At 44.9% G+C, this 57671-nt stretch carries 54 protein-coding genes; 17 read left to right on the top strand and 37 right to left on the bottom strand.

Annotated elements, in window-relative coordinates; translation table 11 throughout:
• Positions 1–286 precede the first annotated feature (286 nt).
• The 4 genes from R7Z49_RS09590 (at position 287) to R7Z49_RS09575 (ending at position 3138) form a co-directional block, all read left to right on the top strand.
• A complete protein-coding gene (locus R7Z49_RS09590) occupies positions 287–1864 on the top strand; it encodes an alkaline phosphatase (RefSeq protein WP_025767190.1) in 1578 nt (525 codons plus the stop codon).
• A gap of 136 nt (positions 1865–2000) precedes the next feature.
• Positions 2001–2300 (top strand): ribbon-helix-helix domain-containing protein, encoded by a 300-nt coding sequence (locus tag R7Z49_RS09585; protein ID WP_005384938.1) that lies wholly within the window; start codon positions 2001–2003, stop codon positions 2298–2300.
• 140 nt (positions 2301–2440) lie between these two features.
• Entirely contained in the window at positions 2441–2836 is a 396-nt protein-coding gene (locus R7Z49_RS09580; protein WP_005380685.1) for a VOC family protein, read from the top strand.
• Between the two features lie 17 nt (positions 2837–2853).
• Positions 2854–3138, top strand: a complete 285-nt coding sequence (locus R7Z49_RS09575; RefSeq protein WP_005384942.1) for a putative quinol monooxygenase — start codon at positions 2854–2856, stop codon at positions 3136–3138.
• A 69-nt stretch (positions 3139–3207) separates the two neighbouring features.
• Here the strand turns inward: R7Z49_RS09575 and R7Z49_RS09570 are convergent, their stop codons facing one another.
• Both R7Z49_RS09570 and R7Z49_RS09565 read right to left on the bottom strand, forming a co-directional pair.
• Entirely contained in the window at positions 3208–4887 is a 1680-nt protein-coding gene (locus R7Z49_RS09570) for a mechanosensitive ion channel family protein (RefSeq protein WP_054575344.1), read from the bottom strand.
• A 191-nt stretch (positions 4888–5078) separates the two neighbouring features.
• Complete coding sequence (locus R7Z49_RS09565) at positions 5079–5519, bottom strand: YcgN family cysteine cluster protein (protein ID WP_005384948.1); 441 nt, start codon at positions 5517–5519, stop codon at positions 5079–5081.
• Positions 5520–5707: 188 nt separating this feature from the next.
• On the opposite strand from R7Z49_RS09565, the gene R7Z49_RS09560 reads away from it, so the two are divergent.
• From R7Z49_RS09560 to aqpZ, 3 genes are all read left to right on the top strand, one after another.
• Positions 5708–5956: a GlsB/YeaQ/YmgE family stress response membrane protein gene (locus R7Z49_RS09560; protein ID WP_005380625.1), complete on the top strand. Its 249-nt coding sequence runs from the start codon at positions 5708–5710 to the stop codon at positions 5954–5956.
• A gap of 137 nt (positions 5957–6093) precedes the next feature.
• On the top strand, positions 6094–6342 hold the full coding sequence (locus tag R7Z49_RS09555; RefSeq protein ID WP_017820793.1) for a YkgJ family cysteine cluster protein: 249 nt from the start codon (positions 6094–6096) through the stop codon (positions 6340–6342).
• Between the two features lie 233 nt (positions 6343–6575).
• Positions 6576–7274, top strand: coding sequence for an aquaporin Z (gene aqpZ / locus R7Z49_RS09550; RefSeq protein WP_054575356.1), 699 nt, complete (start codon positions 6576–6578; stop codon positions 7272–7274).
• 51 nt (positions 7275–7325) lie between these two features.
• On the opposite strand, the gene recR is transcribed toward aqpZ, so the two are convergent.
• The 7 genes from recR to R7Z49_RS09515 form a co-directional block, all read right to left on the bottom strand.
• Complete coding sequence (gene recR, locus R7Z49_RS09545) at positions 7326–7925, bottom strand: recombination mediator RecR (protein WP_005380619.1); 600 nt, start codon at positions 7923–7925, stop codon at positions 7326–7328.
• A 30-nt stretch (positions 7926–7955) separates the two neighbouring features.
• A complete protein-coding gene (locus R7Z49_RS09540) occupies positions 7956–8285 on the bottom strand; it encodes a YbaB/EbfC family nucleoid-associated protein (RefSeq protein ID WP_005380618.1) in 330 nt (109 codons plus the stop codon).
• An 82-nt stretch (positions 8286–8367) separates the two neighbouring features.
• On the bottom strand, positions 8368–10473 hold the full coding sequence (dnaX, locus tag R7Z49_RS09535; RefSeq protein ID WP_186584753.1) for a DNA polymerase III subunit gamma/tau: 2106 nt from the start codon (positions 10471–10473) through the stop codon (positions 8368–8370).
• Between the two features lie 8 nt (positions 10474–10481).
• Positions 10482–11027, bottom strand: coding sequence for an adenine phosphoribosyltransferase (gene apt, locus R7Z49_RS09530; protein ID WP_005384957.1), 546 nt, complete (start codon positions 11025–11027; stop codon positions 10482–10484).
• Positions 11028–11189: 162 nt separating this feature from the next.
• A complete protein-coding gene (locus R7Z49_RS09525) occupies positions 11190–11576 on the bottom strand; it encodes a YbaN family protein (protein WP_373921219.1) in 387 nt (128 codons plus the stop codon).
• A gap of 33 nt (positions 11577–11609) precedes the next feature.
• Positions 11610–11741, bottom strand: a complete 132-nt coding sequence (locus R7Z49_RS09520) for a hypothetical protein (RefSeq protein WP_005380608.1) — start codon at positions 11739–11741, stop codon at positions 11610–11612.
• Between the two features lie 226 nt (positions 11742–11967).
• Positions 11968–13074 (bottom strand): response regulator, encoded by a 1107-nt coding sequence (locus tag R7Z49_RS09515; protein ID WP_005380606.1) that lies wholly within the window; start codon positions 13072–13074, stop codon positions 11968–11970.
• Positions 13075–13363: 289 nt separating this feature from the next.
• Between R7Z49_RS09515 and R7Z49_RS09510 the strand changes: the two genes are divergently transcribed.
• Positions 13364–14239, top strand: a complete 876-nt coding sequence (locus R7Z49_RS09510; RefSeq protein ID WP_005384959.1) for a LysR family transcriptional regulator — start codon at positions 13364–13366, stop codon at positions 14237–14239.
• A 67-nt stretch (positions 14240–14306) separates the two neighbouring features.
• On the opposite strand, the gene purF is transcribed toward R7Z49_RS09510, so the two are convergent.
• From purF to fabB, 10 genes are all read right to left on the bottom strand, one after another.
• A complete protein-coding gene (gene purF, locus R7Z49_RS09505) occupies positions 14307–15821 on the bottom strand; it encodes an amidophosphoribosyltransferase (RefSeq protein WP_005380592.1) in 1515 nt (504 codons plus the stop codon).
• 36 nt (positions 15822–15857) lie between these two features.
• Positions 15858–16349, bottom strand: coding sequence for a CvpA family protein (locus tag R7Z49_RS09500; protein WP_005380590.1), 492 nt, complete (start codon positions 16347–16349; stop codon positions 15858–15860).
• Between the two features lie 61 nt (positions 16350–16410).
• Positions 16411–17004, bottom strand: a complete 594-nt coding sequence (locus R7Z49_RS09495; RefSeq protein WP_318111584.1) for an SPOR domain-containing protein — start codon at positions 17002–17004, stop codon at positions 16411–16413.
• A 14-nt stretch (positions 17005–17018) separates the two neighbouring features.
• A complete protein-coding gene (folC, locus tag R7Z49_RS09490; protein WP_017820798.1) occupies positions 17019–18281 on the bottom strand; it encodes a bifunctional tetrahydrofolate synthase/dihydrofolate synthase in 1263 nt (420 codons plus the stop codon).
• Positions 18282–18327: 46 nt separating this feature from the next.
• The gene (gene accD, locus R7Z49_RS09485; protein WP_005380583.1) at positions 18328–19254 is read right to left on the bottom strand and encodes an acetyl-CoA carboxylase, carboxyltransferase subunit beta; all 927 of its coding nucleotides are present in this window, start codon (positions 19252–19254) and stop codon (positions 18328–18330) included.
• Positions 19255–19451: 197 nt separating this feature from the next.
• Positions 19452–20246: a tRNA pseudouridine(38-40) synthase TruA gene (truA, locus tag R7Z49_RS09480; protein WP_017820799.1), complete on the bottom strand. Its 795-nt coding sequence runs from the start codon at positions 20244–20246 to the stop codon at positions 19452–19454.
• Positions 20247–20388: 142 nt separating this feature from the next.
• Positions 20389–24828, bottom strand: coding sequence for a FimV/HubP family polar landmark protein (locus tag R7Z49_RS09475; protein ID WP_258489233.1), 4440 nt, complete (start codon positions 24826–24828; stop codon positions 20389–20391).
• Between the two features lie 197 nt (positions 24829–25025).
• Positions 25026–26039 carry an aspartate-semialdehyde dehydrogenase gene (locus R7Z49_RS09470; protein ID WP_005380562.1) on the bottom strand — a complete coding sequence of 338 codons (1014 nt, stop codon included), beginning with the start codon at positions 26037–26039 and terminating at the stop codon, positions 25026–25028.
• Positions 26036–27169, bottom strand: a complete 1134-nt coding sequence (locus tag R7Z49_RS09465; protein WP_005380560.1) for a 4-phosphoerythronate dehydrogenase — start codon at positions 27167–27169, stop codon at positions 26036–26038. Before R7Z49_RS09465 ends, R7Z49_RS09470 begins: the two co-directional genes overlap by 4 nt.
• A gap of 340 nt (positions 27170–27509) precedes the next feature.
• Positions 27510–28721: a beta-ketoacyl-ACP synthase I gene (gene fabB, locus R7Z49_RS09460; protein WP_005380557.1), complete on the bottom strand. Its 1212-nt coding sequence runs from the start codon at positions 28719–28721 to the stop codon at positions 27510–27512.
• A gap of 128 nt (positions 28722–28849) precedes the next feature.
• Here fabB and mnmC point away from each other — a divergent pair, with 128 nt between their 5' ends.
• Positions 28850–30868 carry a bifunctional tRNA (5-methylaminomethyl-2-thiouridine)(34)-methyltransferase MnmD/FAD-dependent 5-carboxymethylaminomethyl-2-thiouridine(34) oxidoreductase MnmC gene (mnmC, locus tag R7Z49_RS09455; RefSeq protein ID WP_318111583.1) on the top strand — a complete coding sequence of 673 codons (2019 nt, stop codon included), beginning with the start codon at positions 28850–28852 and terminating at the stop codon, positions 30866–30868.
• Between the two features lie 75 nt (positions 30869–30943).
• Here mnmC and R7Z49_RS09450 read toward each other — a convergent pair whose 3' ends face one another.
• From R7Z49_RS09450 to R7Z49_RS09440, 3 genes are all read right to left on the bottom strand, one after another.
• Positions 30944–31468: an NADPH-dependent FMN reductase gene (locus tag R7Z49_RS09450; protein ID WP_149192448.1), complete on the bottom strand. Its 525-nt coding sequence runs from the start codon at positions 31466–31468 to the stop codon at positions 30944–30946.
• A gap of 146 nt (positions 31469–31614) precedes the next feature.
• On the bottom strand, positions 31615–31878 hold the full coding sequence (locus tag R7Z49_RS09445) for a YfcL family protein (protein ID WP_017635933.1): 264 nt from the start codon (positions 31876–31878) through the stop codon (positions 31615–31617).
• 25 nt (positions 31879–31903) lie between these two features.
• A complete protein-coding gene (locus R7Z49_RS09440) occupies positions 31904–32434 on the bottom strand; it encodes an elongation factor P hydroxylase (RefSeq protein ID WP_186584747.1) in 531 nt (176 codons plus the stop codon).
• A gap of 332 nt (positions 32435–32766) precedes the next feature.
• Between R7Z49_RS09440 and R7Z49_RS09435 the strand changes: the two genes are divergently transcribed.
• Positions 32767–33390 (top strand): trimeric intracellular cation channel family protein, encoded by a 624-nt coding sequence (locus R7Z49_RS09435; RefSeq protein WP_005380544.1) that lies wholly within the window; start codon positions 32767–32769, stop codon positions 33388–33390.
• A gap of 223 nt (positions 33391–33613) precedes the next feature.
• On the opposite strand, the gene aroC is transcribed toward R7Z49_RS09435, so the two are convergent.
• Complete coding sequence (gene aroC / locus R7Z49_RS09430; RefSeq protein ID WP_031780893.1) at positions 33614–34699, bottom strand: chorismate synthase; 1086 nt, start codon at positions 34697–34699, stop codon at positions 33614–33616.
• Positions 34700–34878: 179 nt separating this feature from the next.
• Positions 34879–35811 carry a 50S ribosomal protein L3 N(5)-glutamine methyltransferase gene (gene prmB, locus R7Z49_RS09425; protein ID WP_005380541.1) on the bottom strand — a complete coding sequence of 311 codons (933 nt, stop codon included), beginning with the start codon at positions 35809–35811 and terminating at the stop codon, positions 34879–34881.
• A 62-nt stretch (positions 35812–35873) separates the two neighbouring features.
• On the opposite strand from prmB, the gene smrB reads away from it, so the two are divergent.
• The gene (smrB, locus tag R7Z49_RS09420) at positions 35874–36404 is read left to right on the top strand and encodes an endonuclease SmrB (protein WP_005380539.1); all 531 of its coding nucleotides are present in this window, start codon (positions 35874–35876) and stop codon (positions 36402–36404) included.
• Positions 36405–36500: 96 nt separating this feature from the next.
• Here smrB and sixA read toward each other — a convergent pair whose 3' ends face one another.
• On the bottom strand, positions 36501–36965 hold the full coding sequence (gene sixA, locus R7Z49_RS09415; protein WP_005380537.1) for a phosphohistidine phosphatase SixA: 465 nt from the start codon (positions 36963–36965) through the stop codon (positions 36501–36503).
• A gap of 374 nt (positions 36966–37339) precedes the next feature.
• Between sixA and R7Z49_RS09410 the strand changes: the two genes are divergently transcribed.
• Together R7Z49_RS09410 and R7Z49_RS09405 are read left to right on the top strand one after the other, a co-directional pair.
• Positions 37340–40117, top strand: coding sequence for an insulinase family protein (locus R7Z49_RS09410; protein ID WP_318111581.1), 2778 nt, complete (start codon positions 37340–37342; stop codon positions 40115–40117).
• Positions 40118–40283: 166 nt separating this feature from the next.
• Positions 40284–40538: a CG2 omega domain protein gene (locus tag R7Z49_RS09405; RefSeq protein WP_213915937.1), complete on the top strand. Its 255-nt coding sequence runs from the start codon at positions 40284–40286 to the stop codon at positions 40536–40538.
• A gap of 63 nt (positions 40539–40601) precedes the next feature.
• Here R7Z49_RS09405 and fadJ read toward each other — a convergent pair whose 3' ends face one another.
• Both fadJ and fadI read right to left on the bottom strand, forming a co-directional pair.
• A complete protein-coding gene (gene fadJ / locus R7Z49_RS09400) occupies positions 40602–42713 on the bottom strand; it encodes a fatty acid oxidation complex subunit alpha FadJ (RefSeq protein WP_213915936.1) in 2112 nt (703 codons plus the stop codon).
• Entirely contained in the window at positions 42713–44020 is a 1308-nt protein-coding gene (fadI, locus tag R7Z49_RS09395) for an acetyl-CoA C-acyltransferase FadI (protein ID WP_318111579.1), read from the bottom strand. Before fadI ends, fadJ begins: the two co-directional genes overlap by 1 nt.
• A 720-nt stretch (positions 44021–44740) precedes the next feature.
• On the opposite strand from fadI, the gene R7Z49_RS09390 reads away from it, so the two are divergent.
• From R7Z49_RS09390 to R7Z49_RS09375, 4 genes are all read left to right on the top strand, one after another.
• A complete protein-coding gene (locus R7Z49_RS09390; protein WP_033907378.1) occupies positions 44741–45316 on the top strand; it encodes a sigma-70 family RNA polymerase sigma factor in 576 nt (191 codons plus the stop codon).
• Entirely contained in the window at positions 45309–46040 is a 732-nt protein-coding gene (locus R7Z49_RS09385) for a DUF3379 domain-containing protein (protein WP_186584743.1), read from the top strand. Before R7Z49_RS09390 ends, R7Z49_RS09385 begins: the two co-directional genes overlap by 8 nt.
• 297 nt (positions 46041–46337) lie before the next feature.
• Complete coding sequence (locus R7Z49_RS09380; RefSeq protein ID WP_186584741.1) at positions 46338–47597, top strand: outer membrane protein transport protein; 1260 nt, start codon at positions 46338–46340, stop codon at positions 47595–47597.
• A gap of 309 nt (positions 47598–47906) precedes the next feature.
• Positions 47907–49223: an outer membrane protein transport protein gene (locus tag R7Z49_RS09375; protein WP_318111577.1), complete on the top strand. Its 1317-nt coding sequence runs from the start codon at positions 47907–47909 to the stop codon at positions 49221–49223.
• Positions 49224–49297: 74 nt separating this feature from the next.
• Here the strand turns inward: R7Z49_RS09375 and R7Z49_RS09370 are convergent, their stop codons facing one another.
• From R7Z49_RS09370 to ccmA, 10 genes are all read right to left on the bottom strand, one after another.
• Entirely contained in the window at positions 49298–50071 is a 774-nt protein-coding gene (locus tag R7Z49_RS09370; protein ID WP_005380523.1) for a VacJ family lipoprotein, read from the bottom strand.
• 216 nt (positions 50072–50287) lie between these two features.
• A complete protein-coding gene (ccmI, locus tag R7Z49_RS09365) occupies positions 50288–51502 on the bottom strand; it encodes a c-type cytochrome biogenesis protein CcmI (RefSeq protein ID WP_005384453.1) in 1215 nt (404 codons plus the stop codon).
• On the bottom strand, positions 51502–51987 hold the full coding sequence (locus R7Z49_RS09360; protein ID WP_005380519.1) for a cytochrome c-type biogenesis protein: 486 nt from the start codon (positions 51985–51987) through the stop codon (positions 51502–51504). Before R7Z49_RS09360 ends, ccmI begins: the two co-directional genes overlap by 1 nt.
• A complete protein-coding gene (locus R7Z49_RS09355) occupies positions 51984–52538 on the bottom strand; it encodes a DsbE family thiol:disulfide interchange protein (RefSeq protein ID WP_005380518.1) in 555 nt (184 codons plus the stop codon). The genes R7Z49_RS09360 and R7Z49_RS09355 overlap by 4 nt, the downstream gene beginning before the upstream one ends.
• Before the next feature lies 1 nt (position 52539).
• Entirely contained in the window at positions 52540–54516 is a 1977-nt protein-coding gene (locus R7Z49_RS09350; RefSeq protein WP_017635943.1) for a heme lyase CcmF/NrfE family subunit, read from the bottom strand.
• The gene (gene ccmE, locus R7Z49_RS09345; protein WP_005380516.1) at positions 54513–54998 is read right to left on the bottom strand and encodes a cytochrome c maturation protein CcmE; all 486 of its coding nucleotides are present in this window, start codon (positions 54996–54998) and stop codon (positions 54513–54515) included. The genes R7Z49_RS09350 and ccmE overlap by 4 nt, the downstream gene beginning before the upstream one ends.
• A complete protein-coding gene (gene ccmD, locus R7Z49_RS09340; RefSeq protein ID WP_005380515.1) occupies positions 54995–55201 on the bottom strand; it encodes a heme exporter protein CcmD in 207 nt (68 codons plus the stop codon). The genes ccmE and ccmD overlap by 4 nt, the downstream gene beginning before the upstream one ends.
• A gap of 11 nt (positions 55202–55212) precedes the next feature.
• Positions 55213–55956 (bottom strand): heme ABC transporter permease, encoded by a 744-nt coding sequence (locus R7Z49_RS09335; RefSeq protein ID WP_005380513.1) that lies wholly within the window; start codon positions 55954–55956, stop codon positions 55213–55215.
• A 109-nt stretch (positions 55957–56065) separates the two neighbouring features.
• On the bottom strand, positions 56066–56734 hold the full coding sequence (gene ccmB, locus R7Z49_RS09330; RefSeq protein WP_005380512.1) for a heme exporter protein CcmB: 669 nt from the start codon (positions 56732–56734) through the stop codon (positions 56066–56068).
• Position 56735: 1 nt separating this feature from the next.
• On the bottom strand, positions 56736–57353 hold the full coding sequence (gene ccmA, locus R7Z49_RS09325) for a cytochrome c biogenesis heme-transporting ATPase CcmA (protein ID WP_005380511.1): 618 nt from the start codon (positions 57351–57353) through the stop codon (positions 56736–56738).
• Between the last annotated feature and the right edge of the window lie 318 nt (positions 57354–57671).

Below are 57671 nucleotides of genomic sequence, written 5' to 3'. Positions count from 1 at the left end.
CCGCTCTTGTGGCCCGATAATACATGCTCGTTTATTGCTCCCTAAACTAGGTTTCTTGTGAAAGCACTGAATGGATAACTTTAATCCATGCTTTCAACTCCTAAGCGTAATCCAAGCCCACGTTTGTGGGCTTTCTTCTTTCCAAACTAACGAACGTTAGAGAGCGACTCATTTTTTCTGCAAAACCAAACAAAAACGACAATTTGGTTAAACTTTTATTACCGACACAAAACCTTCATAAATCATTGCTTTAATGCCTGCGCTTTCAATAAACAAGGAAAATATAATGAAGCGCTTAGTATCTCCAATCGTTACGGCAGTGGCTGCATCTACCCTCTCTTTCAACGCACTCTCAGCTGAAATCAAAAACGTCATTTTGATGATCGGCGACGGCATGGGTCCTCAACAAGTTGGTTTACTCGAGACCTACGCAAAACACGCACCTAACTCGGTTTACAAAGGCGAAAGCACAGCGTTATACAAACTCGCTCAAGAAGGTGTGATTGGATCATCACTGACCAATCCAGAAGACGCAATTGTCGTCGACTCTGCGTGCTCAGCTACGATGCTAGCGACAGGAATCCCTACCGCTTCTGAAGTCATTGGCATTGATAGCCAAGGCAACCATGTCGAAACTATTTTGGAAAAAGCCAAAAGTAAAGGTAAAGCAACAGGGCTCGTCTCTGATACGCGTATGACCCACGCAACGCCAGCAGCATTTGCCGCTCATCAACCACATCGCTCCCTAGAAAACAGTATTGCGGCGGATATGCTCGAAACAGGCGTAGACGTGATGATGTCTGGGGGACTTCGTCATTGGATTCCAAAGTCGACAAACGACAAGGGAGAGACATACGAGCAACTTGAAAAGCTCACTGAAGGTAATGTCTACCTAAAGTCGAAACGTAAAGATGAGCGCAACTTGCTTACTGAGGCGCAAGACCAAGGTTACAACCTGGCTTTCAGCCGCGATATGCTCACACAAGCTAAAGGTGACAAATTACTTGGACTTTTTGCTTACTCGGGCATGAACGATGGTATTGCCTACAGTCAAAGCAAAAACGATCCAAAACGCACGCAGCCATCGCTGAAAGAAATGACCACCAAAGCAATCGACATTCTTTCAAAAGACAAAGACGGTTTTTTCTTGATGGTTGAAGGCGGCCAAATTGACTGGGCTGGCCACAGTAACGATGCAGGTACGATGCTGCATGAAATGCTTAAATTCGATGAAGCGGTAAACTCAGTTTATGAGTGGGCAAAAGGCCGTGATGACACCCTGATCATTGTTACTGCTGACCACGAAACCGGCTCTTTTGGCTTTAGCTACTCATCAGCAAACTTGCCTAAACCACAAAAACGCGACGGCGAAGCATTCAAAAATCAGGATTACGCGCCAAACTTCAACTTTGGTCAGTTCGAGATCCTCGATGGTTTATACAACCAAAAGAAAAGTTACTACGGCATGATCAGTGAATTCCAAGCGCTTGATAAGAAAGAGCAAACTCCAGAGAAGTTTGCGGAAGTCGTGAACGCAAATAGCGATTTTTCGATTACGCCTGAGCAAGCAGAACGCGTATTAGCAAGTAAACCAAATCCATACCGACTCGCTGGACACAAATACTTAAGCGAAGAGAACGTACCGACAATCAATGACTTTGATGCTTTCTTTCCTTACAACGACCGTGGCAACTTGCTAGCGCGTGAGCATGCAACAAAGCAAAACACAGTATGGGGGACGGGTACTCATACGCATACTCCTGTCAACGTATTTGCTTGGGGACCTGCAGAAACTATCCTTCCAGTATCAAAAATCATGCACCACTCGCAACTAGGCGAGTACTTGAAGCAACAAATTAAATAATCAACTTGCACTTACTTCACAACTCGTGATGTTTCAACGCTCTCGCAAGGGAGCGTTTTTTTATGCATGAAAACAGTTGACGTTTTAAATCGTACACCACAATAATTATGGGTCTTTAATTATATGAATAAAGAAAATGTGCGAAATCTTTGCTAAGCAACCCCAAGACAACTATCAGTTCATCACCCGCTCTATCCGTATTGATGGTCACGCGACCAGTGTAAAACTTGAAGCGAGCTTTTGGACAATTCTTGAGGAAATCGCTAGTGCTCAAAACATGACGGTTCCTAAATTCATAAGCACTGTTTATCAAGAGGCACTCGAATACAATGGTGAAGTGAACAACTTTGCCTCCTTACTTCGATGCGCTTGCCTCACTTACGCCCGCCAACCTCAAGAGACCACTCGTCAAGCACTTGCGCAACTTAACAGTTAATAGCAACCAACCGAGCAATAACCATCCTAGGCTATGCATCCGTATTATAAACCCTTGAGCATCTTCTAATTTGTCGTACTAGAGTACTACCCAGACTCCTTTTGAAATCGCTAACCTGTGCGGACTATCAAGGAGTACCTATGACAAAAATGATTCACACCATGATCCGAGTAAGTGATCTGGACCGCTCTCTACAATTTTACTGTGACGTACTTGAACTAGAAGTCGCTGATCAATACATCTTTGATGGCTTTTCTCTAACCTATCTAGCCAACCAAGAAACTGGCTTTGAATTGGAACTGACGCACAATCACGACCAAAGTGAGCCCTACACTCACGGCTCAGGTTACGGCCACCTTGCCGTCAGCGTGGAGGACATTGAACAAGCCCACAAACGCATTAAATCTCTCGGCATTGAAACTGGTGACATCAAAGCCTTTGACCATCAACAAAAGCATTTAGCAACGTTCTTTTTTGTAACCGACCCTGATGGTTACAAAATTGAGTTCCTGCAACGCCAAGGGCGTTACCTATAACAAAAAGAGTAAACATTATGATTCACTTGACGGCTACCTTTCATGCACAACCGGGAAAAGAACAAGAGTTGAAAGAGGTACTTACCCGAGCGCTTGAACCTACTCGCAATGAAGAAGGTTGCGTTCGTTATCAATTGTTCCAAGATAAAGACAATACATGCCACTTCGTTTTTCAGGAGCAATTTAAAAACCAACAAGCGTTTGAGCTTCATGGTAAAACAGAACACTTTGCTCTTTTGATTAGCCAGATCGACAACTTGTTAGAATGCGAGCCGAAACTGGTGTTCTTTAACGAACTGTAACAATAACGCTAACCGAAGATCAAAAAAGGCACTCTACCTAGAGTGCCTTTCACTTGTTGGGACCTGTGATTAAGCGTCTTGCTTCTCCACCATATGCAAATGCACATCTTGTTGTGGGAAAGGAATCGAAATACCTTCTCGGTCGAAGCGTAGTTTCACCTCTTTCGTCACATCCCAGTATACATCCCAGTAATCATCCGTTTTTACCCAAGGACGCACAATAAAATCTACAGAAGACGTATTTAATGTATGAACTTTGATCATTGGCTCTGGAGTGCGAAGTACCGAAGGGTGAGAGGTAATGATATCAGACAATACTGACTCCGCTTTTAAGAGGTCATCCGCATAGCCAATGCCAAACACCATATCCACGCGGCGAATGCGTTCATGCGTGACGTTCTTAATAACATCTCCCCAGATTTTGCTGTTAGGCACAATAATAATTTGGTTATCAAACGTACGGATTGTGGTGTTCACCAAACTCATATGGCTTACCTTGCCATCCACACCGCCAGCATACACAAAATCACCAACATCAAATGGGCGATAAATAAGCAGCATCATACCCGCCGCGAAGTTGGATAACGTGTCTTGCAACGCGAAACCAATAATCACACCAGCAATACCGAAACCGGTTAGGATTGGCGCTAGGTTCAAACCAAGCTGAGATAAGCCCACCATGATACCGATCACCCACACGAATTTGCCGGACATCGAGATAAAGAAGTCCTGCATCAAGTGGGAAAGTTTTAAGTTTTTCGATGCAACTGCTTTACGGACGACTTTGCGAGTTAACTTAGCCAGTCCGCGAGCGATCAATAAAATCAGCGCAAAAACAAACAACTGGAAGATATGCTGCGGTGCATTCTCGGCAAACCAATCCAGTGCCGAGTTGGACCAGTGACTCAGTATTGACCACACAACTTTGGTATTCAGTAAATCATGGGTGATATTACCCGTCACTTCAAAAATTTGGCGTTTGTATTCAGACGTTTCTAAACCGACTTTATCACCAATTGAAATCAGGTTGCGTAAGCTTTCTGTCGCAATATTTAGCCTTTGTTTAGTAATGAGCTGACTAAGTTGCAACGACGCTTTTTCCGACTCTGGGCTAGACGAAAGTTGGGAGCCAATGATCTCACTTTGCTGACTCAAGTACTCAATTGAAGCAGACAGTAAGCGCATACGTTTATCAATTTTATCTTTTAGTTCCGCTTCTGCGCGCTCGTTTTGGGCCCCTAGCTCCTTCAACCAAGCGAGATTTTGCCAGCTCGAATCGAAGCTAACATCAAGATAACGCTGTAGCTCTCGATAATCGTTAACAAGAGCAAGCTTCTCTTCATCCTTAGCCTTATTTAAATCCTCGACGACTTTCTTTATTTTTTCCGATAGATAGTTCGTCGCGTCCTCAGAGTATTGTTCTTGTTTTTTAACTAGCAAGATCAGCTTGTCGCGAGAGATAGTTTCACGTTCAATCGCTGACGCTAACTGGCTTCTTAATTCTTCATTCTTTTGGAATAGTTGCAGTTGAAGGGCATCACGCTCGTCGCCACTCGCTTGCGAGAGGCTTTGGGATAAATCCACAATCTCTCGGTTCAAGTTGTCAATCGAGATTTCGGCAGCAGAAGGCTCTTGGATATCGTCAGTAGCAGTCGCATAAACAGCCATTGGGGAGAGCATAATGACGGCAAGTGCGAATAATGTCACCCAAGATGTCAGGCGCAGTTTCTGGGGGAAATGAAACGTCATGTTTACCTCATAGGGAACAATCCTGATCAAAACAATCAGGAATAGAAGTGTAAAGCGTTGAAATCATACTCCTAAGTTTACAACACTAAATAATAAACTGAGCAGCATTTCGTTAGCGAGACGTCAAAGTTGGGAGCCCCAATAGCAAACAAGCCTTTCATTTAATAAATGAAAGGCTTGTTTTTATTCGACTAAGGACGGTTGGGATGATTTAAAATATGGTCTTCCCAATCCACCACATCAATCTCGTAAACAACTTTGTTACGGACACTTTCCCCAGCCGCATGCATTGCGGACTTAGAGCCGGTAATCAACGGATGCCATTCTGGTAAAGGCTGCTTTTCAGCCAACAGACGGTAAGCGCACGTGTGTGGCAGCCAAGTAAAATCGTCGATGTCTTCTCGGGTCAGCTTGGTGCACTCTTCACCCGAAGTGAAACGGTTTGGGTAATCCTTACATGAACACGTTTTACTGTTCAGCCAGCTACAAGCCACATTGGTATAGTAGATTTCATCGGTATCTTCATCCATCAGCTTATGCAAACAACATTTGCCACAACCATCACAGAGAGATTCCCATTCCTCTTCTGTCATCTGCTCTAACGATTTACTTTGCCAAAATGGAGTGCTCATACTTCAGGTCTCACCAAGGGAATTTAGGGGGCGATTTATACTCTTCTCAACGCAAAAGTTCAAGTTTTGAGAAGATCTTGCATCCTTCCCACATAACGGTGGAGATATTCAACTACTTTCGTTTTACTGTTCTATCCTTAAAAAAGTTTCCATTACTCAATTGATCAAGAAGGCATTAAGGAGTTTTCATGGGTATTATTTCTTGGATTATTTTGGGCTTAATCGCCGGCGCACTTGCTAAATGGCTCATGCCAGGAAAAGATGGGGGCGGTTGGATTGCAACAATGTTACTTGGTATTGCAGGGGCATTTGTAGGTGGCTTCCTTGGCGGCATTCTCGGTTTCGGCGGAGCAACTGGCGTCAACATTGGTAGTATCATTACCGCAACACTAGGCGCATTTATTCTGTTGTTTGTTTATAACCGTTTCTTAAAATAATCACGATGATTTAAAAGCAAAAAACCAAAAAGGGAGCGTAATGTTAAGCGCGCCCTTTTATTTTTTTCTTTCTTCACTCTTCCAATCCACGTCAAAATGACCATAATTGCCCCCTTAATTTTTAAGAGGTTTACATTATGGATTGTCGATTAGGATGTGGAGCGTGCTGTATTGCGCCAAGTATCTCTTCACCAATACCTGGAATGCCCAAGGGCAAACCTGCAGGTGTTCGTTGTGTGCAACTCAACGACGACAATTTGTGCAAGCTATTTGGTAAGCCTGAACGCCCCAAAGTCTGTCACGATTTTAAACCGTGTCCGATTGTATGCGGCAACACCAATCAAGAAGCACTCGACAACATCACTGAATTAGAACAATTGACGTAATGCGACTCTAGACCACACGTTTAAAGTTAGTACCTCGGTTGTTTCTCTCCGAGGCAGTAATCAAAGCAAACTCAAGATTTAGCACTTCCCCCCCCCCTCTGCTTTTTATCTCACCCTTGAGAAATCTTGCCACATAGCGTTCCATTTGCGGTTTTTGCGCGATCTTCCTCACAATTTATTGACAATTCTCGACTATGTTCAGCGGGTCATTTAATTAAAGATCAGGAAAGAACATGAATAAGTATTTGGCTGAGGCTTTTGGCACGTTCTGGCTAGTGTTGGGCGGCTGTGGTAGCGCGGTGTTGGCTGCGGGTTTCCCTGAAGTGGGTATTGGTCTGTTGGGCGTTTCTTTGGCATTCGGTTTAACCGTTCTGACGATGGCATTTGCTATCGGTCATATTTCAGGTTGTCACTTGAACCCTGCAGTGACAGTTGGCCTTTGGACTGGCGGTCGTTTTGAGACAAAAGACGTTGCTCCCTACATCATCTCACAGGTGATCGGCGGGCTTATCGCAGGTGGCGTGCTTTACGTTATTGCATCTGGACAAGCAGGATTCGATGTTGTGGGTTCTGGCTTTGCCGCCAATGGTTATGGGGAACACTCTCCAGGCCAATACTCGATGATCGCTGCACTTGTGACTGAAGTTGTCATGACGATGATGTTCCTGATTGTCATTATGGGTGCAACAGACAAACGTGCGCCACAAGGCTTTGCACCTATCGCAATTGGCCTGTGTTTGACTCTCATTCACCTGATCAGCATTCCTGTCACCAATACGTCAGTAAACCCTGCTCGTAGCACGGCAGTCGCAGTATATGTGGGTGACTGGGCGGTTTCTCAGCTATGGCTGTTCTGGGTTGCGCCTATTGTGGGTGGCGTGCTTGGTGCGGTTATCTACAAAAACCTTCTTGGTGAAGAATCGAACGATTAATCGTTCCCAACTCCCAAGATCAAAAAAGCCGCTGAGTTCAGCGGCTTTTTATTAAATTCTGTGTCGACCTAATAGCGAATGTGACAACGTCGTGCCATCAACAAGCTCTAGCTCCCCACCGACAGGCACACCATGCGCGATGCGGCTGGCATCAACTTGGTGCTCTTTACATAGCTCTGCGATGTAATGGGCAGTGGCTTCACCTTCAACTGTTGGGTTTGTCGCCAAAATCACTTCGGTAATATCACCGCGACGTAAGCGGTAATCAAGGACATCTAATCCAATATCACTTGGACCAATACCATCTAATGGCGACAAATGCCCCATAAGAACAAAGTACCGACCAGAATATTGGCCTGTTGCTTCAACGGCTGCGATGTCTGCCGGGCTTTCTACCACACAAATTTGACCATTTTCTTGGCGTTTTGGGTTGGTACAAATGTGACAGACTTCTTCTTCGGTGAAGGTTCGACACTCAGTACAATGACCTATTTCTGTCATTGCCTGACTAAGCGCATCTGCAAGCTGCAAACCGCCTTTTCTATCGCGCTGTAACAAATGAAAGGCCATACGCTGCGCTGACTTGGGGCCAACCCCAGGTAGACAACGTAAGGCCTCCATCAATTGCTCCAGCATATGACTGGTACGCATTAAAAGTCCGCTTAATTAAATATCAGCAGATTAGAATGGCATTTTCATACCTGGTGGTAGTTGCATACCGCCAGTTACAGAAGCCATTTTCTCTTTTTGAGTTTCTTCAACACGACGGGCTGCATCGTTGAACGCCGCAGCGATCAGATCTTCAAGCATTTCTTTGTCGTCTTCCATCAAACTTTCATCGATGTCAACACGACGTACGCTGTGACTACCAGTGATAGTAACTTTAACTAGGCCAGCACCAGACTCGCCAGTTACTTCCATATTCGCGATTTCTTCTTGAAGCTTTTGCATGCGATCTTGCATTTGCTGGGCTTGCTTCATTAGGTTGCCCATACCGCCTTTACCAAACATGTTTATCTCTCTGGTTTAATGAGGTGTTGCATCAATTAATGGGGTTATACCTTTGGGTTTTCAACCCCATTCCATTCGATTATTAGATAGGGCGCACACTATCTTTATCAAGCTCTGCAGCAAAACGACGTTCAATAAATTGAACATTTGGATCGTTTTCTAAACTGTTCAGCGCTTGCTGTAATTTCTCTTGGTAGAGCCTATCTCTCAGTTCAAGTGGTGTTTCTCCACTCTCCCCTATTTCGATGCTCATGTGGCACTCTTCACCTAACACGGTATTAAGTGCTTTGAGCAATTCGGCTTGAGCTCTATCAGTATTCAAATGAGCTTGGCTGCTTCTCAATAGTAACGAAACGGTTGTTCCTTCCTTACTATAATGAGAGTTTAGCGCAAGTTGCTCTACCAGCTTAGGGATCTCCATTAAGCTGATTAGCTTCGCCCATTCATTATGTTCTAATGACTCATCGATGAGCTTTTGTGCCATTTCAGGCGTTTTCTCATGCTCAAGTGCCTGCTTGAGCTGCGTAGGTGTCAGTTTTGTATTTACTTTTGTCTCAACAGGCTTGCTTGGACGCCAGCGATACGCTTCTTCAACTTGTGGCTCCGTCGACTTCGGAGCTGAGTTTGGCGACACCTGCGCGGAATTGCCATGCAATTGCGCTACTCGGTCGATAACCGATTCTGGTTGTGCAGATGCCGCTTTAGGCTTTTTTGAGCCACCATTTTGAGGAGTGTTCTGTTGTAGGCCTTGACGCTGAGAACGTAATTGGTGACGTAAACCGCTTAGACCACCGCGCGCCGGTGTTGAAACGCTCTCTTGCACTTGTTGAGGTGGCGTTTCATGCTGCGGTGCAGGGTTTTCGCTCATCGGCGGCGCCATATCATACTGTGGCGGAACCGTCTCATATCCACTCGCGTGATATTCAGGTTGTGAATTGGATGAAGGTTGAGGCGCCACTTGTGGTGAGCTTTGTGCTGGACTCGGCTGCTGAGCTCGAGGAGATGCTACTGTCCGAGCTGGCGCAGCCTTTGGTTGACTGGTACTTTGAGCCGGAGATGACGCTGGCTCGCAGTTACTAGAAACAACATTTGCCCCACTGTTATTTGATGGACGGAACGCCAACATACGCAGCACAATCATTTCCAAACCGACTCGCCCATTTGGCGAGAGGGTCAAATCTTCACGACCTTTTAATGCAATTTGATAGTAAAGCTGAACGTCTTGCGGGCTTAGAGCTTTACTCAACAGCTCAATTTTCTCTGCATCTGGTTGTGCTCGGTCTAACGACGCGGGCAACGCTTGATACATCGCAATTCGGTGTAACTGTGTTGCGACTTGCTGCAACAAACCATCCCACTCAACACCATTTGCCGCTAATTGTTGGATTTTATCCATAGCTTGTTGAGGTTTCTTGCTGCTGATTGACTCTAGTAAGTGAATCGCTTGGTCGGTATCAATCGTCCCCAACATGTGGCTGACAATATCGGCTTGCACCGCACCGTTACCTAATGCAATTGCTTGATCAGTCAAGCTAAGAGCATCACGCATACTGCCATCTGCAGCATGTGAGATCATACCCAACGCTTTTGGCTCTGCTGAAACTTGCTCTTGACCTAGGATGTAATCAAGTTGCTGGTGAATATCATCAACGCTGATTGGTTTCAGATGAAACTGAAGACAACGCGACAATATAGTGACAGGCAGCTTTTGTGGATCAGTTGTTGCGAGTAAGAACTTCACATACTCTGGCGGCTCTTCCAGGGTTTTCAACAACGCATTGAAAGAGTGACGCGATAGCATGTGCACCTCATCGATGAGGTACACTTTAAAACGTCCACGAGCAGGTTTGTATTGAACGTTGTCTAACAGTTCACGAGTGTCTTCAACTTTAGTACGTGATGCTGCGTCGATTTCAAGAAGATCGACAAAGCGACCTTCATCAATTTCACGACAAGTATCACACTTACCACAAGGTGTCGCGGTAATGCCGGTTTCGCAGTTCAAGCCTTTGGCGAACAGCCTACCGATACTCGTTTTACCCACACCACGAGTCCCGCTGAACAGATAAGCATGGTGTAAACGGTTTTGCGCCAGTGCGTTTTCCAACGCCGTCAGGACATGTTTTTGTCCGACAACTTGGTCAAACTGATTAGGACGCCATTTTCGCGCTAAAGCTAAATAACTCATTGAATGTATTAATGTCCTTCAAAATCGCAGATGCTGTACACGTTTAGACCTAGTGCTTCTAAACGTTTATCGCCACCGATTTCTGGTAGGTTGATAACGAACGCAGCGTGCTCAACTTCACCACCCAGTTGGCGAATCAGCTTAGTCGTCGCTTCAATAGTACCGCCCGTTGCCAATAAATCGTCGACAACCAGTACTTTGTCGCCTTCAACGATGGCATCTGTATGGATTTCTAGTGTATCAACGCCGTATTCAAGCTCATAAGATTGAGCAACAGTAGGGCGTGGAAGCTTGCCTGGTTTACGCACTGGTACAAAACCAACACCTAGCTCAAGCGCTAAAGGCGCGCCAAATAGAAAGCCACGAGCTTCCGTACCCACAACCTTGGTAAAGCCCATATCTTTGTAACGTTCAACAAGTAAGTTGATCGTCGCTTGGTATGCGTTCGCGTCTTCAAGAAGGCTCGTCACATCACGAAATAGAATGCCTGGCTTTGGGTAGTCTTGGATGCTTTTGATGCTAGATTTGATCAGTGAAATTGTTTCTGTAGTCATAATACCGATTTACTTAGATTGGCTCATCGCCCTCTCTAATCGCAGTATCACGAGGGCAACGAACAATAGGTTTTCACCACTATGTGCTTATTTTCGTAAAAGTCACAGGCGCTGAAAATACAAACGCCCACTCGAAGAGCGGGCACACTATTCTCTACAATCTTAGTGATTTTCTTCTCGGTCAGCAACCAACTCAATCACAGGCAGACGCATAAACCAGCTGAGTAAAACGATTAGCATCACTAAAAGACCAATTTTTACCCAAACGAGGGGGATAACAACGATTGAAACCATGAAACTAAGCGCAATAAAAATCGCACCACGCTTTTTTACTTTTGAAGTAACAGCCCGATGCTTATGCCAATTGTCGAGAATGGGTCCAAACGTTTTGTGGTTATGTAACCATTGATGAAATGCGGGGCTACCACGCATAAAACATGCGCTAGCAAGCAAAATAAAAGGTGTGGTGGGTAAAAGTGGAAGGGCTATGCCGGCTATGCCGAGCACAATACAGAGTCCACCAACAGTATTGAAAAAGTAACGCTTAATACGAATGGTGAACTCCGGTACAAAATAGCTAGATTAAAAGCCTGCGTAACCATTCATTACACGAAGCCAGGTTAGCGTTGCAGGAAGTGTTGGGATCAAAAGAACTGCAATAAAACCTAAAAAGTAAAAAATATTATAAGGCTCTTTAAAATCTTTGTCTGCCATGATGTGTCTTCTCACTAGTTGACTTTGCTTTTCCCAAGGCACAGCGTTAAATTATCGTTGCACAAATGGGTCATTATTGTTTTAAGCGCTGACTATACATTAAACAGCCAAATCTAAACACCAGTAAAAAGTAAGGTTATTAAACTAAACGTATGTTGTTTTGGTGGTTCTAAAAAGATAATAAGCAGCGTCAGGACGCTGCTTATTGTTGGTTTGCAAGTCATAATTATACTAGTCGGGATTTCCGGGTAATACTTAAACTAAAACTTGAAGAACCTAAACACCCGATAGATAACTGTCCTGCAACACTAAGCGGTAAATCGCGGGTGATGAAGTTTTTCATACTTCCTCCCCCTAAACGGTTACCTGCTGCGATGTGTTGATTCGTATTTCCGTCAGACCAATGGCTATCTAAACCCGCAGGCAATATAGAGACCGAGGATGAAGCGAGGTCGGCGACACCAAACACAGCATTGACTGCACCCGCACACTCCGAACACTCAATTCCTTTTTCAATGATCCCTACCATGTCCTTGAGATCAGCACTGAAACTTTTCAAGTTACGGAGATAATCGTCAAACAATGCCCTAACGAGCAATGTCGTCGCAACTCCATCATTAGCTTGGGAAGCAGAATCAACGAGATAAAACGCAAATTGACCATTCATTAACCAACGATAATCGAAAACCAAGGGCATCACATCCGTCGATTGCAATAAACGGTACGAGCAGCGCCAATCTCCCTGAGCAGCATCCTTCTCTGGCAATAGAGCTTGCAGTAAATCTCTTGCCGCACTCGGATTCTGTTGCAAATATTCCAGATGCCAATACAGCTCTTGTTCATCTGGGATTTCACCACCATCATCAACCCTGAACCACTGACTTGAAAAGTCACGTTGTTCTGAGAAGTGGCTATCGGTATCTTCTAGCGTATTCTCTATCGCCTGAGATAGGTGCTCATAATTACCTATCGGTTTAGGAAGAAAATCTTTAATACCAAACCGCAACGCTTTCGCGACATCGGACATTTCATCCGTGCCTGATACCACGATAAGCGGCATATATGGGTATTCGAGACTAACTTCTTCGACGAACTCGATACCATCTAAGACCGGCATCGATAAATCACACAAGATAAGATCGGGTTGGCATTCCCTGAGTTGTTGAAGCGCTTCTAGGCCGTTTTCTGCTTCTACTACTTTAAAACCCTGACTTTCTAAATAGGCATTGGTTACTTTGCGAAATATTGGATCATCGTCCACCAACATTATTAGTTTTTGATTAATCACTTCCTGTGCCGAGACCATTGCCGTTTGACTGTGAGTCTTAAACATACCTTTATCCCTCACAAAGCTCAGTCAAAAAAACAGATTTATTATTAAGTCATTATTTTTGTTGTGTTTACTTCCAGCAAAACGTGTCACAGCAAGACCTGAGGCCGCTTCGCCTTGTTATAAAACTTAGCTCGGAAACTGCATTAATACAAATATTACGGCGTATAACAGTATTTACTCAAACAGGGTTGCTGTGTTCAAATGATGCAACATGTTGACTTAAAGCAAGCTTTGATCACAAAGTTAATTATAAATTAACCGTAATCGGTAATTTAATGTGTCTGGAAATATGAAATTAGATGACTTAAACCTGTTTCGACTGGTTGTCGAAAATGGGAGCTACACCGCAACTTCGCGAAAAACCATGATCCCGGTTGCGACCATCACCCGACGCATTCAAGCGCTAGAAGACTCTGTCAATCTTCGACTATTGAACCGTCATGCTCGCAAACTCTCGCTCACTGAAGCAGGGGAACGTTTTTACCATGAGTGCTCTCCTTTACTACAAAGGCTAACAACCGCAGCAGAGGAAATCACTGACGACTGCCGAGGAGCATCCGGCAAGATTAAGATATCCGCGCCTTACAACTTAACTAAACGAATGATGATGCCGATGTTCAACAGCTTTATGAAGCAGTACCCGGACATCAACATTGAGCTAACGACAGAGAATAATGCGGACAAGCTTGACCCTACTGAATGGGATGTAATTTTTCGAGTGGGACCGCAACGCGACTCTAGCCTCATCGCGCGTAAGATTGGCGAAGTGAAGGATATTCTCGTTGCAAGCCCTGACTATCTAACCTCGAATCCTGCGCCACACCATGCAGAAGAGCTATCTAACCATTCATTGCTAAAAGGGTACCCACTTATTAAGTGGACCTTGATTAATAGCAAAGGCGAGTCTGTGGTGAATGTTGATCGTGGTCGTTTTCAAGCAAACGCGCTCAATGTGGTGCGCAGCGCTTGTTCCGAAGGTTTAGGCATCACACTAATGCCAGATGTAATGATCAAAGAGTACATCGAGAGCGGCGATTTGGTACGCGTACTGCCAGATTGGAGTGCAAACCCGCGCGACATTTATATGCTTTACAACCACAAAGACCACCTGCCAGAGAAAGTTCGCCTCTTTATTGACTTTGTGATCGCTTATAACATTCACTAACTAGATAGCGAAAACAAAAAAACCAGAGCCGAAGCTCTGGTTTTTTTACGACTTAAGAAAGCGCATCCTATGCGCCTTCGTTATGAAGCTCTAGGTTTGCTAAATCCTGTTGGATTTCAAGTTGTGTTTTCGCATCATCATTACGAAGACCATCTAAGAAATCTAGGTATTGTTGGTCGATATCACCCGTTACGTATTCGCCGTTAAACACGGAAGTATCGAACTGAGTAATGTCTTGGTTTCCAAGACCTACAGCCTCTACCAAATCTTCTAGACGTTGATAAATAAGCGCATCGGCACCAATCTGCTTACAAATTGTATCGTTGTCACGGCCATGGGCAATAAGCTCTGTAGCACTTGGCATATCAATGCCGTATACGTTCGGGAAACGAACTTCAGGAGCCGCTGAGACCATGTACACTTTCTTGGCACCAGAATCACGAGCCATCTCAATAATCTGCTCTGACGTTGTACCTCGAACAATAGAGTCATCCACCAGCAACACATTCTTACCTTTGAATTCCGAACGAATAGCATTCAACTTGCGACGTACTGATTTCTTACGTTGTTGCTGGCCAGGCATGATAAACGTACGTCCAACATAACGGTTTTTCACGAAACCCTGGCGATAAGGGATATCGATCGCTTGAGCGATTTGCAGTGCAATGTCGCAAGACGTTTCAGGGATAGGAATGACAACATCGATATCAAGGTTTGCGTAATCTTCACGAATACGTTCGCCCAGCTTTTTACCCATTTCAACGCGAGCGCTGTATACCGAAATTTTATCGATGAACGAATCCGGACGAGCAAAGTACACGAACTCGAAAATACAAGGGTTAAGCTTAGGATTATCTGCACACTGCTTCGTGTAAAGCTCACCGTCAAACGTTGCGTAAATCGCTTCACCAGGTGCAACATCACGGACGAAATCAAAACCGACCGCATCCAATGCCACCGATTCAGACGCAACCATGTACTCTGCTCTGCCGTTAACTTCACGCTTACCTAAACACAGCGGGCGAATACCGTGTGGGTCACGAAATGCAATCATACCATGACCAATGATCATGGCGGTCACAGCATAAGCACCGCGAATTGTGCGATGAACATTGGTGACTGCGCGGAATACGTCTTCGGTCGTGACATTTCCTTTTACTGAGTCAATTTCGTGCGCCAGTACATTTAGTAATACTTCAGAGTCTGAAGTGGTATTGATATGACGGCGATCTTTTTCAAACAGCTTCTGACGAACTTCGTTAGCGTTGGTCAAGTTACCGTTGTGGGCAAGTGTAATACCGAAAGGAGAGTTTACGTAGAAAGGTTGAGCTTCTGAAGCACTTGAACTGCCTGCTGTAGGGTAACGAACATGACCAATTCCGACCTCGCCTTGCAGGCGCTGCATGTGTCTTGCTTCAAATACATCCTTGACTAAACCGTTCGCCTTACGCAGACGAAAACGATTGCTTTCTATGGTACAAATACCAGCGGCATCTTGGCCACGATGCTGTAACACCGTTAACGCGTCATAAATAGACTGGTTTACAGGCGTTGTGCCCACGATTCCAACAATACCACACATGTCCTAATCCTCGATTTGCGACAGTAGCTGGCACTACTAGATAGTGCCAGACAGAAAACTTGATGTTGCTTGTAAATGCTCGAAGAATGGGGCGATGATACGGCTGAACTCAGGGATCAACTGTGAATCTTTCCACCAATCCGAGCTTGGGAATGCAGTAAACGCATCCATAAAAAACAGCACCGCAGAAACAATTAAGACTCCGCGTAGACCACCAAATACAATCCCGAGAATTCGGTCCGTACCTGATAGCCCTGTTTTTTGTACCAGTTGACCAATGACGTAATTCACCACTGCACCAACTACCAAGGTTGCGACAAATAACGCCGCAATCGCCGCTCCGTTACGAAACATATCATCTTCGATGTTGGTGAAGTACACCGCCAATTTGGCATAGTAATTACTGGAGATAAAAAAAGCTCCGAACCAAATCACCAAAGACAAAGCTTCTTTAGCAAAACCGCGAACTAAACTGATCAGAGCTGAAAATCCGATCACACCTAAAATGATAAAATCTATCCAATTCATCTTTTCTTCATCTTAAGTTGGCGCGCATTTTAACAGAAAAAATGCTGACGCAAACGTTTTCTTATGGATTTAATGGCTTAAATTTAAGCAATTGACCTTTTGAACCTGTAATTTTTTGTAATTCTTGAACTTGTCGTTCAAGTTTACTTTTTGACACATCAGGGCCAACAATCACTCTCGTAAACTCGTTTTCTTTCTTTGTGTGAGCTTGATAACCACGCTTTTGCAAATCCGCGACAAGCGCGACAGCATTTTCGTGATTCTTAAGTGCCATCAACTGAATGATCCAAGCTGAATCTTCATATTGATTTTTCTCTTGAACAGGACGAGTGACGACCTCAACTTGCTCTGGTTGTTTGATGACCTCAGGTTTAGATGTTGGCGCTGGCTCGGGCTCAGAAACGGCTACTTGAGCATCCCCACGTTCTTGCACTACAGCTTCAACCGGAGAATCCGGTAACGTAATGTCGTCTTCCACTGGCTCTAATATTTCGAAGTTTTCCACATCACTATCAAGTTCTGGTTTGATAGGAATACTGGCAAATTCTTCTTTGTAGTGCAGTTTCTTACCATCTAGCACATCGGGAAGAACAATGACTCCGACTGCGACTAGAATGATGGTGCCGACTAAACGACTTTGGAATTTACTTGCCATCAAAATACCTTTACTTATTTATTATTTGATTGCCAATGTTCCAATACCTCTCCGACGGTATGGAATGAGCCAACCACCAGAATAACGTCTCCTGTCTTTGCGTGGCTTCTCGCACTCTCGAAGGCGTCAACAGGGTTTTCAAAATGAACTTGCCCATCAGGTAAGTATTGGCACAATTCATCAGCGGTCGCCGCTCTCGGTCCAGTAAGCGACGCTGGATACCATTGTGTTGCAACTGGAGTTAGAGCTTCAATGGTTGCTTTAATGTCCTTGTCATGCAGCATTGCAACCACAATATGGATATTCTTACCCAGATATTGTTGCTTCACTCTCTCTACCAAATACTCAGCAGAGTGCGGGTTATGAGCGACATCAAGGACTATTTCAGGTTCGTGATGCAGTACCTGCATACGCCCCGCCAAACGAGCATTATTCAAGCCATTGACAATATTTATGTCAGTGATTTGCAATTCCGAAGCCCCTAGTGCCATCAGTGCAGTGGCTGCATTTTGTAATGGTAGCGATGGGATTGGTAAATCCTCTAACTCAAATGCCCCACTGCTCCATTTCCAACCATTATCAGTTAGTTGGTAATCGTACTGAATACCTACTTGGAAGAACTCAGAACCAATATCGTCAGCATGAGCCGCCACGGTCGCTGGTGGCGTCGGTTGACCACAAATTGCTGGCTTCCCTGAACGGTAAATGCCCGCTTTTTCAAAACCAATAACATTGATGTCATCACCAAGCCAATCCACATGATCGATCGCTAAGCTCGTAATAACAGAAACATCATGGTCAACAACGTTAGTGGCGTCTAGACGGCCGCCAAGTCCTACTTCAAGTAAGACAACGTCAACTTTCTCTACTTGGAAAATACGTAGCGCAGCAAGCGTACCGAATTCAAAGAGGCTAAGGCTAACATCACCACGCTGCTTTTCTACATAATCGAATGCTTCACAGTGCTTGGCATCTACAACGTCAACGCCATTAATGCGTACACGCTCGTTGTAACGAATCAGGTGCGGAGAACTATAAACACCGACTGAATAGCCAGCATCAAGTAAAATGGCTTCCATTAACGCACACGTTGAGCCTTTGCCATTGGTTCCGGCAACGGTGATTACGGTTGGAGCTGGTTTGGTAAGATTGGCTTTGTTTGCTACCGCTTGGACACGGTCTAAGCCTAGATCAATTGCTGAGGAATGAATATTTGCTAAATAATCAAGCCACATCTCTAATGAAGATGTGGCTTGAGGAATTGGGTTTTGGGTCATCTAACTTTAACCATTAAATTCTTTGGTTTTTATGTTAGTTGATACTTTACCCTTTTTCGTCCGCTTCTGGTACAGAATATGGCTCTTCATTTGGAGATTCGTTAACCGAAACCACCAAAGGAGACTTGTGGTTAGTCATCTTAGCGATAAGACCACCCACACGCTGACGCATTTCACGACGGTCAACGATCATATCAATAGCACCGTGATCAAGTAGGAACTCACTACGCTGGAAACCTTCAGGAAGATCTTCACGTACAGTTTGCTCGATTACACGACGACCAGCAAAGCCAATGAGGGCCTTAGGTTCACCGATGTTGATATCACCTAACATAGCCAAACTTGCTGATACACCACCCATTGTAGGGTCAGTTAGAACAGAAATAAACGGCAGACCTTTTTCTGATAAACGCTCAAGCGCAGCACTGGTTTTTGCCATTTGCATAAGAGACATTAAAGCCTCTTGCATACGAGCACCACCACTTGCTGAGAAACAAACAAGCGCACAGTTATTTTCAATGGCTGCATCCACTGCTTTCACAAAGCGAGCACCAACGACTGAACCCATTGAACCACCCATAAAGGAGAATTCAAACGCACACGCCACAAGCGGCAGACCAAGCAATTCACCCTGCATCACAACTAGCGCATCTTTCTCACCGCTATTTTTTTGTGCAGCAGAGATACGCTCTTTGTATCGCTTAGAATCTTTAAATTTCAGTTTATCCTGTGGCTCAAGTTCGGAACCTAATTCAACTCGATTACCTTCATCTAAAAATGTTTCCAAACGACGACGCGCTTTCATACGCATGTGATGGTTACACTTTGGACAAACTTCTAAGTTACGCTCTAGTTCAGCATGGTATAAAACCTGTTCACAAGAGGTACATTTAGTCCACACACCTTCTGGGATAGAAGCTTTGCGTGAACTTACTAGATTGCTTTTCTCTAAAATCTTTTCAAGCCAACTCATGGAAGACCTTTTCTCTCAACTCTTCCGCTTCATTGCGAAAGATATAAATTCGACATAATACCGACGGATTAAACCATATCTTGCAGCTACTGTAGATAAAAAACTGGTTGTACCTATTTTTGATATCGTAAATAGCGTATGTTTTCCGTTCACATTCAATATAAACACTACCGATATTTTGAAATAAGTTTGTAAAATTAGTTCAAATTATCTGGTAAAAACAGTGGACCGATCGGCACTTCAGGTAACCCAAACTCTTCTGGGTAGTCTACATCTACCAGGTACAGACCTTCCGCTTTCGCTGTCGCACCCGCTACTTTGCGATCTTTGGCGTCTAATAACCACTTGATCCATTCAGGACTCTCTTCGCCACGTCCAACTTTTATCAAGCTACCCGTGATATTACGAACCATATGATGCACGAACGCATTGGCTTTAATATCAATAACCACATAGTTTCCATGGCGCGTAACGTTCAGATGCATCAAGTTTCGAAATGGACTGCGAGACTGACAATGCGCCGCGCGAAACGACGTAAAATCATTTTCGCCGAGTAGGAACTGCCCTGCTTCATGCATTTTTTTCTCGTCGAGCTCACCATGATAGTGACTAACCCCCGAGTTTAAGATGCCTGGACGTAAAGCATGATTGAAAATAATGTAACGATAACGGCGCGCTGTCGCTGAGAATCTTGCATGGAAATCATCTGAAACTTCTTGAGCCCAACGAACCGCTATATCGCTCGGCATGTTCGCGTTTGCGCCCATGGTCCAAGCTACCATTTTTCGAGTAACGTTGGTATCAAAGTGCACAACTTGTCCCGTGCCATGCACGCCTGCGTCTGTCCGACCAGCACACTGAACTTCAACTGGGTGATTAGCGACGACGGACAATGCTTTCTCTAGCTCTTCTTGGACACTTTTCACTTCTCTTTGGCGCTGCCAACCAAAGTAGTTTGTACCGTTGTACTCGATACCTAATGCGATTCTCATCTTAACCTTCGAACTCTAAAATGGGGCGGGAAGTATATACTCAAGTCACCTCAAGTTGCCAGTTTCACCAAGGGTGACATAAAGGTAGCATCCTACTAACGGGACACAAAAAGGGTAGCAAACGCTACCCTTTTGTTTCGGTTTATCGGCCATTAATGGCGTCAATCAGGCTTTTTGCTTCGCGGCGAATATCATCCTCACCGTAAACAATCGCCTCTTCTAGTAGTTTAATCGCCCCTTGAGAATCGTTCATCTCGAGATAGATTTTAGCCAAATCCAGTTTCCCAGCCGCTTCAGCATTGCTATCTACGTCAATATCGCCGATCTCACCGATAACATCTGGAAACTCGTTCAATCCGACATCGAGCTTAAGGTCTTCTTCTTCGAACTCACCACCTTCTCTGTCGACCTGAGCCATCAATTCATCAATCGTCATAAATTGATTTTTCTTCGGGTCGAAGTCATCCAAGTCGCTTTGCTCTGCCCAGTTTTCTTGCGCGATCTCTGGCTGACTTAGTGCATCACTCGAATTCCAAACATCACGCTGGTCCTCAGGCACTTCTTCAGTAGAACTTACGTTATCAGCAGCGGGTTTAAAGCCATCCCAATCATCTCCAACATCAAGCATGGTTTCAAAATCCATACCTGCACTTGCGATGGTGTCACTGTCTAGTTTACCTTCAAATACTTCTGAGTTTGCGTCTTCCGCAAGAAGGTTAGCCATTGATGATTCATCATCCAAATTACTGAGCGGCTCACCCTCTGTCGCTGTTGGCTGCACTTCTGGGTCAGTATCAAAGCCGTTTTGCTGCGCAAATACTTCAAACAAAGCATCATGATCGTTATCGGCTTGAATAGCTGGTCTCGATGTCTCTGCTTCAACCTTAGGGCTCCCTGAAGCACCCTCGTTCATTGACGCGAGAACATCTTCCTCATTGAACTCTGGAAGATCTTGGTCGTCAAAACTTAACTCTTCATCCTCACCGGAGATTGGTTCTATATCTGCAGTCTCAGAGCTCGGTAATTCTGGCTCTTCTTCCATCGACGCCAAGGCATCTTCTTCGCTGAACTCTGGCAAATCGAGCTCATCAAAATTGAACTCTTCTTCGGACTCAGTTGGCAAGTCGGCTTCAACTTGTTCTAGTTCAATGGACTCGGACGTTTCTAACTCCGGCTCATCCACCATAGACGCCAATGCGTCTTCTTCACTAAACTCAGGAAGATCCAGCTCATCAAAATTGAATTCATCTTCTGATTCAGCTGGTAAGTCTGCTTCAACCTGTTCTGGCTCAACGGACTCGGACGTTTCTAACTCCGGCTCATCCGCCATAGACGCCAATGCGTCTTCTTCACTAAACTCAGGAAGATCTAGCTCATCAAAATTGAATTCATCTTCTGATTCAGTTGGCAAGTCGGCTTCAACTTGTTCTGGTTCAACGGACTCGGACGTTTCTAACGCAGGTTCGCCAGCCATAGACGCCAGTGCATCTTCTTCACTGAACTCTGGCAAATCGAGCTCATCAAAATTGAACTCTTCTTCGGACTCAGTTGGCAAGTCGGCTTCAACTTGTTCTGGCTCAACGGACTCGGACGTTTCTAACGTAGGTTCGCCAGCCATAGACGCCAGTGCATCTTCTTCACTGAACTCTGGCAAATCGAGCTCATCAAAATTGAATTCATCTTCTGATTCAGCTGGCAAGTCTGCTTCAACCTGTTCTGGCTCAACGGACTCGGGCGTTTCTAACGCAGGTTCGCCAGCCATGGACGCCAATGCGTCTTCTTCACTAAACTCAGGAAGATCCAGCTCGTCAAAATTGAACTCTTCTTCGGACTCAGCTGGCAAGTCGGCTTCAATTTGTTCTGGTTCAACGGACTCGGACGTTTCTAACGCAGGTTCGCCAGCCATAGATGCTAGAGCATCTTCTTCGCTGAATTCTGGAAGATCTAGCTCATCAAAATTGAATTCTTCTTCTGAATCGTTGGTCGACTCAGTTTCCGGCTCCAATTCAGGCTCATCCAGTAGCCAATCTTCTTCTTGTGGAACACCGAATTCATTTTCTATTGTATTTGGTGTCGGCGTGAAGGCTGGAATGTCTTCCTCTTGCTCAACGTGAGGCTGTACCTCAGCATCGGACTCCACGGATGGTTCTTGTGTTGAATCAGTATCGGTAGCCTCTTGTTGTAGTGATGAAGCTTCCTCTATCTCCGTTTGTGTTTTTTCAACTTGCTGCGGTAAATCGTCTTCACTATCAAATAGAGCGTCAAGTTCAGCAGAAAAATCCGCTTTTTCTTGTTCTGTTGGCAGAAGTTCTTCACTGTCTGACTCAAATAGGTCGTCTAGCTCGCTCATTAAAGGATCATTCTCTGGTGAGAGGTCCTCTAAATCACCAAGAAATTCATCGCTGCTAAATGGCTCTGAGGCAGCCTCTGGCTCGGTTAATGGTTGATCTTCTACAGCTTGTTGCGTGTCTGGCTGGCTTTCACTTAATAAAGCGTCGATGTCCAACCCAGACTCAATGTCCTGATCTTCATGAGTTTGTTCTGACCCAACTACGGGAGATGGCTTTTCGTCGGCGTCTGGCTCACCAAAACCAAGTGATTTCAGTAACTCTTCCTCTTCCGATTTATTCTGCTCTGGGCTCTCGTCCTCTCGAATCAGATCATCAAACGGATCTAAATCAGCTTCAGTCTCTTCATCAAGTTCAGAGGTAACATCATCAATGAGTTCGTCCAGTAAGTCTGTGCTATCTGCGTCTAACTCTTCGATCGAGTCATCACCTTCAAAACCAGAGATTGCTTCTAGCTCGTTTAGTGGATCAAACTCGTCTGTGTCATCTTCATCAAAATCAATGAGTTCATCGAGTAGCTCTGTACTGTTTTCATCTAGAACAGGACCTTCATTGGCGTCAGCTTCTCGAACTTCCGATTCACTAGCCGGTTGTTCATACTGGGCCAATAGCTTATCGATATCGTCGTCAGATGCCTCTCCTACACTAAAGTCATCATCCGAAACGGGCTGTTTTAACTCAGGCTCATCAGTATCTAAATCGAAGTCATCGTTGCCAAGTTCAGCAAACAAGTCATCAAGCATATCCTGGTCGACAGTGTCACTTGGTAACTCTTCTGACGGCTCATCGGCTGCAAGTAACTCGGCAAATGCGTCGTCTGAAAGCGAGTCTGATTTCTCATTCGCATCATCCGAAAGATCGAAGCCAGACTCATCGTCATCGAGCACTTCTAGTTCTGGAGCAACCTCATCTAAGGCTCGCTCCATTTCTTCTAAACCAAGCGCCTTTTCTTCGCCGTTGACTTGGATACCATTGTTCGATGACTCAAACTCATCCAGACCAACATCTAGGTCACCGTCATCGCCAATATCTGCAAATGGGTCATCGTCCCCTTCCAGATTGAAATCAAGTTCTTCATCGTCGAGGTTAGCAAAGACGTCTTCTTCTAAATCTGACTTCTCTTCTTGTAAAGACTGTGCGTTGATATCTTCATCTGCAAACAATTCATCATCAAGCGTGAGCTCTTCATCCAGCTCATCCGCCGCCGCTAAACCGATTGGCGCCGCAAGAGGATCAACGTTTTGCTGTTCCTGCGCAGCCGCTTCTTCCTCTTTCGCTTTAGAGCGTCGGCCAAGAAGCATAACAACTAGCAACGCAATCAAAGCACCAGGAATTAATGCCGCAAGACCAACGAGCCAACCATTAGACAAAATTTTGTCCATGGTGCTTGGTTGCATGCGCTGTTGTTCAGCAAGGCGTTGGCGCTCTTCAGCAAGCAGCTTCTCGACTTCTGAGCGAATGCGTTCTTCGTCATTCAACTCGCTTTTCAAAGTTTCGACTTCGCTTTGCACTTCTGACAGCATCAATCGAAGACGATGGTTCTTCTCTTCTAATGACTCTAATTCACTTTGTGAGCCTTGAAGTTTGTCCTTTAGCGCACTGACCTGCTTTTCACCCTGCGGAGAGGTGGTTACTGGTGGCGCAGGGATGACGGGTATTGTTTTCGGAGTTGGTTTTGGCTCCGTTGCTGCCACTGTCTCTGGCTTAGTCGCAGACTTGGGTTCTACTTTAATTTGTGGCTTTGGTTGCTCGGTGACTCGTTGTGCTGGCGTCGCTCTATTTGTCGGCTTCGGCTGTTTTAACTTAGCTTCATGCGCCTTCATAATCGCAACAGCTTGCGCTGTGGTCGCGCTTTGCACTTGCTCTAAAGAAGGTACTCGTAGCCGACTCCCTGGGATCAATTCATGAATGTTTTGGTTCTCAAACGCTTGAGGGTTAATTCGGTAAATGGCAAGAAGCGTTTGTTGAACGGTAACACCGCGTGAAGGTCGTAATTCTGAAGCGATCGACCATAGTGTTTGATTTTCACCAGTCGGACCAAAGAAACGTGACGGTTGAGTATTCGCAGGAGGAGCAGGTAATGCTCGCTCAATATCTTCAGCATAGCTCGGAGATGATTGCACTTCACCAGACGGTCCAACAAGACGAATTCCTTCGGCTTGAACCACTGATGATGTCTGAGTCGCGCTCATCAACACAAGGGCTGCTAACAAACGCTTATAATTTTGACGCATAGAAGGCTCAGTTTTGTGCTAAATACAATTTGAAATGGTGATCGGTTAAATATATCGGATATCGCATGCAAAACTATAGCGTTGAGAATAAAAAATGTGTGGCTCTCGCCATATTCGTACTAATCTCACACTATTTTGTTTCGTTCGTACAAAAAAGCCTCGCACTGTGCGAGGCTTTGAAATGAACTGTAAGCGACTTAGTAGTAATCGCGGATCAGAACTTCTGCGATTTGCACCGCGTTAGTTGCCGCGCCTTTACGCACGTTATCAGCAACAACCCACAGGTTTACGCCGCTATGATGGCTGATATCGTTACGGATACGGCCAACCATTACATGGTCTTTACCGCCCGCATCGCGAACTTGTGTAGGGAAGTCTTCACCGTGGAACACTTCGATACCGTCTGTTTGCTCAAGCAAGTTAACAACTTCTTGTGCATCGATAGGTGAACGAGTCTCAATGTGAAGTGCTTCTGCGTGACCGTAGAATACAGGAACACGTACACACGTTGGATTGACTGTGATTGATGGATCGTTAAAGATCTTCTGTGTTTCCCACACCATTTTCATTTCTTCTTTGGTGTAGCCGTTTTCCATCATCTGATCGATTTGTGGAATACAGTTAAACGCGATCTGTTGAGAGAATTGCTTCTTGTCTGCAGGCAGACCGTTTAGCAGCTTCGCCGTTTGACCTGCTAGCTCATCAATACCCGCTTTGCCTGCACCAGATACCGATTGGTAGGTTGATACGTTAATACGCTCAATGCCCACCGCATCGTGAATTGGTTTTAGTGCCACCAACATTTGGATGGTTGAACAGTTCGGGTTCGCAATGATGTTACGGTTACGAAACTCTGCAATCGCTTCTGGGTTTACTTCTGGCACAACAAGAGGAATGTCGTACTCGTAACGGAAGTGTGATGTATTGTCGATAACAATCACGCCTTCATCAGCGGCAATTGGAGCCCACTTGGCTGATAGCTCACCACCAGCAGAAAACAGTGCGATATGCGCTTGAGACCAATCGAACTCTTCTACGTTTTGAACGCGTACCGTTTTACCATTGAAGCGGTAAGTCTTGCCTTCGCTGCGCTCACTCGCGAGTAGGAAGATTTCGCCTACTGGGAATTTGCGCTCTTGAAGCACATCCAAAATTGTTTCACCGACCGCACCGGTCGCACCTAAAATGGCAACATTATATTGCTGGCTCATTGACTTACCTCAATCTGAAAACCTAGTTCTGCTAATGGAGCAAGGTTACATGTTTTGTTACCCACTAGCGTGACAGCGCTGTATTCACGGCGATCCCAGTAGTTTTTACGCATCAGGTCAAAAGCGCCTGGCTTACTGATTTCACGGCGGAAAAGAGCGTCATCTCTACGCACATCATAGATTAACTGCGTTATGTTATGCAGTGTTGCTTCGTCCCAAGCTCTGTCCAATACCATAGTAGGAACAGGCGCGGTTGGCAGTAAATCGCTGGCATGCGCACGTAATTCGTTATTTAAGAACTCACAATAGCTGTTGAAAATCATCGTCGTACCGCGAGCTTTCCCTTCCAGACCATAGCCTGCAACGTGAGGGGTTGCGAATGCTAGCAGAGGCAGAAGCTCCATATCAACCTCTGGTTCAAATTCAAATACGTCAAGTGCCGCTGTAAAGCCATCGTTTTTCAAAAGACGTTGCTTCAAAGCAGCGTTGTCAACGATGGGACCTCGAGCCGCGTTAATCAAAATTTGATCGCTGCGGAGACCATTTAATACCTTCTCATCAATCAAATGATGCGTTGGGTATGGGCCATCTTTGGTGATTGGCGTATGTAGTGTAATGATGTCTGAGCTTTCAATCAGTTCTGTCAACGGAGTAAAGCTACGAGGATCACCAGCCTCTTGTTTGAATGGGTCATTGATGAGAACTTTAATACCCATGCCTTTCAAACATTTCTCTAGGTAGCTACCTACTTGGCCTGCACCAATAATACCTACCGTCTTGTCAAATACCGAGAAACCTTGTTGCTGAGCGAGCACCATCATCACGCTGAACGCGTATTCCGCCACACCCACTTTGTTACACCCTGGCGCCGCAGTGAAGAAAATGCCTTTCTCTTTTAAGAGTGCTTGGTCAACATGATCCATGCCTGCCGTGGCCGTACCAACAAACTTCAGCTTGTTTGCTTTGCTGATCAGGTCAGCATTCACTTTGGTGACTGAGCGAATCATTAGGGCATCAACATCCACTAAATCATCGGCGGTCAGTGTACGACCTGGTTTTAGAATTACGTTACCGAGTTGGCTGAATAGTTCTTCAGCATACGGCATATTTTCATCAACAATAATTTTCATAGCGCCAGCGTTCTAACATCCATTTGTAAGAGTTCGTTTATTCGCAAGATGCGAAACTAAAGCGATTGTGCCCTTTTCCCGAAAAATCTCAAGATATAACACCAATAAACCTCAAGGAGGTAACTCCTATAGAATCGATTGACGGGAAGCCTAGAGAAAAGCAGAAACAGAGAAAAGAAAAAGCCCGGCTAAATAGCCGGGCAAAGTTCCAGAACAAAAGGATCCTATCCCGCTCTCCATGGGATAGAGTCTGCGTCTGTTCGATCAGTGTGACTGATCAAGCTCTGGAAACTGGATTGTTGGCGTTTACAGTACTCTCGCAAGGCGCCAACAAATTCAGTTAACCTTGGTACTTTTTAATAACCAAAGTTGCGTTTGTGCCGCCAAAGCCAAAGCTGTTTGACATTACGGTCGTTAGCTCTGCATCACGTGCTTCTGTCACGATGTCCAGACCTTGTGCTGCTTCGTCCAAGTTTGAAATATTGATGCTTGGAGCAATGAAGTTTTTGTCTAGCATAAGTGTTGAGTAAATTGCTTCGTGCACGCCCGCTGCGCCGAGTGCGTGGCCAGTCATTGCTTTTGTTGCAGAGATTGCAGGGCTGTTCTCACCAAACAATTGTTGGATAGCACCAAGCTCTTTCACGTCACCAACTGGTGTCGATGTGCCGTGCGTGTTGATGTAATCCACACCATCAACGTCTTGCATCGCCATCTTCATACAACGAATTGCGCCTTCACCTGATGGCGCTACCATGTCGTAGCCATCTGATGTCGCACCGTAACCTACGATTTCACCGTAGATTTTCGCACCACGTGCCAGTGCGTGCTCTAGTTCTTCAATAACCAGCATGCCGCCGCCGCCCGAGATAACAAAACCGTCACGGTCTGCATCGTATGTACGAGATGCTTTGTCTGGCGTGTCATTGTATTTGGTTGACAGTGCGCCCATCGCATCAAACATCATAGTTTGAGACCAATCTAGCTCTTCGCCGCCACCAGCAAAAACAATATCTTGTTTGCCTAGTTGAATAAGCTCCATAGCATGGCCGATACAGTGTGCAGATGTTGCACATGCAGAGCTCATTGAGTAGTTCACGCCACGAATCTTAAATGGCGTAGCAAGACAAGCAGAAACAGTAGAAGACATAGTACGAGGAACCATGTAAGGACCAACTCGCTTTACGCCTTTGGCGCGCATCGTGTCTGTCGCTACCGTTTGATTGTATGCAGAAGCACCGCCAGAACCTGCAACGATACCGGTACGATCGTTTGAAACCTGCTCTTCTGTAAGACCAGCGTCTGCGATTGCCTGCTCCATTGATAGGTATGCATAAGCAGCCGCATCACCCATAAAGCGCATCTGCTTACGGTCGATGTGTTCCGCCGGGTTGATTTTTAGGTCACCCCATACTTGCGAACGAAGACCGTGTTCTTTGAACTGCTCAGATGCAGTGATGCCAGATTTGCCCGCTTTAAGAGACGCTAGAACTTCTTCGACGTTGTTACCGATACTTGAAACAATACCCATACCGGTGATTACGACTCGTTTCATTATGACATTCCTATAATTCAAAAATCCGCTAGATGATAACTAAGATAGTCAACAAAAGTGGTCAGCTTTCCCATAAATTCGTACAATCGCCCCATTCTTACCGCGCCAAATCACAAATTTGCACCATTATGACTTCAATAAAAAACGCAGAACTTGGTTGGAACGAAGCTGGTACTCCGGTTTCAGACCAATTTGATGATGTTTACTTCTCTAACGTAAACGGTCTTGAAGAGACACGCTACGTTTTCTTAAAACAAAATCATCTCCCAGAAAGATGGCAGGAATTTGACCAAAGACGTTTTGTCATTGGTGAAACAGGATTTGGCACGGGATTAAACTTCTTAGCAGTATGCCAGTGGTTTAGTGAGTTTCGTCGTCAGCATCCGGACGCAACATTGAAAGAGCTGCATTTTATTAGCTTTGAAAAATACCCATTAAGCAAAGCCGATTTAAAGAAGGCGCATGAAGCTTGGCCTGAGCTAGCTGAGTACGCGGAAAAGTTACAAAAGCACTACCCTGCCGCTGTGCCGGAGTGTCATCGCATTGTTTTAGAAGACGGCGCAATCACACTCGACCTTTGGTTTGGTGACATTAAAGACTGCATGCCGCAAGTTCCATACAACGAACAAGGTTTGATTGATACTTGGTTCTTAGATGGATTCGCGCCAAGCAAAAACCCAGAAATGTGGAACCAAGGCCTGTTCAACAACATGGCAAAGCTAGCCAAGCAAGATTGTACAGTTGCCACGTTTACCGCAGCAGGCTTTGTACGTCGTGGTTTGAACGAAGCTGGCTTTACAATGAAAAAGGTGAAAGGTTTCGGCACTAAGCGAGAAATGATCGCCGGCTCTATGGAGCAACGTGAAAAGCAGTCGAACCATCTCCCTTGGTTCAATCGCTCAGCATCTAGCAATCTTGATTCGATTGCCATCATTGGTGGTGGTATAGCCAGCGCGGCGTTAGCGAAAACGTTAGTTCGTCGTGGCCAAAACGTCACCCTTTACTGTAAAGACAAACAACCAGCCAAAGGAGCTTCAGGCAATCGACAAGGAGCCGTTTATCCACTGCTTAATGGCCCGCACACGGGTGTTTCACGAGTGTTTGCTCCTGCATTTTTGTTCGCACGTCAGTTTGTTGAACAAGCAGCACAAGAGATCGATTTTGATCATGGATGGTGTGGCGTAACTCAGTTGATGTGGGATGACAAATCCACAGACAAACTGGAGAAAATACTTGCGGGTAACTTCACTCCAGAGCTCATTCAAAAGCTGTCCGCCGAGGAAACTGCGAACACTATCGGGTTACCTATTGATATGGCGTCTGTGCACTACCCAATGGGAGGGTGGCTGTGCCCTGCCGAGTTAACGCGTGGGTTAATTAAACAATTGGAGAAGACGTCGTTACTCTCAACGAAGTTTGAACATCTTGTTGAGGCATTAGATTGGGATGAAAAGCGTCAGCTCTGGCTACTAACGGCGAGTGGTCAAACATTTGAGCACTCAACGGTTGTAATTGCGAACGGCCATGAGTTCCAGACATTGAGTCAAACCGCTTCCCTACCAATGGGACAAGTGAAAGGACAAGTCAGTCATGCGCCAGCAACCGAAACGCTGAGTCAGCTGAAAACGGTGTTGTGTTACGACGGTTACATGACACCTGTTAACCCAAGTAATCAACACTTGTGTATCGGTGCAAGCTACGACCGCAGTCACCTTGACTACGAATTTGATGAAAACGCCCAAAAAGATAATGCGGAAAAGCTAGTGAAATGTGTACCGAATCAAACATGGGCAAAAGAGGTAGATATCACTGGTAATCAATCTCGCCAAGGTATTCGTTGTGTTAGCCGAGATCACTTACCATTTGTCGGAAATGTGGGTGACTTTGAGACGATCAAAACGCAATACGCCAACTTACAAAATCAAAAAGAAGAAGAGGTAGAAACCATTCATCAGTACCCTAACCTATTCTGCTTCTTAGGTTTAGGATCTCGTGGACTGAGCTCTGCACCATTATTAGCTGAAGTGTTGGCCTCCCAGATCTGTGGGGACCCGCTGCCATTACCGGTTGATGTATTGACCGAACTTCACCCAAGTCGAATGTGGTTTCGTAAACTAAGAAAAGGCAAAGCCATTACCGAGCTGTAAGAGTATTCTCTGTTTTGATTCCCGACACAGATACGTGTCGGGAATCGCTAACTCATTAAGTCGCTCGTACTGAGATTACTTCAGCAGTGCAACTGCCTGTTTCACTTGCTCTGCCACTTCTGGGTTTACAACCTTACCCGATTCCACGTCAAAATTTTCGTAGAAGCTCGGCACAGATAACGATGCCTTTACATCCGCGCCAAAAAATTGTGCAGAACCTGTCGCCGCCGCAAGAACACTTTGCGCACCACTGGGACCTGGGGAAGTTGCTAAATAAACGACAGGTTTGTTTTGAAATACATTACGCTCAATGCGCGTCGCCCAATCGAACAAGTTTTTATAGGCCGCTGGGTACGAACCGTTGTGCTCTGCGAAGGAGACAACGAGAGCGTCAGCCTCCGCCAAGTCACGTAAAAACGCGACAGCCCCTTCAGCTTGACCTATTTCTTTCTCTTTGTCCTCGCTAAACATTGGCGCTTGATAATCGTTTAAGTCTAGAACATTCACTTGAGCGCCTTCGACTTGATTTGCTGCGTATGTAGCAAGTAGTTTGTTGATTGAGGTAGAGCTGGTAGATGCACCAAATGCGACAATTTTCATGGTTGTAATCCTTTGTTCACGTTTTATGCTGATCAGAATAAAAGTTGAACAGTTTCGCTACAACCACAAAAATTTTATGGAGAGGTTCGAATTTTTCGAAGTAGTAAATGACTAGGATTAAATAAAGGGAGAACGCTGCTTAGGGACTAAGCCTGAGCCTGGAGCTCTTGCCACAAATCACTGACAATCACGCGATCGGCCGGGCTTAACTCGGTACGCGCATTTTCTAAGCTGCTCTCAATGCGTGACTTCAGCTCAGTAATATCGCTAATCCCTTCTTCTTCACAAGACGCCGCGGATAAAGAGATGTGACCACGTAAATAACCACCAGCAAACAATTCATCGTCAGATGCTGTTTCAATTCGAGCATCAATCAGTTCCAGTAGTTTTTCTTCAAATTCAATAATCATGGTGTATCTCTGAGGTTATTAGTGGTTATTTAACGCAAAAGTCCGACGCTTCCAGTGGCTTAGTTTGATAAAATGCGCGCAGGGCATCAGAAAGCATTTTCACTCGCAAAGGCAAGCCAACGTCCAAAATACCTAGCACTTCTTTATGCACTTTTTTCATAAAGCCGAGCCTATCTGGTTCAAAATCGCCGTGTAGATTGTCACAACTCACCGTAAAAGGGAAGCCAGCGCTTTGTGCCAGAATCCATTCATAAGCTTGAGGTCGCACTTCAACTTTCTCAAACTCCTCTTGAACTTCTGCTGTTCGCCCATCAGGTTCATACCAATAACCAAAATCTTCCAGCAAACGACGCTCTGGACCAGCCACACACCAATGCGAAATCTCGTGTAAAGCAGAGGCGTAAAAACCCCGAGCAAAAATAATCCGATGATGAGGGTGTTCATCATCAGCAGGAAGATAAATAGGCTCATCACCACCTAACTCTAATTTCGTATTAAATTGTTCTAAAAAGGTGTCATTAAAAATGGTGATTAAGTCTTGGTATTCGTGGGTCATCGTCGAGTTTGTACTTCAGTTTGACATGCGCTGCATATTGTCGCTGTTTTTAGTTATGAGGTAAAGGCACCCCCACATTTTTGGTTATTAGTTGAATTTATCTGAAGGTCGCTTTCTCCATACAATTTCTCATTCGTCAGCGTACTTATTTACCACTACACTCTCGCCTTATTTTGATGCCGTTCAAACCGCTATTTTGAAGCCGTTTGATTACAAGCATGTTGCTGGTTTTAATCACTTTTTAAGAGAGATAGAACCGTTTGTAAGTGTTGTTACTTCGCCTACGCTGATTCTCGTAGAACGTAGTGACTTTTTACGTTGAGTGTTTCCCTATGTTGCTAAGTGTGTTGTATATCATTGGTATCACGGCTGAAGCCATGACAGGTGCGTTAAGTGCTGGTAGAAGAAAGATGGACTGGTTTGGTGTTATGTTGGTGGCCAGCGCAACGGCCATTGGTGGTGGCACCGTACGTGACATTCTATTAGGCCACTACCCTCTTGGTTGGGTAAAAAACCCAGAGTTCCTTGCAATTACGTGTGTTGCAGGTGTGCTAACAACAGGTTTAGCGAAATGGGTGATTAAGCTGAAAGGTCTGTTCATTCGCCTCGATGCATTAGGTTTAATCGTGTTTAGTATCATCGGAACAAAAATTGCGATGGGCATGGGCTTGCACCCTGGTATTTGTATGGTTTCAGCGTTAGTAACTGGTGTATTCGGTGGGCTACTTCGTGACTTAATCTGTCGCCAAACACCATTGGTACTGCATGAAGAGCTTTACGCTTCTGTCGCTCTTATCGCATCAGGAATGTACTTAGCGCTATTAGAATTCAATGTTCCCGATGTCACTGCCACTATTATTACACTGGTTACTGGTTACATGTTGCGTATGGCTGCGGTACGCTTTAAGTGGCGTCTGCCTTCTTTCCATTTGGAAACCGAAGGCTCGATTCATTAAGCAAAAACTACTTAAACAAAAAAGGTTGCCTGATAAAATTGTGCCACCCGCGATTCAGTGAGTGGCACAATTTTATACTCAGTCATCCTGAACAGCGACGAAGGAGCATGATTCAGGATCTATTATCCGAGCACTCTGTCGTCAGAGATGTTTCTTTCTCTTTTCATCGTGCTGAAATTAGATTCCTAGTCTCGCTATAGCTCGCTGGAATGACACAAAGCTCTTAAATCTTCGGTGTTTCAGTTGTTACGCCATGGTTTTGACCACGGTGGCGTAGTAAATGATCCATCACCACAATTGCCAGCATCGCTTCTGCGATAGGCACAGCACGAATACCAACACATGGGTCATGACGACCTTTGGTGATCAACTGAGTTGGTTCACCTTCTTTTGTGATGGTCTCACCCGGCACAGTGATACTTGATGTTGGCTTAAGCGCAATGTTTGCGACAATGTCTTGACCAGTCGAGATACCACCAAGAATGCCACCCGCATGATTACTACCAAAACCTTCAGGAGCAAGCGTATCACGGTGCTGACTGCCTTTTTGGTTTACCACCTCGAAACCGTCTCCGATTTCTACGCCTTTCACCGCGTTGATGCTCATTAGTGCGTGCGCGATGTCTGCATCCAAACGGTCAAATACGGGTTCCCCAAGACCAACAGGCACGTTAGTTGCCACAACCTGGATTTTTGCGCCAATAGAGTCGCCTTCTTTTTTCAGGTCACGGATAAGTTGGTCAAATGCTTCTACTTTGTCAGCATCAGGGCAGAAGAATGCATTGTTCTCGATTTCGTTCCAATCTACCTTGTCGATAGATACATCACCCATTTGTGACAAGTAAGCACGAATCTCAACACCAAACTCATCTTTTAAGTATTTCTTCGCGATTGCACCAGCAGCCACACGCATTGCGGTTTCACGAGCTGAAGAACGGCCGCCACCGCGATAGTCGCGGATGCCATATTTTTGGTGGTAAGTGTAATCAGCATGACCCGGTCTGAACTTATCTTTGATGTCAGAGTAGTCTTTTGAGCGCTGATCGGTGTTTTCAATTAGCAAACCGATCGATGTGCCCGTGGTTTTGCCTTCAAAAACGCCAGAAAGAATTTTAACTTCATCCGGTTCACGACGTTGTGTGGTGTAACGTGATGTGCCTGGACGACGGCGGTCGAGATCAATTTGTAGATCTGCTTCTGTAATTTCCAACCCCGGAGGACATCCGTCTACGATACATCCCAGTGCGATACCGTGACTTTCCCCGAATGTCGTCACTCGGAAATGTTGTCCGATACTGTTTCCTGCCATTACTTCCTCAAGTTTTTATCGCCACGCTCTCTCAAAACAGAGCATAGCTGCTTTCCAATTCTTCGTGGATTCATAGTGGCTTTATTACGTTTTGATGTAAAGAGTTAATATCGGCGAGGTATGCATAAAAAAACACCGAGCATAAAGCTCGGTGTTTTGATGTTTAGTGCAAGACTCTATTAGTCTTTGTACAGTTTAAACTCTTCTGCACACTCAACCAGCTGGTCACGCGTTAGCATAAACACGCCATGACCGCCGTTCTCGAACTCAATCCAAGTAAATGGAATCTCTGGGTACTGTTCCATCATATGAATCATTGAGTTTCCGACTTCACAAATAAGAATGCCGTTATCTGTTAGATAATCTGGCGCGTTAGCAAGAATACGACGCACTAGTTTTAGACCATCCGTACCCGCAGCTAGCCCAAGCTCAGGCTCATGCGTGAACTCATCTGGCAGGCTGTTCATGTCTTCTTCATCCACATATGGTGGGTTGGACACGATTAGATTGTATTTCTCTTTTGGAAGATCACGGAACAAATCAGAGCGAATTGGGAACACTTGCTGCTCCATGCCGTGATCTTGTACGTTTTGCTCAGCCACTTGTAGAGCATCTGTAGAGATGTCGATAGCATCCACTTCTGCTTCAGGGAAAGCGTGCGCACAAGCAATCGCGATACAACCAGAACCCGTACATAGGTCCATGATGCGCGTAGGCTCTTCCACCAACCAAGGTTGGAATTCCGCTTGAATCAATTCGCCGATAGGAGAACGTGGCACAAGTACACGCTCATCAACGAAGAACTCAAGACCGCAGAACCATGCTTTGTTTGTTAGGTATGCTGTTGGCGTACGCTCGTTGATGCGTTTTACTACGCGCTCAACAATACGCAGACGCTCGCTTGTCGTTAGGCGAGAGTTCAATACGTGCGGAGGCACATCAATCGGCAAGTATAAGGTTGGCAGGATAAGCTGAACTGCTTCATCCCACGCATTATCAGTACCATGACCGTAAAACAGGTTCGCTGCATTAAAGCGGCTTACCGTCCAACGAATCATATCTTGAAGGGTATGCAGTTCCGATACCGCTTCTTCTACAAAAATCTTATCCAAAATTGCCTCCGAAAAGCGCTACAATACTGCCAATAAAGTTTATTAATGAAATTGTTTACCTAATGAGCAAAAAAGACACCGAGAACGATGACGATTTCGCCTTGTTTCAGGAAGCAGTACAGGGCGTAAAAAAGTTGCGACAGGATACCATAATCCAGCAACCAAAAAAAAATACTAAGCAAAAAGAAATCAAGCGCTCCAACCGTGAAGCGAGTGACTCTGAATTTTACTTTTCAGACGAGTTTGTCCCTCTATTAAACGATGAAGGTCCAACTCGTTATGCACGTGACGACGTCTCCACTTATGAAGTCAAACGTCTACGTCGTGGCGTGTATGTACCGGACGTGTTCCTCGATATGCACGGCATGACACAGCAAGAAGCAAAACGCGAGCTTGGTGCGATGATAGCCTATTGCATCAAAAACGAGATTCATTGTGCGTGTGTGCAACATGGTATTGGGAAACACATCCTGAAACAGAAAGCCCCACTTTGGTTAGCACAGCATCCTGACGTTATGGCTTTTCACCAAGCGCCACTAGAATTTGGTGGTGATGGTGCGTTGTTAGTGTTGCTTTCAATTCCTGAAAAGTAACAAGCTTGCTGTAGACACGACGAAACGAAAAGGCAGGGATCTCCTGCCTTTCTTATTCTGTCTCTAATTTGCAAACGCTTATTTTGGTTTAGACACTTATGGCGTAATATGCCATAGCACTTCACCATTTTGTGTTTGTAAATCATATTCAATGCACACTAGCCCTGATGTAGGAAACATCGGTGGTGTCATGTCTTTTACAAACTCTGAAGTCAGATAACCGACCAAAGGCAAATGCGATACGAACAAAAGCGAGTCCAATTGTTCGACTTCTATTAACGCACTTGCGAAATCGAAGACATGCTCGGACTGGCCATAAGGTGTAATATCTTCACAAGTTTCAATGCTTTTTGCAGAGAAATACGCACTGATCTCTTGCCAAGTTTGTTGAGCTCTAATGTACGGACTCACCAACACTTTATCGAATTGCGCAAAACCCTGTTCTTTACAGGCTCTCGCAACCGCTTCTGATTCGACTCTGCCTCTTGGGGTCAATTGTCGTGCTGCGTCTGAATCTGCAAAATGCTCGGCTTCACCGTGACGCATGATGAATATTTTCATGTTATTTCCTAGGGATAGCTAACGCTACCAAAAGGTTGACTGCTATCTTTATTAGATAGACGGGGCTAACTTTAACAATGACGAAACAAAAATACTGATATAATTATCTGTTCATTATACCAATTCGCTTGTTAAAGATAGCGACTTTCTTAACAATCTATTAAAAGAATGTACTCAGTTCATCACACTATTTAACTGTGCAATGAGTTCAGAGCATTCACTCAAACAGTTCTTCCCCATACGCAAACGCGATGGGCCTGTGCAGAAGTCTACGAATAACAAAAATACGGCAAGCAGTATTTGTCGAAACGCAAACTTTGCGCCCCCCGCGAGGGGAGCCTAAATTACTGTAATGCGAAATCTGGAGACGCATCGTGCATCTAAGTCCTAACGATTCAAATCAATACCGCTACATTACCTTGAGCAATGAACTGCGTGTACTGCTGATTCATTCCGATACAGCTCAACAGTCGGCAGCTGCTCTGGCAGTGAACGTTGGACACTTCGACGACCCAAACGATCGCCAAGGTCTGGCACACTATTTAGAACACATGCTTTTTTTGGGTACGGAAAAATACCCTAAAGTGGGCGAGTTTCAAAGCTATATTAGCCAACACGGTGGAACAAACAACGCTTGGACTGGTACAGAGCACACTTGTTTCTTTTTCAACATTGCTCCAAATGCCTTTGAAAGTGCCTTAGATCGATTTAGCCAATTCTTTACCGCACCTTTGTTTAACGAAGAAGCATTAGACAAAGAACGCCAGGCTGTCGACTCCGAATACAAGCTCAAACTCAATGATGATTCTCGTCGCCTGTATCAAGTTAACAAAGAAGTCATCAATCCAGAGCACCCGTTTTCAAAATTCTCTGTCGGAAACTTAGATACTCTTGGCGACCGAGATGGTAAATCCATCCGCGACGAAATTGTGGAGTTTCACCACTCTCAGTATTCCGCCGATTTGATGACACTGACTCTATTTGGGCCACAGTCGCTCGATGAACAGCAAGCTTGGGTAGAAACCATGTTTGCCGACATCCCAAATCACCACCTTCGTGGAAAATCGATTGATGTACCGATAGGCACTGAGGAAAGCACGGGCATTTTGGTTCAAGTCGAGCCGCTCAAAGAGTTCCGTAAACTGATTCTCACATTCCCCATGCCGGGAATGGATGCGCATTATAGCGTGAAGCCACTCTCCTACTTTGCTCACCTGTTGGGTTATGAAGGAGAAGGCAGTTTGATGCTTCAACTCAAAGAAAAAGGCTGGATTACTTCTCTCTCAGCGGGCGGCGGCGCGAGTGGCAGTAACTACCGAGACTTTACCGTAAGCTGCACCCTGACGCCAAACGGCTTAGATCATGTTGATGATATCGTTCAAGCAGTTTTTCAATACCTCTCGATGATCAAACAAGACGGGTTAGATGAATGGCGCTATCTCGAAAAACAAGCGGTATTAGAATCGGCTTTTCGCTTCCAAGAGCCATCGCGCCCAATGGATCTCGTCAGCCATCTGGTGATCAACATGCAGCACTATCAACCGGAAGACACGGTTTATGGTGACTACAAAATGGCGGGCTACGATGAGGAGTTACAGCGTTCATTGCTGCGATACTTAACCATCGATAATGTACGCGTCACTTTGATTGCTAAAGGCCTGGAATACAACCGTACTGCCGAATGGTACTTTACCCCGTACTCCGTCACACCTTTTAGTGAAGACCAACGTCGTTTGTATCAACAAATCGACCCAAGCTGGCAATTCGTCTTACCGGAAAAGAACCCTTATATTTGCTACGACCTCGACCCCATGCCACTCGAAAATGGTGATTCACTGCCAGAGTTGATTGAGGATCTCGAAGGGTTTCGGCTGTGGCATTTGCAAGATGACGAGTTTCGCGTGCCAAAAGGTGTCGTTTATGTCGCTATCGACAGCTCTCATGCCGTTGCATCACCAAAGAACATCGTCAAAACGCGCTTATGTGTAGAGATGTTCCTCGATTCGCTAGCAAAAGAAACCTATCAAGCAGAAATCGCAGGGATGGGTTACAACATGTACGCTCACCAAGGTGGCGTGACCTTAACCCTCTCAGGGTTCAGTCAAAAGCTGCCTCAGTTGCTAGAAATGATTCTGCACCGTTTTGCTTCTCGAGATTTCAGCCCTGCTCGCTTTGAAACCATCAAACAACAACTGTTACGAAACTGGAGAAATGCTTCACAAGATCGCCCTATTTCTCAGCTGTTTAACGCACTTACTGGGTTACTTCAACCCAATAACCCGCCTTTCGCAACCTTAGTCGAAGCGCTAGAAGAAATCGAAGTCGATGAACTCTCGGTATTCGTAGAATCCATTCTTGCAGAACTGCACGTCGAAATGTTTGTCTACGGAGACTGGCAACGCCAGCAAGCCCATGACATGGCAACGACCTTAAAGGATGCTCTAAGAGTGAACGAGCAACGTTATGAAGAAGCACTTCGTCCGCTCATTATGCTAGGTAAAAATGGCAGTTTTCAACGTGAGGTGCATTGTAATCAGCAAGATTCCGCAGTCGTTATTTACCACCAGTGCGAGGATATTGAGCCTCGCAGTATCGCGCTATACTCATTGGCCAATCACCTTATGTCGGCAACGTTTTTCCACGAAATCCGTACCAAGCAGCAATTAGGTTACATGGTAGGCACTGGCAATATGCCGCTAAATCGTCACCCTGGTATTGTACTGTATGTGCAGTCACCTAATGCAGCACCTGCCGAGCTGGTTACCTCAATCGATGAGTTTTTAAATGCCTTTTATATGGTGTTGTTAGAGTTAAACGATTACCAATGGCACAGCAGTAAGCGCGGCTTGTGGAACCAAATAGCAACGCCTGACACCACTCTTCGAGGACGAGCTCAACGTCTTTGGGTTGCAATAGGAAACAAAGACACTGAGTTTAACCAACGTGACAAGGTACTTACGGAGTTGAAGAAGCTGACGCGCGCAGACATGATTCGCTTCGTTGTGAACGAATTGAAACCTCGTACTGCAAATCGTTTGATCATGCACTCTCAAGGTCAAGCGCATTCGGAGGCTCCGCGCATCCATCTAGGACAAGAAATAGGATCGATTGAAGAGTTCCAACTTCGGCCAAAAGATTGCGGCTTGGGGTGATCTAGTTGCTCAGAAATAAAATTGTCGATTACTAGAATGTACCTACAAACCCATGAGGTTGTCGGTCTCATAGATTGAATCGGCACCATAATTGGCAGAAAATTGAAATTACGCCATTGCGGCTTATCTCTAATTACCGCACTAAAAATAACTTAATGAGGTAATCATGAAAAAAGCACTTTTACTAGTGGCTCTTATACTGCCATTGGCATCTGCTTACGCTGAACTCTCAGTCAAAGGCGATGGCTTCGAATTAAGTGACGACTGTGTGCGCCTTAGCGGAGACAATGTATCCATCAAATCAGATGATTGCTCTTCAAAGCAGTGGAATGATAAAGACAAAAAAGGTAACAGCAGCGTTCACGGGGACGACAACCCAGGTAAAGGCCACAATAAAGATAAGAAAGACAAGAAGAAGTAACCATTTCTTCTTTATGAAAAAGGCTTGCCACTGGCAAGCCTTTTTTCTCTACCGAAGCAACGTTTAATAGAACGTTGTCCCTTCACCAGCTCGAGTAAGCAAACCATCACATGGCGCGTAACGATCGCCATACTTCGATGCAAACTCATTCATTTTCTCTACGAGCTCTTTAATGCCAAATTGGTCCATGTAACGGAACGGACCACCCAAGAACGGTGGGAAACCAATACCAAATATCGCGCCAATATCACCGTCACGTGGCGAGCGAATGATGCCATCATCCAAACAACGTACCGCTTCATTCAGCATTGGCAGCACACAGCGCAACGCAATATCGTTATCGCTTAGCTTAGATTCAGGGTCGAGCTTAAGCAGTTTGTAAACTGATTTGTCGACATCTTTCTTCTTGCCCTTGTAAGTGTAAAAGCCCTTACCACTCTTGCGTCCTTTACGTCCATCATTTAACAAGATATCAAACACATCCGGGCCTTTGAATCGGTCACCTAACTCATTAACCAGAATCGGCATAATTTTCGCGCCAATGTCGACACCGACTTCATCCAGTAAGGTAATCGGGCCGACAGGGAAACCAAAATCAAGCAACGCCGTATCAATCTTTTCGATCGGCTCGTTAGCCAACAAAATATGCGCCGCTTCGTTCATGTATGGAGCAAGAATGCGGTTCACGTAAAAGCCCGCTTTGTCTTTCACTACGATTGGGGTTTTACCTTGCTTCTTAGCAAGTGCAACAACTGTTGAAACGGTTTCATCTGACGTCGTTTCATGTGGAATCACTTCCACCAAAGGCATTTTTTCTACTGGGCTGAAGTAATGCAAACCAACTACGTTTGCTGGACGCTCTGCTTTTTCTGCAATTTTGTGGATAGGCAACGAAGAAGTATTGGTCGCAAAGATAGTTTCTGTCTTAGCGTTCGCTTCAATGTCCGCCACCATTTTTTGCTTAAGATCTAAGTCTTCAAAAACGGCTTCAATTACGACATCAATATGATTAAAACTGGTAAAATCGACACCACCAGACAGTTGCAGCATTTTCGCTTGCAGATCGGCCTTGGATAGAATGCGACGTTTGCGCTGTTTCTCAAATAACTTGTAGTTGTAGTTGAGCGCATTTAAAACACCATCGTTGCTAACGTCTTTGATGCGAACAGGTACTTTTGCTTTTGCAACAGACACATGGCTGATTCCGGCGCCCATCAGACCACCACCAAGCACACCAACTTTATGAACTGGTGCTGGTTTCGCATCCGTGCCATTTTCTTTCTTCATTTCTGTTGTGGCAAAGAAGATCGAACGGAGCGCTTTTGACTCTGAGCTCATCACAAGCTCACCGAAGCGCTTCGCTTCAAGTTCTTGACCTTTAGCGAAGCCTTTCTCTAAGCCATGTTGAATAACTTCTAGAATTGCAACCGTTGCTGGATAGTTACCGCGAGTTTTTTGATTCGTTTTCTTCGCAGCTTGCTCAAATACAAACTTGCGCCCTAGCCCGCTACCAGACATCACCTTTTCTTTCGTCGATAGCTTTTTCGTGCCCTTGTTTTTACCTTTGTCGATAAACTGTTTTGCTACGTCGAGCAAAATGGTGTCAGGCACACAGGCGTCCACAACGCCCAATTTTTTAGCTTTCTTCGCACGAAGTTGTTTACCCGTCAGGATCAAGTCTAACGACGGTAACAGGCCAATCAAACGTGGCAGACGCTGAGTACCACCAGAACCTGGCAATAAACCAAGTTGTACTTCTGGCAGACCTAAACGCGTTTTGTCAGAATCCGTACAAACACGATAATCACATGCAAGAGCCAGTTCTAAACCACCGCCCAAACATGGGCCATGAATAGCCGCAACGACAGGATAAGGTAAGTCCGATAGCTGCTGGAACAACTCCTGACCTTGCCTTGCTAAGGCTTCCGCTTCACTTGCTGTGGTGCATGCTTCTAGCATTCGAACATCAGCACCCGCAACAAAATTGTCCGGTTTGAGGGAGTGGATGATCATCCCTTTAATACCACTGGAGTCTTTTAGCTGAGCAAAAATTTCTTTCATTTCGTCAGCAAAAGCCGCCTGCAGCGTATTCATTTTTTCATTAGGAACATCAATTGCTAACCAAGCAATATTTTGCTCATCAACCTTTAGACTAAATGCTTTTTGCTCGCTCATTACTCAACCTCCAGAATCATTGCCGCACCAAGACCACCAGCAGCACATGCGGTATTCAATGCAATACCACCGCCACGGCGTTTTAGCTCTCGTAGGGTTTGCGTCATCATACGCGCACCAGTCGCAGCAAATGGGTGACCATAAGCAATTGATCCGCCAAGCACGTTGAACTTATCCATGTCAATTTCACCAATCGCTTTTGAGCGACCAAGGTTTTCTTGAGCAAACTTATCGGAAGCAAACATCTTCACATTCGCCAATGCTTGAGCAGCAAAGGCCTCGTGCATGTCGATCAACGTCAGGTCTGACAGTTCCAAGCCTGTATTTTCAAGCACTTTCGCTGTAGCATAAGTCGGCCCCATCAGCATGTCCTTTTCCACGCCGATAGCAGAGAATGCATAACCTCGGATGTAACCAAGAATCTCCATTCCGAGCTCTTTCGCTTTACCTTCTCGCATCAACATCACTGCCGCACCACCATCAGTCAATGGCGTACTGTTCGCAGCCGTAACACTGCCATACTGACGATCAAACGCAGGTCGCAATTTCGCGTATCCCTCAACCGTTGAGTCATGACGAATATTGTTATCTTCCGAAATCCACTTTTTGTATGGTTCAGGGAAAGCCGTCATCACTTCATCTTGGATTTTTCCTTCTTTCCAAGCTTGAGAAGCCAGCGTATGAGAACGATGTGCAAGCGCATCCTGTTCTGCGCGAGAAATACCATGTGTTTTAGCCATTTGCTCTGCAGTTTGTCCCATGGATAAACCCGTAGAGTACTCTGCTACTGCTGGTGGCACTGGCATCAGGTCTTTAAAGCTCAAGTTTTTGAGGATACTAAGCTTCTGACCCATTATTTTTGTCTTACTAAGAGCAAGCAGATTAGCGGCCAGTTTCTTTGATACGCCAATAGGCAGGACGGAAGAAGAGTCTGCACCGCCAGCAATACCAATATCGATGGTTCCCGCCATGATGCTTTCTGCGACATTAACCGCCGCTTGAAAACTCGTCGCACACGCTCGAGTCACACTGTATGCATCAGTATGGATGTTCATACCAGTGCCTAATACGATTTCTCGTGCGATGTTTGGCGCTTCAGGCATTTGTACTACTTGTCCAAATACCACTTGTTCGATTAGCTTCGGAGCAATATCTGTTCGAGCAAGCATTTCGCTTACTACCATTTTCCCTAAATCGACCGCTGGCACTTGGCTAAATTCCGTGCTTTGACGAGCAAAGGGAGTTCGAAGCCCCGCGACAATAGCGACACGCTCACCATTGCGTGTTTTTACTTCCTGCTTGCCCATTGTTTCTCCTTAAATACAAGAGGTCTGACCTGATGCATTGTAATGAATTTGTTAAATTTATCAAACGTGCGTTTAAATAAACGTGAAGCAAGTAGTTCAATTACTCTACTTCTTTGATTCTTATGCGATTACTAATGGTTAACTATAGAGAGTTAAAACGGTAAGAGGTATACGGAAAGTAAAATCGAAGCAAAAAAAAACCACACATAACTGTGTGGTCGGAATATCTATAAAACAATTAACTTACGCCAATTGAAAAGTAATCAGTTTCCTGATTAGGAGAAAGTAAAGTCAGCCTTCAAAAGGAAGTGTCATCTTGCTCAACATGTTAGTCGCAATGACTAACGAGATGACAAGGTGTACTATAACCCCTTCACTGCTTGATATTTTGAAATAGATCAATTTTATAGTGATTTTACGAGTTTTAAGCTCACCTAAAGCGATTATTGATTCAAAACAATTCAAGAATCCACCATCAGAAGTCCCTTTTAATGCTCCATCGAATGAACTTATCCAAGCCATTGATTACTAATGATGATATTGTTAACAATATATATCAATTCGTGTTCGATGATATCTGACATTTGCGTATACACTTTTAGGTAACCACATGGCTTGTTGTGTCAAAGGGGTTGCATGACAAATCCTGCAACCAAAACCGCTAAGCGATGAAGCAAGTAAAGTCATGCTCAGAACAAATAAGAAACTCACAGAGCGAGGATGGAGGCTCCTGTGGCCATATTAAAAATGTTTGGAAAGAAAAATTCCAACAGTCCGGTCAACTCTGATATGGACAAGCAAAGAAAATACGAAGCGCTCGTCCGAGGGTATCATCGTGACTTGTACCGCTACGCATATTGGTTGTGCAAAGATAAAGCGGTCGCGGAAGATCTAGTTCAGGAAACCTGTCTTAGAGCTTGGAAGTCACTCGATAGCCTCCAGGACGAAAAAGCTGCCAAGTCTTGGCTCATCACAATATTGAGACGAGAAAATGCGCGCCGCTTCGAACGTAAACAATTTGATTTAGTTGATATCGATGATTACGGCAATGATGCTAAAGTCAGCGATGAACCACATCATCAGCAAGAATGGCTGCAGGCACAGATCATGAAGCTCGATGTTGAATACCGTGAGCCTTTATTTCTCCAAGTTGTTGGTGGTTTCAGTGGAGAAGAAATTGGTGACATTCTTGATTTAAATAAAAACACAGTGATGACTCGACTATTTCGCGCTCGTAATCAACTTAAAGAGATGTTGGATTCTCAAGATACCAAGAGAGGACAAAAGAATGGATGATTTAGAATTTCGTCGTCGTATTTTGTCGGATCCAAAACAAAAGGATGAAGAGATTCTGCAAGCTTTAGCTGGTAGCGACGCCAACAATAAGTTTGTTGATGACGTTTTGGATCTCGATGTAAAAATTAAACAAGCCATGAATGTGGATGTACCCGAAGATCTCGCAGATAAGATTTTATTTAGCCAGACGTCGAGTGCACTTGATGAAGAGAAGGTCGTAAGACCAAACTTTGTCCGCAAAGCAATGGCACTTGCCGCTTCTATTGCGTTCACCGCAGGGTTATTAGTTGGCCAAGTAAACTGGGGAAATGTTTTGGTGTCTCCAGCACAAGCCAGTTTAGCGGATACCGCGATGAAACACGTTATTCATGAAGAACCGTTTGTTCGTCATCTTGATGAGGATGTACCGAGCTCGCAAATTAATGCGAAAATGTCGCCATTTCATTACCAGTTTAGTGAAAACTTTCCATATCACGTTTACTACCTAAACCACTGCGGTTTTGGCGAATCCAATGCGGTGCATATGGTGTTCCAAGGTCCAAAAGGTAAAGTAACGTTATTTATTACTGGTATTCCAAGCGAACAAAGTACCGACTTTAGTAAGGATGGCATGACCGGAGTCGTTCAGCCCGTTGGGAGTTCAAGCCTGATTTTAGTCGGGGAAGAAGGTGAAAATATTGATGCTATCGCTACGACTCTTGCATCAATGATTAAGCCGATGTAACAACTTCGACGATTTCCAGCTTTCAAAAGGTTAAATGCCGCTAAATGATCTTATTTAGCGGCATTTTTGTATAAATATAGCACAAAACATTCACCACCGCTATAGCATTTAGAGCTTAAACTCTAAATTATGCATTTTAAGTGCAATTTCCCGTCTTTTAGACATCATTTCTGCAATTTTTATTCAATTTTATCCAATGGTCGGATTTGTCCAAGCAATTATTGATACTACTATCTGCGCCACTGAGCAAAAGCTCAATTTATCGTCCAAAGAGACGAATCTAATAAGGAAAAACAAATGACTCAGAACACGCGTCTGTTTAAAAAGACTCTCCTAGCAGTAACGGTAGCTTTTGCCTCAGGTCAATCGATGGCAGCGGGTTTCCAAATCAACGCTCAATCAGCAACTGGCATCGGCCGTGCATTTGCTGGTGATGCAGTAATCGCAGATAATGCAGCAGTAATGGCTCGTAACCCAGCAGCAATGGCTCTGTTTGATAAAATGGAACTTTCGCTAGGTTTCGAAAGCATTACTTCAATGATTGAAGTGAAAGATGCGAAATATAACGTTAATACTCCTTTGGGCTCCAATACTGTAAGTGTTGCTGATACTGATGATGTGGGTGATACGTCAATAGCTCCAAACATTCACCTAATCGTTCCAGTAAATGACAAGTTTGCATGGGGCGTAAACGCATACTCTAATTTCGGCACTAAAACTGAATTTTCAGATAACTACACCGCAACAGAGTACGGTGGTCTTACGGATGTAAAAAGCTTCAACTTTGGATTGGCGGGTTCTTACCGTTTAAACGAACAATGGAGCTTTGGTGCTGGTTTAGATTTAATCTACGGCCAAGGCACAATGAAGCGTACAACTAGCTCTTCAGTCCCAAGGGTTGGCGGTCAAAAAATTCTGGACGTAGATAAAGCTGATGGTTGGGCTGTTGGTTTTAACGTAGGTACTGTGTACGAACTAGATGAAAACAACCGTTTTGGTCTAGCGTATCGTTACAGCCCTGAATTTACGGCGAAAGACGACAAAGGTCAGGAAATCACGCTACCTCTACCAGATATGGCCGAGTTTTCTGGTTTCCACAAAATCCAAGACACTAAGTTTGCTGTACACTACAGCATCCAATACATCGGCTGGAAAGATTTCGACCAAATTGATTTTGAGAACCTAAATCAGGGTTTACTTAAAGGTGGTTACTCGAAAGACTATCAATGGCAAGATGGCTGGCACTACGCAATTGGTGGTACTTACTACCTAAACAACAACTGGACACTTCGTGCTGGTTACATGTACGACACAAGCGCTCAAGATAAAGTAACGTCTATCTCGGTACCAGACTCTGATCGCCAGTGGTTCTCCACAGGTTTCTCTTACCATATTGATAATAGCTCAAACATCGATTTTGGCTTCACGTACTTGTTAGGTGAAGATGTAAAAGTTAATGAGAATACTCAATTATCTCCTGTTCTTTCTACCGGTGTAACAGCAACAACTCATGCTGATGCAATTCTATTCGGCTTACAATACAGCCGTAGCTTCTAAACGCTTCGCTGTTAGTTAGTAGAAAAATACTTTATATAAAAGGCTGGATTTCCAGCCTTTTTTCATATCTGCGATTTATTGCCCACTCAATTTGAGTGAACACGTGTATCTAAATCTCACAATTAGGACGCACAGCTGTTCGCTGAATTCCGTTTACAAGCCTTTCACAGTTAGATTATTAAACCGCACAAATAACATTTAAAAGCATAATATTCCAAATGACCACTTACGCTGGATTTTCATTTCTAAAGTAAAAACTCTACCTTTAAACTTTTGTCCCACGTTATAAACAAATCAGCGAACATTCGAATGAAAACCAACAAGACTCTTCTATCAACAGCAGTGGCATTAAGCCTACTTGGCGCAACGGGCATGGCTAACGCAGCAGGTTTCCAACTTGCTGAATATTCTGCAACAGGCCTAGGTCGAGCATATGCTGGTGAAGCAGCAATGGCTGACAACGCAAGTGCACAATGGCGTAACCCAGCAATGCTAACTTATTTGGAAGGCACTCAAGTGTCCGTTGGTGCAATCTATGTGAACCCAAATATTGATATTGAAGGTGATGTAAACTTCCACGGTAGTACTTCTTCTGCATCTTCAGATGATTTCGCACATGATGCAATCATTCCAAACTTCTACCTATCACACCAATATAATGAGAAATTCGCGATTGGTTTGGCATTTGGCACCAACTACGGCATGGAAACCGATTTAGGTAAAGGCTTTGGTGCCTCGCACTTCGGTAACGAAGCAAGCGTAACGACAATGGAAGCGAACTTGAACGCAGCTTACAAAGTCAATGAATCAATCAGCGTTGGTGGTGGTATCCGTTACATCATCGGCGAAGGCAGCTTTGGCGCAGCAGCTCCTAGGAATAACGTTGTAGGGTTAAATCCTGAAACTAATCAACCAATCAGTGTTCCTCAAGGTACCGCTCTAAAATACATGGAAGGTGACGATACCGCTTGGGGCTGGCAAGTTGGTACAGCATGGCAGATCAATGAAAATAACCGTATCGGCTTCGCGTACAAATCTGAAGTTGAACTAAAGCTTGAAGGCCATGCTGAAGGTCTTGGTTTTGGCTTCGGTACTTCTGAACGCGACAACGGCTACATGTATCTAAACCTGCCTGCAACGGCTGAGTTGGCAAGCTTCCACCAAGTAACAGACCAACTTGCGTTACACGCAAGCGTTAACTGGACGGATTGGAGCTCTTTCGAGAAATTGGAAGCACGTCTAAATACTGCTGGCACGCATATGGTTAAAGTAGAAAACTGGGAAGACAACTATCGCTTTGCTGTTGGTGCTACTTACCAGCTTGATCCTAAGCTAGCGCTACGCACTGGTATTGCATACGATACTTCAGCGGTAAGCGACAAAAACCGCACGATTACTATTCCAGAAACTGACCGTACTTGGCTAAGTATTGGCGCAACGTACGATTGGACGAAAGACTTCAGCCTAGACGCTGGCTTCACCTATATTTTTGCGAAAGACGCACCAATCGTTGAGTCTCGTGGTTACAAGTCAGACGACACTGCAGAACAAGTCGGCGGGCAATTTGTAGGCGAAACTACGGGTAATGTTTGGCTAATCGGTGTTCAAGCAAACTACCGTTTCTAACCAAGCTGCAAAATACAAAAAAGGCTTAGCATCAGCTAAGCCTTTTTTCATTTCTCGATTATGAAGAACAACGCTTAAAAGTCTTCTAGATATTCATCTAAATACTCTTCTTCTTCGATGTTAACTTCTTCTACCGTTTCAACTTCTGCTTTAAAGTTTTGACGCTGGATATAAACATCGCGAGTTAGAATATATGGATCCGGCGACGAGTCTAGCTGCGCTTCTTGCGGTACTAATAAAGCACGCTTCTCCATTCCTTCAAACGCCCACTTACCCAAACTCGCCCAGAAGTTGAGATAAGAGAGGGGTAAATACGTACTATCTACGGTATCTGTCACTTCACGTAAGGTATACGGACCATAACCTGGAACCATGAAGTAAGGACCATTTCCAACACCATAGTGGCCTACTGCATCACTGAACGCTTTCTCGTCGTACTTCGTAATACCCGCGGCACTTGCAATATCGAATAAACCGAAAATACCGAACGTCGAGTTAATCCAAAAACGGTTAAAGTGGTCCACGGCTTTCGTACCATTACCCATGATTAAGTTATTAACCATGCTTGCTGGCTCATCTAAGTTCGATAAGAAGTTAGCGATACCAGAACGAATAGGAACTGGCGTGTATTCTACATACGCAAGTGATACAGGACGAACCAAATACGGATCTAAATATTCGTAGTTGAGTTCCCACATGGTTCGGTTAAAGCCTTCCAACGGGTCATACACATCAGAAGTCGTTTGATTTGTTTCTTGTCCTGTTACTGCTTCATCAGGCGCACTTGAACAGCCAACCAGTCCAACGGCTAACAGCAACAAGAAGGTAGATTTACCCTTGTTATACATTTTATTTTCCATAACGACTATTAATGTACCTAAGTCACCCCGATTAACCATTGTACGTATGTTGAGCAGGATACATAGTAAAGATGACTCAGATATGGGAATAAATAAAGGCCAGCAATCGCTGGCCTTCGGTATTCTACTCGATCGTTTAGAGTCATACCACTAAAGGCAACTGACTCTACCTCGTTGTCATGTTTCAGAGACAGATGTTAACAATTAATACTGCTGATCAATGGTCACTTCTACTGGTGCGCCAAATTCAACGACGTCACTTTCTCCGTGCCAATCTTGATCACGCGTTGCTACGTTACCGTCAGAATCTACACGCACACGGACGATTAGCTTATCGAGTGAAGATAACTTTTGCCCTTGCATCATGGCATTGCCATCATCTAATACGACTGTGCGAGGGAAAGTACCTAGCGGATAACGAGCAGCAGCCACAGGCATCGGGGAGCCATCTGAACGATGTACTGACACAATCAGAACTGCGTTTGGATCCAACTGAGCATTTGGTGCCACATTAATTGTCACTGCTACACTCTTATCCGGTGAAACCGCTTCGCCCATTTGCTTACGAGCACTCTCAATACTGCGTGACAACATCTCGTAGCGACTATCTTCTGGACCAATCATTTGCTGCATGATTCCCCAGTACTTGATGGCTGCCGGGAAGTCTTGACGCTCAAACGCATCGAACGCTAACAAAGAAAACACACGCAGATCGACATAGTCTTGCTGCATCAGCTTGCCGAGTAATGAGCGAGCCGTCGCTTGATCCATTTCCTCTTGAGACAGCATCAGAGCTTGTGCATAACCCAACATCACATCAGGATCTTTTGGCTCTAGGCGGTACGATTTTTCCATCGCATCGATAGCTGTGGTGACATCACGATTTGCTAACGCAATACGACCTAGCAGTAACCAACCTGTCGAGTCTTCCGGCTGGTAATGTAAGCGAGTTCGAAGGGCAAGGGTCAAATCCGCCATTTCATCGTCACTCAGCGGCTCAGAAGAAGCCGACATCAGCTTTTTCGATAACTCAGGTAGATTTGCAGACACTTCTTGCCATTGAACAATATCGTCTGACGCGCCAAATTTATAATACAAACCATAGCTCAGCACCACCGTCAGAATTACCGATGGAACTAAAACCGCGATTGGAGAAACCTTAGTTTCTTTTTGCGCTTTATCACCAGGGATATCGTCAAGCAGTGATTGCTTTAGATCAGAAATCAGTTCGTCTTCACTTTCAACTAGACCTTCGTCAGTTTCTTCTGCAAGCTCAGATAGTCGGTCTTTATAAAATGCCTTGTTAAGCTCATCGCGTAACACATCATCATTGTTCGCTTTTTGTTTAAGCAGCGGCAAAGCCACCAGCGCACAAGCAATAAGCGTGAGAACAACGGTGGAAATCCAAAATAGTGTCATTACTTCTTATCTCCGTTGTTCTCTTCTTCAAGCAATGCTTTTAAACGAGCTTCTTTTTGCTCATCCCATTGCTCGTCACTGCTCGCTTTTGCCTTAACTTTAGATTTACGGCTACGCAGCACAATCAAACCAAAACCACCCAGTACTACAGCGAGTGGCCCTAGCCACAAAATCGCAGTCGCGACCGTAAATGGTGGGTTGTAAGTCACGAAGTTACCGTAACGGGCGATCATGTAATCAACAATCTCATCTTTGGACTTCCCTTCTTTGGTCATTTCGTACACCTTATGGCGTAAGTCCTGAGCAAGTTCAGCGTTAGAATCCGAGATCGTGTTGTTCTGACATTTAGGGCAACGGAGCGTATGGCTTAACTCTTTGAACTGCTGTTCTTGTTCCAAATTATCAAACTCGTACACTTCAATGGCCGCATGAGCAGCAAGAGATAATGTCATCGCAGCAAAAACGGCAAGAATTAGCTTTCTCATTGCTTCGCCTCCTCAACCAATTTGTTGTAAAGCGGCTCCAGTGTTTCTGACCAATTACGTGGGTTTACATCCCCTACATGGCGATAGCGAATCACACCATTTGCATCAATAATGAATGTTTCTGGAGCACCATAAACGCCAAGGTCAAGGCCAAGCATACCACTGCCATCAAATAGGCTGATCAAGTACGGGTTGCCGAGATCATTCAGCCAACCTATTGCTTTATTACGATCATCTTTGTAATTCATACCGATGATCTTAACGCCCTTACCCGCCAATTCGTTTAGGTATTTATGCTCTGCATAACACGTTGGGCACCACGTTGCCCAAACGTTCAAGAGCAACGGTTCACCTTTAAAAATTGATTGGTCGTACTGTTTTCCAGGCTCAGCCAGGTCTTCTAAATGAAACTCAGGAACTGGCTTGCCAACCAAAACCGACTCCAATTTAGTTGGATCATCGCCCTCTTGGTTACGCATTAATTGGGTTGCGAAAATGCCCGCTAGAATCATGAAAGCGACAAGCGGAATAAATAAGATTTTCTTATTCATGTTATGCCTCCTGCTCTTTTGACTTCGCATTTTTCTTCGGCGATTTACGGAAGCGGTAGCGTTTATCAGAAATCGCTAGTGCGCCGCCTAATGCCATAATCAAAGAGCCAGCCCAAATCCAACGAACGAACGGTTTATAGTAAATACGAACAGCCCAAGATCGGTTGTCGTCTAAACGTTCACCCATTGCAATGTATAAGTCGCGGCTAATACCACGGTCAATGGCTGCTTCAGTCATCATAGACTTAGCCGTACGGTAGAAGCGCTTCTCTGCGTGAAGCGTATTCACGTATTTGCCATCGTGTGTGATCTCAAAGTCTGCGATGTAGCCATCGTAGTTTGGACCATCTTTATCACGCAAGCCTGAGAAGTAGAAATCATAGCCTTGAATTTGGAAGTGTTCGCCAGGTGCTAAACGTACATCACGCTCGATGCTGTAGTTCTGTACCATCGCAATACCGATAACAGATACCGCCAGACCAACATGACCCAACATCATTGCCCAGTGGCTACGTTGCAGCTTGCGAACACCTTCACTAAAGCTATGACGGTGCGTTGCGCGCTCGTACAGTTCAAAGCCATGCATCGCAATAATCCAAATCGCCATCACCCAACCAATGTAAGCCATGGTTGAGAAGAAATCGGCAAACAGGTACACGCATAGCGCGGCCAAGGCGAAAGCAAGCACACCTGAAACGAGCATTGGTTTCACAAGTTTAGATAAATTGTCTCGCTTCCAACGAATAAGAGGGCCAATACCAAGCAGGAAAGCAAATGGCATCATTAACCACGCAAATAGCATGTCAAAGAATGGCGCACCGATAGAGACCGACCCCAAACCAAGCTGCTTGTGTACGAGCGGCAACAGTGTCCCCACTAACACCACAACAAGAGCGGCGATAAGTAATACGTTGTTGGCTAAGAGCGCATTTTCACGTGAGACTAAGTCGAAGTTACCTCGTACACGCACTGCTGCCCCTTTTACGGCAAACAGCAATAAAGAGCCACCGATAACGAAAACGAGGAAGCCTAGAATAAACATACCGCGCGACGGGTCAGACGCGAACGCGTGCACCGATACTAAAATACCGGAACGGACTAAGAAGGTGCCCAACAAACTCAACGAAAATGCAGAGATTGCCAATAGTACCGTCCACGCTTTAAATGTGCCGCGCTTTTCTGTCACGGCAAGAGAGTGCATTAATGCGGTACCCGCTAACCAAGGCATGAATGATGCGTTTTCTACTGGGTCCCAGAACCACCAGCCACCCCAGCCAAGTTCGTAGTAAGCCCACCAAGAACCTAGTGCGATACCAAGTGTTAAGAATACCCATGCTGCGGTTGTCCAAGGACGAGACCAACGAGCCCAAGCAGTATCAAGGCGTCCGGTCATTAGGGATGCGATCGCAAAAGAGAATGCAACCGAGAAACCAACATAGCCCATGTAAAGCATTGGCGGGTGAACAATCAAACCAGGGTCTTGAAGCAGAGGGTTCAAGTCACGTCCGTCAACCGGGAAGAACGGTAACGTACGTAGGAATGGGTTCGACGTTAGGATGATAAACAGTAGGAAACCCACTGAGATCATGCCCATAACAGCAAGTACACGTGCAACCGACTCTTGCGGCATACCACGACTAAACGTCGCTACAGCGACAGTCCAAGCAGCTTGGATTAAAACCCATAGCAACAGTGAACCTTCGTGTGCACCCCATACTGCGGTTAAACGGTAGTACCAAGGAAGCTGACTATTCGAGTTGCTCGCTACATACTGTAACGTGAAGTCGTTGGTATAAAATCCCCAACATAAAATGGCGAAAGAGAACAACAGCATCAGGAACATAGACCAAGATAGCGGTCGCGCTGTGTTCATTAGCATGGTGTTATTATTCGATGCTCCCCACAATGGCAATACGCTCAACAGCACTGCCATTGCAAGCGAAAGAATGAGAGCAAAGTGACCGATTTCAGCAATCATTGGCCGCTTCCTTGTTTCTGTTCGGTGCTGTATTGAAGCGGTTCATGCGTTTTCTTCATCGCTTCTGCAATTTCTGGTGGCATGTATTCTTCATCGTGCTTCGCTAGGACCTCAAATGCCTCAACTGTCGTGGCATCTTTCAGTACACCTTGAGCAACAATACCCTGCCCTTCACGGAACAAGTCAGGAAGAATACCGTCATAGGTAATCGTCACTTTCGGACCGACATCGTGCAGGTCAAAACTCACTTTCAAAGAATTAGGATCTCGACGAACTGAGCCCACAACCACCATTCCACCGATACGCAGACGCTGGCCTACTTCTGGCTTGGTGCCATCTGGCTTACCATTAACCAATTCCGTTGGAGTGTAGAAAAGGTCCATATTTTGATTAAGCGCATAAAGTATCAAACCAATGGTGGCACTAATACCGATAAAGATCGCTAGTACAATACCTAGCCTCTTTTTACGTCTCGGGTTCATAAGGTGTTCTCCATGTTCTTCGCTGCGTCGATACGAGCTTGACGGTCAATTTTTGCTTTCACTTCTTTCAATAATGCATCACCGCGGCGAAGGCTAGTGATCAGAAGAATCAGCATGGATAAGAAAGTAATACCAAACGCACTCCATACGTATGATGCGTAGCCACCCATGGCAAAAAAGTCGCTCAGAGATTCAAAATGCATAATCAGTTACCTCACTGAGTTTGTTCTGTTGCGAGTTTGCGCACCCAAGGGCGGTGACTTTCTTTACTGATGATTTCGTTACGAAAACGGACCATCGTCACGGCACCAAAGAAGAACGCAAAGCCAAAGATGTTCAGCAATAACGGCCAAAGCATGTCGGATGAAATAGAAGGTTGTTCAAATTTCGTGATCGTCGCACCTTGATGAAGCGTGTTCCACCATTCCACGGAAAAGTGAATGATAGGTAGGTTTACTACGCCTACGATCGCTAAGATACCAGCGGCTTTTGCAGCGGTTTTTTGATCGTCAAACGCATGGTAAAGCGCAATCACACCAAGGTAGAGAAATAGAAGAATCAATTCAGATGTAAGACGGGCATCCCATACCCACCAAGTGCCCCACATAGGCTTGCCCCAAACAGCACCTGTAAGTAGAGCAATAAAAGTAAATACTGCACCAATCGGAGCCATCGCAAGTGCCGCCATATCAGATAGGCGAACTTGCCATACTAGGCCAATAAATGCAGCGATCGCCATCGACATATAAACGCCCATAGACCAAATAGCTGATGGGACATGAATGTAGATGATTCGGAAACTGTCACCTTGTTGGTAATCTGAAGGCGCAAATGCAAGCCCCCAAACCGTACCAACCGATAAGCATACGAGGGCCAATACAGAAAACCAAGGCAGAAACTTACCACTCAAACGATAAGCTGCTTCTGGCTTGGCATAAGGATGTAGCCATTTCCACATGTTTTGTTCTCACTCTTACTTCAGGGACACTGTCTAAAGGGTTGAGACCGTAGCAGTGCTTTAATAATAATTCTTTGATCAAGCGCCGCTTCATTGGCACTTTATTGAGTTAGTTGACACTAACTCGTAATGCGGCACTGATGGCAAAAGGCGTTAATGTCATCGCCCCCATTAGCATCGCACCTAAAATCGCTAGTTGACCGTTATACGCCATACCGAGTGCGGCAGCATCAATTGCCGATGTTGCGAAAATCAAAATTGGGATGTAGAGCGGAAGAATAAGCAAACTCAAAAGAACGCCACCCTTTTGCAACCCAACAGTCAACGCCACACCAATGGCGCCAATAAAACTTAGTGTTGGTGTACCGATCATCAAGGTTAATACAACCGATAGCCAAGTATTGAAGTCGAGCGAAAGTAAAACCGCCAATAATGGGCTAATTAAAATCAGAGGTAACCCTGTTAACAACCAATGTGCTATGACCTTTGAAACCACTACAAGTTGCAATGGAATCGGCATTAGCATCATTTGTTCTAGTGCACCGTCTTGAAAATCATCACGAAATAGACGCTCTAATGATAATAAGGCGGACAGCAATGCGGCAACCCAAACGATGCCCGCTGCAATACGTGCTAACAAATTAGGTTCTGGTCCAATACTCAGAGGAAAGAGAGTAATGACAATAATAAAGAACCACAACGGGTTCAGAATGTCTGCCTGACGGCGAAATGCGATTAGGAGCTCACGACGAATGATGGTGGTCATCGAGGAAATCATATCAGTCACCCAGCTTTATTTTTCTAAGTTTCGGGCTGTCCGCAAACATATCTTGATGCGTCGTCAACACAACAATACCGCCATTATCAGCATGACTTGCGAACAAAGATTCAAGCACCTTGACGCCTTGCTTATCAATGGCAGTCAACGGCTCATCTAAAATCCATAAAATTTGCTTACTGAGCCATAACCTTGCCAATGCGACTCGTCGTTGCTGACCTGCGGAAAGTTGTGCTACAGGCACATCTTCTCGACCAGCTAATCCTACTTGAGTCAAAGCGATAAAGATTTCTTCGTCTGAAGAGCGATTATTTTGAATAGATTGATAAAAACGTAAGTTTTCTAATGCGGTAAGCTCTCGTTTCACTCCTGTTTGATGTCCTAAGAAAAGCAGATCTTGATGGAAAACATCACGAGATTTTTCAACCTCTTCGCCTTTCCATTTAATGACACCTTCTTCTCTATCACCTAACCCTGTCACAATCCGTAGCAATGTAGTTTTACCAGTACCATTACGCCCTTCGATCTGGACCAATTCACCAGGCTTAATTTCAAACTGCAGGTTTTCAAACAGAACCCTTTCATCACGGATTGCTGTCAGGTTAGACACTTCTAACATAGAGCTTCAACTAAAAAATGAACGAGCCGCTATATTAGCACAGCTTAGTTATGACAAAACAGGATAAGAGGGCTAGGTTACATGTAAGTTCATGTATTTTTGTTAATTAATCATCACACTTTAATAAAATTAACTATAAGTAGTTATAAGCGCTCATTTTGAATTTGAGAGGCCAGAACTAAGAGCAAGATCGACTGAAGGTTATCTAGGGTTGTATTTAAGAAGAGCATTAGCGGCTAAAAGTAAATTACCACCTTCTAAAGAAGGTGGCTTTGTGTGAGCCCCCTAAAAGGGGGCCTTTGTTTAGTCCAGCGCCAA

It is taken from the genome of Vibrio sp. 1562, assembly GCF_033340155.1.
GTDB classification, from domain to species: Bacteria; Pseudomonadota; Gammaproteobacteria; order Enterobacterales; family Vibrionaceae; genus Vibrio; species Vibrio alginolyticus.
This window is presented reverse-complemented; position numbering and strand designations above follow the sequence as displayed.

What these genes read in the sequence shown, in the direction of transcription:
- R7Z49_RS09590 (WP_025767190.1), top strand. Translation starts at nt 287, where the DNA reads ATGAAGCGCTTAGTATCTCCAATCGTTACGGCAGTGGCTGCATCTACC.
- R7Z49_RS09585 (WP_005384938.1), top strand. Translation starts at nt 2,001, where the DNA reads ATGTGCGAAATCTTTGCTAAGCAACCCCAAGACAACTATCAGTTCATC.
- R7Z49_RS09580 (WP_005380685.1), top strand. Translation starts at nt 2,441, where the DNA reads ATGACAAAAATGATTCACACCATGATCCGAGTAAGTGATCTGGACCGC.
- R7Z49_RS09575 (WP_005384942.1), top strand. Translation starts at nt 2,854, where the DNA reads ATGATTCACTTGACGGCTACCTTTCATGCACAACCGGGAAAAGAACAA.
- R7Z49_RS09570 (WP_054575344.1), bottom strand. Translation starts at nt 4,887, where the DNA reads ATGACGTTTCATTTCCCCCAGAAACTGCGCCTGACATCTTGGGTGACA.
- R7Z49_RS09565 (WP_005384948.1), bottom strand. Translation starts at nt 5,519, where the DNA reads ATGAGCACTCCATTTTGGCAAAGTAAATCGTTAGAGCAGATGACAGAA.
- R7Z49_RS09560 (WP_005380625.1), top strand. Translation starts at nt 5,708, where the DNA reads ATGGGTATTATTTCTTGGATTATTTTGGGCTTAATCGCCGGCGCACTT.
- R7Z49_RS09555 (WP_017820793.1), top strand. Translation starts at nt 6,094, where the DNA reads ATGGATTGTCGATTAGGATGTGGAGCGTGCTGTATTGCGCCAAGTATC.
- aqpZ (WP_054575356.1), top strand. Translation starts at nt 6,576, where the DNA reads ATGAATAAGTATTTGGCTGAGGCTTTTGGCACGTTCTGGCTAGTGTTG.
- recR (WP_005380619.1), bottom strand. Translation starts at nt 7,925, where the DNA reads ATGCGTACCAGTCATATGCTGGAGCAATTGATGGAGGCCTTACGTTGT.
- R7Z49_RS09540 (WP_005380618.1), bottom strand. Translation starts at nt 8,285, where the DNA reads ATGTTTGGTAAAGGCGGTATGGGCAACCTAATGAAGCAAGCCCAGCAA.
- dnaX (WP_186584753.1), bottom strand. Translation starts at nt 10,473, where the DNA reads ATGAGTTATTTAGCTTTAGCGCGAAAATGGCGTCCTAATCAGTTTGAC.
- apt (WP_005384957.1), bottom strand. Translation starts at nt 11,027, where the DNA reads ATGACTACAGAAACAATTTCACTGATCAAATCTAGCATCAAAAGCATC.
- R7Z49_RS09520 (WP_005380608.1), bottom strand. Translation starts at nt 11,741, where the DNA reads ATGGCAGACAAAGATTTTAAAGAGCCTTATAATATTTTTTACTTTTTA.
- R7Z49_RS09515 (WP_005380606.1), bottom strand. Translation starts at nt 13,074, where the DNA reads ATGTTTAAGACTCACAGTCAAACGGCAATGGTCTCGGCACAGGAAGTG.
- R7Z49_RS09510 (WP_005384959.1), top strand. Translation starts at nt 13,364, where the DNA reads ATGAAATTAGATGACTTAAACCTGTTTCGACTGGTTGTCGAAAATGGG.
- purF (WP_005380592.1), bottom strand. Translation starts at nt 15,821, where the DNA reads ATGTGTGGTATTGTTGGAATCGTGGGCACAACGCCTGTAAACCAGTCT.
- R7Z49_RS09500 (WP_005380590.1), bottom strand. Translation starts at nt 16,349, where the DNA reads ATGAATTGGATAGATTTTATCATTTTAGGTGTGATCGGATTTTCAGCT.
- R7Z49_RS09495 (WP_318111584.1), bottom strand. Translation starts at nt 17,004, where the DNA reads ATGGCAAGTAAATTCCAAAGTCGTTTAGTCGGCACCATCATTCTAGTC.
- folC (WP_017820798.1), bottom strand. Translation starts at nt 18,281, where the DNA reads ATGACCCAAAACCCAATTCCTCAAGCCACATCTTCATTAGAGATGTGG.
- accD (WP_005380583.1), bottom strand. Translation starts at nt 19,254, where the DNA reads ATGAGTTGGCTTGAAAAGATTTTAGAGAAAAGCAATCTAGTAAGTTCA.
- truA (WP_017820799.1), bottom strand. Translation starts at nt 20,246, where the DNA reads ATGAGAATCGCATTAGGTATCGAGTACAACGGTACAAACTACTTTGGT.
- R7Z49_RS09475 (WP_258489233.1), bottom strand. Translation starts at nt 24,828, where the DNA reads ATGCGTCAAAATTATAAGCGTTTGTTAGCAGCCCTTGTGTTGATGAGC.
- R7Z49_RS09470 (WP_005380562.1), bottom strand. Translation starts at nt 26,039, where the DNA reads ATGAGCCAGCAATATAATGTTGCCATTTTAGGTGCGACCGGTGCGGTC.
- R7Z49_RS09465 (WP_005380560.1), bottom strand. Translation starts at nt 27,169, where the DNA reads ATGAAAATTATTGTTGATGAAAATATGCCGTATGCTGAAGAACTATTC.
- fabB (WP_005380557.1), bottom strand. Translation starts at nt 28,721, where the DNA reads ATGAAACGAGTCGTAATCACCGGTATGGGTATTGTTTCAAGTATCGGT.
- mnmC (WP_318111583.1), top strand. Translation starts at nt 28,850, where the DNA reads ATGACTTCAATAAAAAACGCAGAACTTGGTTGGAACGAAGCTGGTACT.
- R7Z49_RS09450 (WP_149192448.1), bottom strand. Translation starts at nt 31,468, where the DNA reads ATGAAAATTGTCGCATTTGGTGCATCTACCAGCTCTACCTCAATCAAC.
- R7Z49_RS09445 (WP_017635933.1), bottom strand. Translation starts at nt 31,878, where the DNA reads ATGATTATTGAATTTGAAGAAAAACTACTGGAACTGATTGATGCTCGA.
- R7Z49_RS09440 (WP_186584747.1), bottom strand. Translation starts at nt 32,434, where the DNA reads ATGACCCACGAATACCAAGACTTAATCACCATTTTTAATGACACCTTT.
- R7Z49_RS09435 (WP_005380544.1), top strand. Translation starts at nt 32,767, where the DNA reads ATGTTGCTAAGTGTGTTGTATATCATTGGTATCACGGCTGAAGCCATG.
- aroC (WP_031780893.1), bottom strand. Translation starts at nt 34,699, where the DNA reads ATGGCAGGAAACAGTATCGGACAACATTTCCGAGTGACGACATTCGGG.
- smrB (WP_005380539.1), top strand. Translation starts at nt 35,874, where the DNA reads ATGAGCAAAAAAGACACCGAGAACGATGACGATTTCGCCTTGTTTCAG.
- sixA (WP_005380537.1), bottom strand. Translation starts at nt 36,965, where the DNA reads ATGAAAATATTCATCATGCGTCACGGTGAAGCCGAGCATTTTGCAGAT.
- R7Z49_RS09405 (WP_213915937.1), top strand. Translation starts at nt 40,284, where the DNA reads ATGAAAAAAGCACTTTTACTAGTGGCTCTTATACTGCCATTGGCATCT.
- fadJ (WP_213915936.1), bottom strand. Translation starts at nt 42,713, where the DNA reads ATGAGCGAGCAAAAAGCATTTAGTCTAAAGGTTGATGAGCAAAATATT.
- fadI (WP_318111579.1), bottom strand. Translation starts at nt 44,020, where the DNA reads ATGGGCAAGCAGGAAGTAAAAACACGCAATGGTGAGCGTGTCGCTATT.
- R7Z49_RS09390 (WP_033907378.1), top strand. Translation starts at nt 44,741, where the DNA reads ATGGAGGCTCCTGTGGCCATATTAAAAATGTTTGGAAAGAAAAATTCC.
- R7Z49_RS09385 (WP_186584743.1), top strand. Translation starts at nt 45,309, where the DNA reads ATGGATGATTTAGAATTTCGTCGTCGTATTTTGTCGGATCCAAAACAA.
- R7Z49_RS09380 (WP_186584741.1), top strand. Translation starts at nt 46,338, where the DNA reads ATGACTCAGAACACGCGTCTGTTTAAAAAGACTCTCCTAGCAGTAACG.
- R7Z49_RS09375 (WP_318111577.1), top strand. Translation starts at nt 47,907, where the DNA reads ATGAAAACCAACAAGACTCTTCTATCAACAGCAGTGGCATTAAGCCTA.
- R7Z49_RS09370 (WP_005380523.1), bottom strand. Translation starts at nt 50,071, where the DNA reads ATGTATAACAAGGGTAAATCTACCTTCTTGTTGCTGTTAGCCGTTGGA.
- ccmI (WP_005384453.1), bottom strand. Translation starts at nt 51,502, where the DNA reads ATGACACTATTTTGGATTTCCACCGTTGTTCTCACGCTTATTGCTTGT.
- R7Z49_RS09360 (WP_005380519.1), bottom strand. Translation starts at nt 51,987, where the DNA reads ATGAGAAAGCTAATTCTTGCCGTTTTTGCTGCGATGACATTATCTCTT.
- R7Z49_RS09355 (WP_005380518.1), bottom strand. Translation starts at nt 52,538, where the DNA reads ATGAATAAGAAAATCTTATTTATTCCGCTTGTCGCTTTCATGATTCTA.
- R7Z49_RS09350 (WP_017635943.1), bottom strand. Translation starts at nt 54,516, where the DNA reads ATGATTGCTGAAATCGGTCACTTTGCTCTCATTCTTTCGCTTGCAATG.
- ccmE (WP_005380516.1), bottom strand. Translation starts at nt 54,998, where the DNA reads ATGAACCCGAGACGTAAAAAGAGGCTAGGTATTGTACTAGCGATCTTT.
- ccmD (WP_005380515.1), bottom strand. Translation starts at nt 55,201, where the DNA reads ATGCATTTTGAATCTCTGAGCGACTTTTTTGCCATGGGTGGCTACGCA.
- R7Z49_RS09335 (WP_005380513.1), bottom strand. Translation starts at nt 55,956, where the DNA reads ATGTGGAAATGGCTACATCCTTATGCCAAGCCAGAAGCAGCTTATCGT.
- ccmB (WP_005380512.1), bottom strand. Translation starts at nt 56,734, where the DNA reads ATGATTTCCTCGATGACCACCATCATTCGTCGTGAGCTCCTAATCGCA.
- ccmA (WP_005380511.1), bottom strand. Translation starts at nt 57,353, where the DNA reads ATGTTAGAAGTGTCTAACCTGACAGCAATCCGTGATGAAAGGGTTCTG.